Source organism: Rhodococcus sp. 06-1460-1B (assembly GCF_002258475.1).
Taxonomy (GTDB): Bacteria; Actinomycetota; Actinomycetes; order Mycobacteriales; family Mycobacteriaceae; genus Rhodococcoides; species Rhodococcoides fascians.
Map to the genome: position 1 here is coordinate 114177 of NZ_NOYS01000034.1, position 51709 is coordinate 165885.

45 protein-coding genes (1 of these 45 running past the window's edge) are annotated in these 51709 nt (G+C 65.1%); 23 read left to right on the forward strand and 22 right to left on the reverse strand.

The window, feature by feature from the left end; genetic code table 11:
* The 5 genes from rpsG to CH268_RS20700 form a co-directional block, all read left to right on the forward strand.
* Window positions 1–125 carry the end of a 30S ribosomal protein S7 gene (gene rpsG / locus CH268_RS20680; protein WP_003941856.1) on the forward strand. It extends 346 nt beyond the left edge of the window, so 125 of the gene's 471 nt are visible here — the last part of the coding sequence; its start codon lies off the left edge, out of view; the stop codon is at window positions 123–125.
* Between the two features lie 95 nt (window positions 126–220).
* Window positions 221–2323, forward strand: a complete 2103-nt coding sequence (gene fusA / locus CH268_RS20685) for an elongation factor G (protein ID WP_027498159.1) — start codon at window positions 221–223, stop codon at window positions 2321–2323.
* Window positions 2324–2425: 102 nt separating this feature from the next.
* On the forward strand, window positions 2426–3616 hold the full coding sequence (gene tuf, locus CH268_RS20690) for an elongation factor Tu (RefSeq protein ID WP_032365471.1): 1191 nt from the start codon (window positions 2426–2428) through the stop codon (window positions 3614–3616).
* Window positions 3617–3926: 310 nt separating this feature from the next.
* Complete coding sequence (locus tag CH268_RS20695) at window positions 3927–5237, forward strand: 3' terminal RNA ribose 2'-O-methyltransferase Hen1 (RefSeq protein WP_255182466.1); 1311 nt, start codon at window positions 3927–3929, stop codon at window positions 5235–5237.
* Complete coding sequence (locus tag CH268_RS20700) at window positions 5234–7759, forward strand: polynucleotide kinase-phosphatase (protein ID WP_094665760.1); 2526 nt, start codon at window positions 5234–5236, stop codon at window positions 7757–7759. The genes CH268_RS20695 and CH268_RS20700 overlap by 4 nt, the downstream gene beginning before the upstream one ends.
* 70 nt (window positions 7760–7829) lie before the next feature.
* Here CH268_RS20700 and CH268_RS20705 read toward each other — a convergent pair whose 3' ends face one another.
* The 3 genes from CH268_RS20705 to CH268_RS20715 form a co-directional block, all read right to left on the reverse strand.
* Complete coding sequence (locus tag CH268_RS20705) at window positions 7830–8156, reverse strand: hypothetical protein (RefSeq protein ID WP_094665761.1); 327 nt, start codon at window positions 8154–8156, stop codon at window positions 7830–7832.
* Window positions 8157–8240: 84 nt separating this feature from the next.
* A complete protein-coding gene (locus CH268_RS20710) occupies window positions 8241–8792 on the reverse strand; it encodes a hypothetical protein (RefSeq protein WP_032381327.1) in 552 nt (183 codons plus the stop codon).
* On the reverse strand, window positions 8792–9715 hold the full coding sequence (locus CH268_RS20715; RefSeq protein WP_176458009.1) for a DUF6286 domain-containing Asp23/Gls24 family envelope stress response protein: 924 nt from the start codon (window positions 9713–9715) through the stop codon (window positions 8792–8794). The genes CH268_RS20710 and CH268_RS20715 overlap by 1 nt, the downstream gene beginning before the upstream one ends.
* A gap of 136 nt (window positions 9716–9851) precedes the next feature.
* Between CH268_RS20715 and ilvA the strand changes: the two genes are divergently transcribed.
* The 4 genes from ilvA (at window position 9852) to CH268_RS20735 (ending at window position 16036) form a co-directional block, all read left to right on the forward strand.
* Window positions 9852–11015 carry a threonine ammonia-lyase gene (gene ilvA, locus CH268_RS20720; protein WP_217900928.1) on the forward strand — a complete coding sequence of 388 codons (1164 nt, stop codon included), beginning with the start codon at window positions 9852–9854 and terminating at the stop codon, window positions 11013–11015.
* 74 nt (window positions 11016–11089) lie between these two features.
* Window positions 11090–14221, forward strand: a complete 3132-nt coding sequence (locus CH268_RS20725; RefSeq protein WP_094665764.1) for an arabinosyltransferase domain-containing protein — start codon at window positions 11090–11092, stop codon at window positions 14219–14221.
* A gap of 55 nt (window positions 14222–14276) precedes the next feature.
* Window positions 14277–15245, forward strand: coding sequence for a daunorubicin resistance protein DrrA family ABC transporter ATP-binding protein (locus CH268_RS20730; RefSeq protein ID WP_027498152.1), 969 nt, complete (start codon window positions 14277–14279; stop codon window positions 15243–15245).
* Window positions 15242–16036 carry an ABC transporter permease gene (locus CH268_RS20735; RefSeq protein ID WP_027498151.1) on the forward strand — a complete coding sequence of 265 codons (795 nt, stop codon included), beginning with the start codon at window positions 15242–15244 and terminating at the stop codon, window positions 16034–16036. The genes CH268_RS20730 and CH268_RS20735 overlap by 4 nt, the downstream gene beginning before the upstream one ends.
* A gap of 68 nt (window positions 16037–16104) precedes the next feature.
* Here the strand turns inward: CH268_RS20735 and greA are convergent, their stop codons facing one another.
* Together greA and CH268_RS20745 are read right to left on the reverse strand one after the other, a co-directional pair.
* The gene (greA, locus tag CH268_RS20740) at window positions 16105–16599 is read right to left on the reverse strand and encodes a transcription elongation factor GreA (protein WP_027498150.1); all 495 of its coding nucleotides are present in this window, start codon (window positions 16597–16599) and stop codon (window positions 16105–16107) included.
* A 223-nt stretch (window positions 16600–16822) separates the two neighbouring features.
* Window positions 16823–17263 carry a DUF4307 domain-containing protein gene (locus tag CH268_RS20745; RefSeq protein ID WP_027498149.1) on the reverse strand — a complete coding sequence of 147 codons (441 nt, stop codon included), beginning with the start codon at window positions 17261–17263 and terminating at the stop codon, window positions 16823–16825.
* A gap of 103 nt (window positions 17264–17366) precedes the next feature.
* Here CH268_RS20745 and mca point away from each other — a divergent pair, with 103 nt between their 5' ends.
* The 3 genes from mca to CH268_RS20760 are packed head-to-tail and all read left to right on the forward strand — an operon-like array spanning window position 17367 to window position 20538.
* Window positions 17367–18242 carry a mycothiol conjugate amidase Mca gene (gene mca, locus CH268_RS20750; RefSeq protein ID WP_027498148.1) on the forward strand — a complete coding sequence of 292 codons (876 nt, stop codon included), beginning with the start codon at window positions 17367–17369 and terminating at the stop codon, window positions 18240–18242.
* Window positions 18239–18529: a hypothetical protein gene (locus tag CH268_RS20755; protein WP_027498147.1), complete on the forward strand. Its 291-nt coding sequence runs from the start codon at window positions 18239–18241 to the stop codon at window positions 18527–18529. Before mca ends, CH268_RS20755 begins: the two co-directional genes overlap by 4 nt.
* Window positions 18529–20538 (forward strand): thioredoxin domain-containing protein, encoded by a 2010-nt coding sequence (locus CH268_RS20760; protein WP_094665765.1) that lies wholly within the window; start codon window positions 18529–18531, stop codon window positions 20536–20538. The genes CH268_RS20755 and CH268_RS20760 overlap by 1 nt, the downstream gene beginning before the upstream one ends.
* A gap of 36 nt (window positions 20539–20574) precedes the next feature.
* Here CH268_RS20760 and trhA read toward each other — a convergent pair whose 3' ends face one another.
* On the reverse strand, window positions 20575–21240 hold the full coding sequence (trhA, locus tag CH268_RS20765) for a PAQR family membrane homeostasis protein TrhA (RefSeq protein ID WP_094665766.1): 666 nt from the start codon (window positions 21238–21240) through the stop codon (window positions 20575–20577).
* Window positions 21241–21373: 133 nt separating this feature from the next.
* Between trhA and CH268_RS20770 the strand changes: the two genes are divergently transcribed.
* The gene (locus CH268_RS20770; protein WP_027498144.1) at window positions 21374–22156 is read left to right on the forward strand and encodes an isoprenyl transferase; all 783 of its coding nucleotides are present in this window, start codon (window positions 21374–21376) and stop codon (window positions 22154–22156) included.
* A 50-nt stretch (window positions 22157–22206) separates the two neighbouring features.
* Here the strand turns inward: CH268_RS20770 and coaA are convergent, their stop codons facing one another.
* Window positions 22207–23139, reverse strand: a complete 933-nt coding sequence (coaA, locus tag CH268_RS20775; RefSeq protein ID WP_027498143.1) for a type I pantothenate kinase — start codon at window positions 23137–23139, stop codon at window positions 22207–22209.
* 126 nt (window positions 23140–23265) lie between these two features.
* On the opposite strand from coaA, the gene CH268_RS20780 reads away from it, so the two are divergent.
* The 3 genes from CH268_RS20780 (at window position 23266) to CH268_RS20790 (ending at window position 27563) form a co-directional block, all read left to right on the forward strand.
* Complete coding sequence (locus CH268_RS20780) at window positions 23266–24462, forward strand: DUF885 domain-containing protein (protein ID WP_094665767.1); 1197 nt, start codon at window positions 23266–23268, stop codon at window positions 24460–24462.
* A gap of 63 nt (window positions 24463–24525) precedes the next feature.
* Window positions 24526–25809: a serine hydroxymethyltransferase gene (gene glyA / locus CH268_RS20785; protein ID WP_094665768.1), complete on the forward strand. Its 1284-nt coding sequence runs from the start codon at window positions 24526–24528 to the stop codon at window positions 25807–25809.
* A 428-nt stretch (window positions 25810–26237) separates the two neighbouring features.
* Window positions 26238–27563: a PhoH family protein gene (locus CH268_RS20790; protein WP_027498140.1), complete on the forward strand. Its 1326-nt coding sequence runs from the start codon at window positions 26238–26240 to the stop codon at window positions 27561–27563.
* Between the two features lie 53 nt (window positions 27564–27616).
* On the opposite strand, the gene CH268_RS20795 is transcribed toward CH268_RS20790, so the two are convergent.
* Entirely contained in the window at window positions 27617–28024 is a 408-nt protein-coding gene (locus CH268_RS20795) for a limonene-1,2-epoxide hydrolase family protein (protein ID WP_255182467.1), read from the reverse strand.
* On the reverse strand, window positions 28021–29613 hold the full coding sequence (locus CH268_RS20800; protein WP_094665781.1) for a serine hydrolase: 1593 nt from the start codon (window positions 29611–29613) through the stop codon (window positions 28021–28023). The genes CH268_RS20795 and CH268_RS20800 overlap by 4 nt, the downstream gene beginning before the upstream one ends.
* A 129-nt stretch (window positions 29614–29742) precedes the next feature.
* Here CH268_RS20800 and CH268_RS20805 point away from each other — a divergent pair, with 129 nt between their 5' ends.
* The gene (locus CH268_RS20805) at window positions 29743–30600 is read left to right on the forward strand and encodes an acyl-ACP desaturase (RefSeq protein WP_032381336.1); all 858 of its coding nucleotides are present in this window, start codon (window positions 29743–29745) and stop codon (window positions 30598–30600) included.
* Window positions 30601–30753: 153 nt separating this feature from the next.
* Here the strand turns inward: CH268_RS20805 and CH268_RS20810 are convergent, their stop codons facing one another.
* Window positions 30754–32157, reverse strand: a complete 1404-nt coding sequence (locus tag CH268_RS20810; RefSeq protein WP_027498136.1) for a class II fumarate hydratase — start codon at window positions 32155–32157, stop codon at window positions 30754–30756.
* 32 nt (window positions 32158–32189) lie between these two features.
* A complete protein-coding gene (glpX, locus tag CH268_RS20815; RefSeq protein ID WP_027498135.1) occupies window positions 32190–33230 on the reverse strand; it encodes a class II fructose-bisphosphatase in 1041 nt (346 codons plus the stop codon).
* A 135-nt stretch (window positions 33231–33365) separates the two neighbouring features.
* Between glpX and CH268_RS20820 the strand changes: the two genes are divergently transcribed.
* The gene (locus CH268_RS20820; RefSeq protein WP_027498134.1) at window positions 33366–33935 is read left to right on the forward strand and encodes a DUF4245 domain-containing protein; all 570 of its coding nucleotides are present in this window, start codon (window positions 33366–33368) and stop codon (window positions 33933–33935) included.
* On the opposite strand, the gene CH268_RS20825 is transcribed toward CH268_RS20820, so the two are convergent.
* Genes CH268_RS20825 through CH268_RS20835 form a run of 3 tightly spaced genes read right to left on the reverse strand, consistent with a single transcriptional unit; the run spans window position 33932 to window position 36044 of the window.
* Window positions 33932–34156 carry an exodeoxyribonuclease VII small subunit gene (locus CH268_RS20825; RefSeq protein ID WP_027498133.1) on the reverse strand — a complete coding sequence of 75 codons (225 nt, stop codon included), beginning with the start codon at window positions 34154–34156 and terminating at the stop codon, window positions 33932–33934. The genes CH268_RS20820 and CH268_RS20825 overlap by 4 nt on opposite strands.
* Before the next feature lie 14 nt (window positions 34157–34170).
* Window positions 34171–35433, reverse strand: coding sequence for an exodeoxyribonuclease VII large subunit (xseA, locus tag CH268_RS20830; RefSeq protein WP_048316038.1), 1263 nt, complete (start codon window positions 35431–35433; stop codon window positions 34171–34173).
* A complete protein-coding gene (locus tag CH268_RS20835; RefSeq protein WP_032365329.1) occupies window positions 35430–36044 on the reverse strand; it encodes a lipid droplet-associated protein in 615 nt (204 codons plus the stop codon). The genes xseA and CH268_RS20835 overlap by 4 nt, the downstream gene beginning before the upstream one ends.
* A 96-nt stretch (window positions 36045–36140) precedes the next feature.
* Between CH268_RS20835 and CH268_RS20840 the strand changes: the two genes are divergently transcribed.
* The gene (locus CH268_RS20840; RefSeq protein WP_027498130.1) at window positions 36141–37148 is read left to right on the forward strand and encodes a 4-hydroxy-3-methylbut-2-enyl diphosphate reductase; all 1008 of its coding nucleotides are present in this window, start codon (window positions 36141–36143) and stop codon (window positions 37146–37148) included.
* 30 nt (window positions 37149–37178) lie between these two features.
* On the opposite strand, the gene CH268_RS20845 is transcribed toward CH268_RS20840, so the two are convergent.
* Both CH268_RS20845 and CH268_RS20850 read right to left on the reverse strand, forming a co-directional pair.
* Window positions 37179–38285, reverse strand: a complete 1107-nt coding sequence (locus CH268_RS20845) for a DUF6542 domain-containing protein (RefSeq protein ID WP_027498129.1) — start codon at window positions 38283–38285, stop codon at window positions 37179–37181.
* Window positions 38286–38305: 20 nt separating this feature from the next.
* A complete protein-coding gene (locus CH268_RS20850) occupies window positions 38306–39472 on the reverse strand; it encodes a DNA recombination protein RmuC (RefSeq protein ID WP_094665782.1) in 1167 nt (388 codons plus the stop codon).
* A 123-nt stretch (window positions 39473–39595) separates the two neighbouring features.
* Between CH268_RS20850 and CH268_RS20855 the strand changes: the two genes are divergently transcribed.
* Window positions 39596–40786 carry an exonuclease SbcCD subunit D gene (locus CH268_RS20855; protein WP_094665783.1) on the forward strand — a complete coding sequence of 397 codons (1191 nt, stop codon included), beginning with the start codon at window positions 39596–39598 and terminating at the stop codon, window positions 40784–40786.
* Complete coding sequence (locus CH268_RS20860) at window positions 40783–43803, forward strand: AAA family ATPase (RefSeq protein WP_094665769.1); 3021 nt, start codon at window positions 40783–40785, stop codon at window positions 43801–43803. The genes CH268_RS20855 and CH268_RS20860 overlap by 4 nt, the downstream gene beginning before the upstream one ends.
* A gap of 6 nt (window positions 43804–43809) precedes the next feature.
* On the opposite strand, the gene CH268_RS20865 is transcribed toward CH268_RS20860, so the two are convergent.
* The 5 genes from CH268_RS20865 to CH268_RS20885 form a co-directional block, all read right to left on the reverse strand.
* Window positions 43810–45036: an AI-2E family transporter gene (locus CH268_RS20865; protein ID WP_094665770.1), complete on the reverse strand. Its 1227-nt coding sequence runs from the start codon at window positions 45034–45036 to the stop codon at window positions 43810–43812.
* A 70-nt stretch (window positions 45037–45106) separates the two neighbouring features.
* The gene (locus CH268_RS20870; protein ID WP_174557298.1) at window positions 45107–45601 is read right to left on the reverse strand and encodes a methylated-DNA--[protein]-cysteine S-methyltransferase; all 495 of its coding nucleotides are present in this window, start codon (window positions 45599–45601) and stop codon (window positions 45107–45109) included.
* Complete coding sequence (locus tag CH268_RS20875) at window positions 45601–47067, reverse strand: AlkA N-terminal domain-containing protein (protein WP_094665771.1); 1467 nt, start codon at window positions 47065–47067, stop codon at window positions 45601–45603. The genes CH268_RS20870 and CH268_RS20875 overlap by 1 nt, the downstream gene beginning before the upstream one ends.
* A gap of 57 nt (window positions 47068–47124) precedes the next feature.
* Entirely contained in the window at window positions 47125–47295 is a 171-nt protein-coding gene (locus CH268_RS20880; protein ID WP_072692145.1) for a YbdD/YjiX family protein, read from the reverse strand.
* On the reverse strand, window positions 47296–49569 hold the full coding sequence (locus CH268_RS20885) for a carbon starvation CstA family protein (RefSeq protein ID WP_094665784.1): 2274 nt from the start codon (window positions 49567–49569) through the stop codon (window positions 47296–47298).
* 194 nt (window positions 49570–49763) lie between these two features.
* Between CH268_RS20885 and CH268_RS20890 the strand changes: the two genes are divergently transcribed.
* Complete coding sequence (locus CH268_RS20890; RefSeq protein ID WP_052057009.1) at window positions 49764–50066, forward strand: CD225/dispanin family protein; 303 nt, start codon at window positions 49764–49766, stop codon at window positions 50064–50066.
* A 22-nt stretch (window positions 50067–50088) separates the two neighbouring features.
* Here the strand turns inward: CH268_RS20890 and CH268_RS20895 are convergent, their stop codons facing one another.
* The gene (locus tag CH268_RS20895; protein ID WP_094665772.1) at window positions 50089–50859 is read right to left on the reverse strand and encodes an SDR family NAD(P)-dependent oxidoreductase; all 771 of its coding nucleotides are present in this window, start codon (window positions 50857–50859) and stop codon (window positions 50089–50091) included.
* 102 nt (window positions 50860–50961) lie between these two features.
* On the opposite strand from CH268_RS20895, the gene CH268_RS20900 reads away from it, so the two are divergent.
* Window positions 50962–51636, forward strand: coding sequence for a helix-turn-helix domain-containing protein (locus tag CH268_RS20900; protein ID WP_094665785.1), 675 nt, complete (start codon window positions 50962–50964; stop codon window positions 51634–51636).
* Window positions 51637–51709: the final 73 nt, after the last annotated feature.

Below are 51709 nucleotides of genomic sequence, written 5' to 3' on the forward strand. Positions count from 1 at the left end.
TGGTCGAGCGTCTGGCGAACGAGTTGCTCGACGCCAGCAACGGCCTCGGTGCCGCTGTGAAGCGCCGCGAAGACACTCACAAGATGGCCGAAGCCAACAAGGCGTTCGCCCACTACCGCTGGTGATCTCCTCGCTCGGGCGGTATTCGGAACTTTCCGATGCCGCCGGAGCGTTGATCAGCTCAGGCAATACCTCTTCCAACACCAAGGCGGGTTAACTCGTGGCACAGGACGTGCTGACCGACCTCAACAAGGTCCGCAACATCGGCATCATGGCCCACATCGATGCCGGCAAGACCACCACTACCGAACGCATCCTCTTCTACACCGGTATCTCCTACAAGATCGGTGAAGTTCACGATGGCGCAGCCACCATGGACTGGATGGAGCAGGAGCAGGAGCGTGGCATCACGATCACCTCTGCTGCCACGACGTGCTTCTGGAACGACAACCAGATCAACATCATCGACACCCCCGGTCACGTCGACTTCACCGTCGAGGTGGAGCGTTCGCTCCGCGTCCTCGACGGCGCTGTCGCAGTGTTCGACGGCAAAGAAGGTGTCGAGCCGCAGTCCGAGCAGGTGTGGCGTCAGGCCGACAAGTACGACGTGCCGCGTATCTGCTTCGTCAACAAGATGGACAAGCTCGGCGCGGACTTCTACTACACCGTGCAGACCATCATCGATCGTCTCGGTGCCAAGCCGCTGGTCATCCAGCTGCCCATCGGTGCAGAGAACGAGTTCGAGGGCGTCATCGACCTCGTGCAGATGAAGGCTCTCGTGTGGAGTGGCGAGACCAAGCTCGGCGAGAAGTACGAGATCCAGGAGATCCCGGAAAACCTCAAGGAGCGCGCAGACGAGTACCGCACGCAGCTGCTCGAGACCGTGGCCGAGTCCGACGAAGCGCTTCTGGAGAAGCACTTCGGCGGCGAAGAGCTCACGATCGACGAGATCAAGGGCGCCATCCGCAAGATGACGGTCAACAGCGAGCTGTACCCGATCCTGTGTGGATCCGCGTTCAAGAACAAGGGCGTTCAGCCCATGCTCGACGCGGTCATCGACTACCTCCCGTCTCCCCTCGACGTTGCCGAGACCATCGGACACGCCGTCGGCGACGAGGAGAAGGAGATCACTCGCAAGCCGTCCGCAGACGAGCCGTTCGCGGCTCTCGCGTTCAAGATCGCGACGCACCCCTTCTTCGGCAAGCTGACCTACGTCCGGGTGTACTCGGGCAAGGTCGACTCCGGCGCTCAGGTCATCAACTCGACCAAGGGCAAGAAGGAGCGTCTGGGCAAGCTGTTCCAGATGCACTCCAACAAGGAGAACGCGATCGCGACCGCGTCTGCCGGTCACATCTACGCCGTCATCGGCCTCAAGGACACCACGACGGGTGACACGCTCTGCGATCCGCAGAACCAGATCATCCTCGAGTCCATGAGCTTCCCGGACCCGGTCATCCAGGTCTCGATCGAGCCCAAGACCAAGTCCGACCAGGAGAAGCTGGGAACAGCCATCCAGAAGCTCGCCGAAGAGGACCCCACGTTCTCGGTGAAGCTGGACGAGGACACCGGCCAGACCGTCATCGGCGGCATGGGCGAGCTCCACCTCGACATCCTCGTCGACCGTATGCGTCGCGAGTTCAAGGTCGAGGCCAACGTCGGCAAGCCGCAGGTTGCGTACCGCGAGACCATCCGCAAGACGGTCGAGAAGCACGACTACACGCACAAGAAGCAGACCGGTGGCTCCGGCCAGTTCGCGAAGGTCATCATCAAGCTCGAGCCTTTCGAGGGCGAAGACGGCGCGACCTACGAGTTCGAGAACAAGGTCTCCGGTGGTCGTGTGCCCAGGGAGTACATCCCCTCGGTCGACGCCGGTGCACAGGACGCCATGCAGTACGGTGTTCTCGCCGGATACCCCCTGGTCAACGTCAAGGTCACACTGCTCGACGGTGCTTACCACGACGTCGACTCGTCGGAAATGGCCTTCAAGGTCGCCGGCTCACAAGCGTTCAAGGAAGCCGCCCGCAAGGCCAGCCCCGTCATCCTCGAACCCGTCATGGCCGTCGAGGTCATCACGCCCGAGGATTACATGGGTGAGGTCATCGGCGACCTGAACTCCCGCCGTGGTCAGATCCAGGCCATGGAGGAACGCAGCGGTGCCCGTATCGTCAAGGCACTGGTTCCGCTGTCGGAGATGTTCGGCTACATCGGAGACCTTCGGTCGAAGACGCAGGGCCGCGCTAACTACTCCATGGTCTTCGATTCGTACGCAGAAGTTCCCGCGAACGTAGCGAAGGAAATCATCGCGAAGGTCAACGGAGAGTAATTCTCTTCGTTTGCTGGACCACGCTCGACCTGTAATAAGTAACAACACATACGCGTGCTTGCCCCGCAGGGGCGCGCACAGATCAGTCCAGGAGGACACACAGTGGCGAAGGCGAAGTTCGATCGGACGAAGCCGCACGTCAACATCGGCACCATCGGTCACGTTGACCACGGTAAGACGACGCTGACGGCTGCAATCACCAAGGTTCTGCACGACAAGTTCCCGGACCTGAACGAGGCCTCGGCTTTCGATCAGATCGACAAGGCTCCGGAGGAGAAGGCTCGTGGTATCACGATCAACATCTCCCACGTCGAGTACCAGACCGACAAGCGCCACTACGCGCACGTCGATGCACCGGGTCACGCCGACTACATCAAGAACATGATCACCGGCGCGGCACAGATGGACGGCGCAATCCTGGTCGTGGCAGCTACCGATGGCCCGATGCCGCAGACCCGCGAGCACGTGCTCCTGGCCCGCCAGGTCGGCGTGCCGTACATCCTGGTCGCACTGAACAAGGCCGACATGGTCGACGACGACGAGATCATCGAGCTCGTCGAGATGGAGGTCCGCGAGCTCCTCGCTTCGCAGGAGTTCGACGAGGACGCACCGGTCATCAAGGTCTCCGCACTCAAGGCACTCGAGGGTGACGAGAAGTGGGGCGAGTCGGTTCTGGAGCTCATGCAGGCCGTCGACGACTCGGTTCCGGACCCCGTCCGTGAGACCGACAAGCCGTTCCTCATGCCCGTCGAGGACGTCTTCACCATCACCGGTCGTGGCACCGTGGTCACCGGACGTATCGAGCGCGGCTCGGTCAACGTCAACGAAGAGGTCGAGATCGTCGGCATCCGCCCCGGCTCGACCAAGACCACCGTCACCGGCATCGAAATGTTCCGCAAGCTGCTCGACTCGGGCCAGGCAGGCGACAACGTCGGCCTCCTCGTTCGTGGCATCAAGCGCGAAGACGTCGAGCGTGGACAGGTCATCATCAAGCCCGGCACCACGACTCCCCACACGGAGTTCGAGGGCAACGCCTACATCCTCTCGAAGGACGAGGGCGGCCGCCACACGCCGTTCTTCAACAACTACCGCCCGCAGTTCTACTTCCGTACCACGGACGTTACGGGCGTTGTGACCCTCCCCGAGGGCACCGAGATGGTCATGCCCGGTGACAACACCGAGATGTCCGTCACGCTGATCCAGCCGGTCGCCATGGACGTCGGCCTGCGTTTCGCAATCCGTGAGGGCGGTCGTACCGTCGGAGCCGGTCGCGTCACGAAGATCATCAAGTGATCTAGCTTCACCCAGCTCTACTAAAGCGGCACCCACCTTCTGGTGGGTGCCGCTTTTGCGTGTGCACGCGACCTCCTCAATGTGCGGCCTCCCTTGTGTGGCCCTCCCGTTGGACGGCCCTCCCGTTGGACGGCCCTCCCGTTGGACGGCCCTCCCGTTGGACGGCCCTCCCGTCGGGATCAATGTGGGTTTCAGTCGCTCAGACTGCAACAAAGTCGCATTGATCCGGCGGGTAGAGGGGAGTACACGACCGAAAAATGGGACGCATCGGACGCGGCTGTCCCGTAACGTCGCTGCGGTGCTACTGACCGTGACTGCAAATGCCACAACCGATTTCCCGGACGCCTCCGATATCGGGTATTTGTTGCACAAGCACCCCGATTGCGTACAGACTCGCAACCTGCCCATGGGCCAGACCACGGTGTTGTATCCCGAGGTCTCGGCAGAGCGGACAACCCTTGCAGTACTGCTCGACGCCACAGACGACAAAAGTCCTGCCGCATCCGGGCTTGCTGTGGCGTTGTCTCGCCTGTTCAAGCAGACGTTGGCAGGCGTCTGTACCACAAGGCCCGAGTTGGTCTCTGCGGCAATCGATTTGGTCGTCACGATGCCGGCCGCGCCTTCGCGCGGTGCGACAGATCTTGCGCCTCGGCTGTTCGGACCCCTCGGATGGAATGTAGAGACCACCCCGATCCCACTGGATTCGACGCAGCCGAACTGGGGCGACTCCGAATACGTGGATCTGGTACTCACCGGCACCTTTGCTCTGTCGGCTGCGCTGCGGCACCTGTACGTACTGCTGCCAGTGCTCGACGACGCAAAGCACTACTGGGTCGGTGAGGATGAGGCAGACAAACTCGTTCGGGCCGCGGGGGATTGGCTCGGCGAGCATCCGGAGTCGTCGCTGATCGCCTCCCGATATCTGGCGCACCGGCGTGAGCTCGTCGAGTCCGCACTCGATCGTCTGGTCCCCGATGCACCGGAAGAGGTTGTCAGCCCACGGGATCCGACGTTGGCCGAGCAGCGACTACATGCTGTACTGGCCGCACTCGGTGATGCCGGTGCGAAGTCGGTCGTCGACATGGGTTGCGGCGAGGGCCGACTGTTGCGTGAATTGCTTGCACACAACGCAATCGAGCGGATAGTCGGTGCCGACGTGAGTGATCGTGCGTTGGCGAAGGCGCAGCGCAGGCTCCGGCTCGACGAGATGTCCGATCGGCAGCGTGGACGCATCGAACTGCTTCAGTCGTCGGCGACCTATCGAGACGTGCGGTTGCAGGGTTTCGACGCGATGGTGCTCATGGAGGTCATCGAGCACATCGACCTCGAACGCCTTCCGGCGTTGGTGCGCTCGGTCTTTCGAGAGGCCCGTCCGAGGACGGTGCTCGTCACCACGCCGAACTCGGAATACAACGTGCTGTACCCGGGCCTCGACGCCGGAGCCTTTCGGCACGTCGATCACCGATTCGAGTTCACCCGTGCCCAATTCGAGCAATGGGCGACGTCGGTAGCGGACGCACACGCCTACACCGTTCGCTTCGACCGCATCGGACCCGTCGACGACGTGCTCGGTAGCCCTACCCAGATCGCGATATTCACCAGAGAGGAGCAGTCCCAATGAGTACCTACGAGATTCCGGACCTGTCCCTCGTCGTCCTCGTCGGCATCAGTGGATCGGGGAAGTCATCCTTCGCTGCAGACCGGTTCGGCCCGTACGAAACCGTGTCGAGTGATGCCTGTCGAGGGATGGTCAGCAACGACCCCAACCTGCAGAGCGCCACGAAGGACGCGTTCGCGCTCCTGGAATTCCTCGTCGCAACCAGGCTGCGGGCCGGTCTGCTCACCGTCGTCGACGCCACCAACGTGCAGGCGGCGGCTCGCAAGGCCCTGATCGCACTGGCTCGTGAGCACGATGTCCTTCCGGTTGCCGTCGTGCTCGACGTGCCGGAACCGGTCTGTGCACAGCGCAACGCGGAGCGCAGCGACAGGACGTTTGGCCGAGATGTGCTGCGCCGCCAGCAGTCCCAGTTGCAGCGCTCGATGCGAGGGCTGTCCAAAGAAGGCTTTCGCTCGGTTCATGTCCTCGACGGTGTCGATGCGGTGGCGTCGGCGACGTTCGTTCGTACCCCGCTGCGGAGCGACCGGCGAGGGCTTTCCGGGCCTTTCGATGTCATCGGCGACATTCACGGATGTCTGTCGGAGCTCGAAAGCCTGCTCACGACTTTGGGTTACACGCTCGAGCGCGACGCAGACGGTAGGGCAGTCGGTGCAACGCCGCCGGAGGGTCGAAGTGCGGTGTTCGTCGGAGACTACGTCGACCGTGGGCCGGATTCGGTCGGCGTGCTGCGGCTCGTGATGGGGATGGTGGCAGAGGGTTCAGCACTGGCAGTTCCGGGCAATCACGAGAACAAACTCGTCAAGGCGCTGCGAGGTCGGAAGGTCACTGCCTCACACGGTTTGGCCGAGACACTCGAGCAGCTCGACGGCGAGACCGAGGAGTTCCGCCGCGACGTGCTCGAATTCTGTGATGGCCTCGTCGCACAACTGGTGCTCGACGGCGGAAAACTCGTCGTTGCGCACGCGGGTTTGATCGAGAAGTACCACAACCGGGCGTCGGGCCGAGTACGTAGCTTTGCCCTGTACGGCGACACCACCGGCGAGACCGACGAATTCGGGTTGCCGGTGCGGTATCCGTGGGCTCAGGACTATCGCGGGTCGGCGACTGTGCTGTACGGGCACACGCCGGTGCCGGAGGTGCAGTGGGAGAACAACACTGCGTGTCTGGACACGGGGTGTGTCTTCGGCGGCAAGTTGACGGCGCTGCGGTATCCGGAGCGGGAGGTCGTCTCGGTGCCGGCGGAGCAGGTCTGGTACGAGCCGACCCGGCCGCTGGGCGGGTTCGTTCGGGAGTCGTCCTCGCTGGATCTGTCGGACGTCATCGGACCGACCGGAGTGGAGACTGCGCTGCGTGGGCGTGTGTCGATTCGGCCGGAGAACGCCGCGGGCGCATTGGAAGTGATGAGCCGGTTCGCCTTGGCTCCGCAGTGGCTGCACTACCTTCCGCCGACCATGGCACCGAGTCGTACCTCGGAACGAGAGGGCTATCTCGAGTACCCGACGGAGGCATTCGACGCGTATCGGGCGCTCGGCGCGTCGACGGCGATCTGCGAGGAGAAGCACATGGGCTCGCGGGTGGTCGTCGTGGTGTGCCGCGATGCCGACACCGCTCGGGCGAAGTTCGACGCTCCCGACGGTGTCCTCGGCGCCGCGTACACACGGACCGGTCGGCCGGTGTTCGACGAGACCGTGACCGGGATGCTGATCGCTGGGGTGGCCGACGCTCTGGAGGGGGCCTGCGTGTGGGACGAATTGTCCTCGCACTGGCTGGTTCTCGACTGCGAACTGATGCCCTGGTCTGCCAAGGCGGAGGGCCTGATCAAGTCCGAGTATGCGGCACCTGCTGCCGTGTCCCGGGCGAATCTCGAGGCCGAGGAGTCGGTGCTCGCTCGGGCGGCCTCGCGCGGCCTGGCCGTGTCCGAACTGCAGGAACGGAACGTGAGTCGGCAGCGCAACCTCGCCGAGTTCACTGCTGCGTATCGGCGGTACAGCTGGTCGACGGATGGACTGGCAGGCGTCAGCCTCGCCCCGTTCCAGCTGTTGGCCTCCGACGCCGGCACGTATGCGGACCGCCCGCACGAATGGCACCTTGCACTGGCCGATCGACTGGTGGCCACTGCGCCGAAGCTGTTCACGACGACACGTCGAATCGAGGTCGATCTGGCATCGTCGGATTCGGTTGCGGCAGGGGAGAGATGGTGGGAGGAGTTGACGGCACAGGGCGGTGAGGGCATGGTCGTCAAACCCGCGGCCAACATGCCGCGCGGAAAGATGCAGCCCGGCATGAAGGTTCGGGGCCGGGAGTACCTGCGGCTGATCTACGGTGCGGATTACACCGACCCGAATCGACTCACTGCACTGCGTAACCGAAACGTGGGACACAAGCAGTCGATGGCTCTGCGCGAATATGCGTTGGGAATGGAGGCACTGGACCGATCGGTGCGTGGTGAACCGTTGTATCGCATCCACCAGGCAGTGTTCGCGGTACTCGCACTGGAATCGGAGCCGGTGGACCCGCGGTTGTAGGTGCCTGCGGCAGTGGTGTGGATATGCGCCATCTGGGGCACATAGCCACACCACTGCGGCGAAGCCGCACTCAGGCCTGCGGCGATGAAAACGGAGTGATTCCGGCACCGATGGGTGCGGCAATTGCGGCGGTCACCGCTATCGATGCCCAGAAAGTGGTCGAGTCCAGCATCACGCCTCCGGCAAGTCCGCAGACCGCGACGACGATGCCGCATCCGATCAGCAGTGCTGATCCGACAGCGGCGTGGAGCAGGCCGGTTCTATCGGGGGTGCGACGGGCGTTGAGCCAGATCATCGTCCCGGTCGTCGCGAACACCAGAGGGACGTAGAAGTAGAGGGAACTGTCACCGAGTTTCGAGGCGAACGCGACGATCACCAGTACCGCTCCGAATGCCACCGGGACAGGAAGGGGGCATTCCGCCGGGCCATCGCTCGAATCTGCTGCGCGTCGGTGCCGTCATGGATCCACCGTAACGTGACGTCAGGTCCGTTTGTCGATGTGCAGTTGGACGCGTGTCGCCACATCTGCGCCGCCCAGAGACCGTGCCACGAACGCAGCGCGGGACTCGGCTTCGGCGATGAAGCCGACGACGTCGAAATCGGCTGCAGCATGGACCGATACGGTGATGGTGGGCATACCTCGGTCGTCGATGGCAGTTCCCCTGGCCCGTCTTACACCAGGGAACTGCGCCAACTCCGCGGCCACGCCCGACGCGATCGCACTCAGGTCCACATGCGCCGAGAAGTGTGGCTCCTCGATGACGCTCGCCGTTCCGGTCGTGCGTGGTGAGAAGTTGCCGATCAACAACACCAGCGCCGCGACGACGGCCACCGCGACGACGATTGCCAGAGTCGGTACCCACCAACCCTGCTGCGGCAGTTCGGCAATACGAGCACGGTCGAAGCGAGAGAGCGTCTCCCGTGCCCACGGAACGTCGTAGTGCCACGCAAGTGCGAAGCCGCCACCGGCGAGCAGAGCGGCTCCCGCGATCACGGCAACGACTCGATCCAGTCCGGCGACAAAGGTTTTCACTACGACACCCGTGTCGGTTGCGACACCGAGTGCTGCACCGTCAGACGCCGCCCACCCGCGGCGACGGACAGTAACGGACCGAGGGCAGCGCGCACGGCAGCGTCGGCAGTGTCCGGAGAAACAGCTCGATCTCGCTGCACCCGGACCTCGATCTTCCTGCGTGTGACGACGGTATGCGCGTCCACGACTCCGCGGGTGGACTGCGCTGCAGCACTGCACAATCGAGCGATGTCGGTCGGCGTGGCCCAGACGGTGGGTGTCGGGCCGCCCAATCCCGAATGAGTTCTCGTCCGAGGTTTGACGCCCGCAAAGACGAAGAGTGCACCGACGACGATCGATCCGACGGCGGGAGCGATCATCCACCCCTGCCAGTGCAGTTGCGAAACCCAGTGCACGGCATCGGCAATCCATGGACTGCCGACGATGTGTCCCTGAGCGATGAAGAATTCGCGGCCGGCTACGAACGCCACGGCGAGGAGGGCGAACCCGAACACCAGCGCCACCGGCATCGCCGCGGGGCCGGCCGTGGGTGGTCGAGGTGAAACCACCGCAGCAGCAACATCATCAGCAGAACCGCGCGCCGAACGGTCCAGCGCCGTGTCCGACACCAGCACGTTCACCCGATGCACGTGCACGCCGGTCATCGTCGCCAGTGCGGCCTCGACGGTGCGGTGAACCGACTCGGTCACGTCGGTGATCTGCGAGGGCCAGCGCACTCCGATGTAGAGGTTGACCGAGACGGTGTCCTCTCCGAGGGTGACATCGGCTCGGGGAAGTTCGCGGCCGGTCAAACGCGACATGCCGCCGGTGGTGCGGGTGACCCGAGGGTCCTTCGATGCCGCCGCGATGGCCGTTCTCGACAGCGCACGGTGTTTGATCTCCAGACTTCCGCGCGACTCGTCGTGGGCACTGTGGTGTTGCACTCCACAACTGTAGTGACGCGGTGCACCTCGGCCGGATCGGCGGCGCAATTCTTCCTGGCATACTGCGGTTGTGTCGGAAATCGTTCGGGTGACCACGTCGGATATTGCCTCGGCCGAGGCGTTGCTGGAGCCGGTCATGCGCCGGACGCCGGTGGTCGCGTCACGGATTCTGTCCGACCTGACCGGTCACGAGGTGCGCCTCAAATGCGAGAACCTGCAGCGCACCGGATCGTTCAAGCCGCGCGGGGCGTACAACCGCATCGCCAGGCTCGACGCCGACCAGCGAGCCCGAGGCGTGGTGGCGGCCAGCGCAGGCAACCACGCTCAAGGTGTCGCGTGGGCCGCGTCGCAGGTGGGGATCACCTCGACGGTGTTCATGCCGGTCGGAGTGTCGCTGCCCAAACTCGTCGCCACCAAGGCGTACGGCGCGACGGTTCATCTGGTGGGCAATACCGTCGACGAGGCTCTGACGTCGGCACGGGAATTCGCCGACCGTACCGGTGCCACGCTCATCCACCCGTTCGATCATCTCGATATCGTGGCCGGGCAGGCGACGCTCGGAACCGAACTGCTGCAGCAGATGCCGGATGTCGGCACCATCGTGATTCCCACCGGCGGCGGGGGACTGTTGGCGGGTGTCGCCGCAGCGGTGAAGCTGACGAGACCGGACGTCAGGGTTATCGGCGTTCAGGCCGAGGGCGCGGCCGCGTGGCCGGCGTCGTTGAAGGCAGGCCACCCGATCGCGCTGACGTCGATGTCGACGATGGCCGACGGCATCGCTGTCGGTCTCCCCGGGTCGGTGCCGTTCGATCATGTGCAGGGCTGGGTCGACGACGTCGTCACCGTCAGTGAGGACGCGCTGTCCCGCGCCTTGGTGCTGTGCATCGAGCGAGCGAAACTCATCGTCGAACCGGCCGGTGCCGCTGCGGTGGCAGCACTGATGACGCACTCGGCCGAGGAATTGGGTCTGACGGGGTCGGTGTGCGCGGTGCTGTCCGGCGGGAACATCGATCCACTGCTACTCACTCATGTCATCACCCACGGGCTTCGGGCCGGTGGACGTTATCTGGCCGTGCGGGTGACGATTTCGGACAAGCCTGGCGGACTCACCGGCGTCCTGGGCGTCGTGCGCGACGCCGGTGCGAGTGTCGTCGACGTCGTGCATTCCCGCACCGGGGGACGTCTGGGTCTCGAGGAAGTCGACGTCATGTTGACCGTCGAGACACGTGGACCCGATCACCGCGGCACGGTTCTCGACGCCCTGGGCGCAGCGGGATATGCGGTGCAGGTCGAGAACTGACGGCCGGGTTCACACAGGTCGCACTGGTACCTTGATCAGCGACCTGGACCAGGACATCGGTGGGAGAAGTTTGCATGGCACGGCTCGTCGCGATCGTTTCCGCACTGGTGGGAATCCTGCTGACGATCTCGATACCGCTGTTGCCGATCGAACAACAACAGTCGTCGTTGACCTGGCCGCAGAGCGACACCGTCGGCAATGTCGAGGCTCCGCTCGTCGGCTACACCCCGATCAGCGTCGACGCGACCGTTCCCTGTGCAGCCGCGGCCGGTCTCTCCGACGGCGGCCTGTTGCTGTCCACTTCGCCCAAGGGATCGCCCGACGCCTATCGCTACGGTCTCGTCGCCGAGGTGACCGGCGGCGAGACGTCGCAACTGAAGGTGACGCTGCGCGATTCGGTCCTGCTCGAGAAGCCGGTCGCGGAACTGAGCCCATCGACTGCGGGCGACTGCTTGCTGACGATCACCTCGAACGGCACCGCGACCACTGTCGGACTGACCGGTGACGACACCGTCTCCCGTGAGGGCGACGTGCGGCCCCAGCTGGTCGGAGTGTTCAGTGATCTGCAGGGCAACGTTCCCGGTCTGCAGCTGCAGGCCGAGCTGGACAGTAGGTTTTCTTCCACGCCCAGCGCGCTGAAGTGGTTCGCGATGATCGTCGGAGTGCTCGCCACGGGAATATCGCTGGTGGCCCTGCACCGCCTCGATCTGTCCGACGGCCGTCGCGCCCGCCGGTTCCTGCCGCGTCGCTGGTGGAGCTTCGGGCCGGCCGACGCGGTGGTGATCGGGACGCTGCTGGTGTGGCACGTCATCGGCGCGAACACCTCCGACGACGGCTATCAACTGGGCATGGCACGCACGGCCGATCACGCCGGGTACATGGCCAACTACTTCCGTTACTTCGGGGTGCCCGAAACACCGTTCGGCACACCGTTGTACGACATGTTCACCCTCCTCTCGCACGTGTCGACGGCCAGTGTGTGGATGCGGATCCCGACGTTGATCTGCGGCGTCGTCGTCTGGCTCGTCCTCAGTCGTGAGGTGATCCCGCGGTTCGCTGCCGCTGCCCGCGCGTCGAAAACTGCGCTGTGGACCGGCGGGCTGGTGATGCTGGCGTTCTGGTTGCCGTACAACAACGGTCTGCGCCCGGAGCCGTTCGTGGCTCTGGGCGTGTTGCTGACGTGGTGTTCGGTGGAGCGGTCCATCGCGACACGGCGACTGCTGCCTGCGGCAGCGGCGATTCTGATCGCTGCGTTGACGGTCACGTGCGCACCGTCGGGCTTCATCTGTTTCGCGCCACTGATTGCCGGCGCCCGGCCGGTGATTCAGATCGTCGTCGCCCGCGCCCGCGCGTTCGGCACCACGACACTCGGCGCGGTAACACTGCTCGCCCCGCTGGTGGCGTCGGGCACCGTGGTACTCGTCTTCGCGTTCGGGAATCAGACCGTGGCCGGCATGCTCGAGATGCAGCGGGTGCACACTGCGGCCGGGCCGAGCCAGGCGTGGTTCGAGGAGTACCTGCGCTACCAGTGGCTGATGAACATGGACATCGACGGCTCGCTGGCGCGTCGGTTCGGGGTGTTCGTCATGGTCGTCTCGCTGACCGCGGTGGTGATCGCGATGCTGCGCAAGGGCGGCAAGATTCCCGGCACCGCCACCGGGCCCGCTCGACGCATCGTCGGCATCACCGTCGGGGCCATGGCATTGATGATGATCACCCCCACCAAATGGACGCATCACTTCGGCGTGTTCGCCGGGCTCGCGGCCTCGGTTGCGGTGCTCGCCGCCGTGGCAACCGGCGCAGCGGTGCTCCGTTCGCGGCGCAACCGGTTGCTGTTCGCAGCGGCCGTGTCGTTCCTGACGGCGGTCGCCTTCACCGGAACCAACGGCTACTGGTACGTCTCGGCGTGGGGAGTTCCGTTCTGGGACAAGCCGATTCTCGTGGCCGGTCTCGGCATCTCGACGATGTTCCTCGGCCTGACGGTACTGCTGTTGCTAGCCGCCGTGTGGTTCCATCTGCGTGCGCCGTACGTCCGCGCCGACAAGCCGATGGCGCGATGGTGGTCGGTGCCACCGATCGCCGTGGCCGCAGGTCTGATGGTGCTGCTGGCCGTGGCATCGATGGCCAAGGGCGCGGTGGCTCAGTGGCCGTCGTACTCGGTCGCGAAATCGAACCTGTCGGCGCTGGCCCGCAACACGTGTGGACTTGCGAACGACGTGCTGCTCGAGACGAACCCCAATGCCGATGTGCTGCAACCGGTCAGCGGCGACGCCGTCGCCGCTCTCGGGGCCGAGAACGACGGGTTCACCCCGGACGGGGTTGCGCGGGACCTCACCGCAGACAAGGAATCCTCGGCCTCGGGCACCTCGAACACCGTCGACACCGAGGATCAGCAACAGCCGACGTCGACCACCGGAGCCGGAACCGGGGGCAGTGCACTGCCGTACGGCCTCGACCCTGCGACCGTGCCGGTACTGGGGTCGTTCGGATCGGACACTCCCGCCACCCTGACCACCGGTTGGTACGCGCTGCCCGCCGACCCCGGTCGGCTCGTCTCGATCGCCGCGGCCGGACGCATCCGCTCGGTGAACTCCGACGGCATCGTCACCTACGGCCAGAACCTCGAACTCGAGTACGGAGTGGACGGCCGGGCGCAGGGGCGGGTGACGCCCATCGACATCGGCCCGACGCCGTCGTGGCGCAACCTGCGGGTGCCGATGGACCTGATTCCCGCCGGCAGCAACATGATTCGTTTGGTATTGAGTGACACCGACCGCGACCCCGACCAGTGGCTCGCGGTCACCCCGCCGCGGGTGCCGCGTACCCAGACGTTGAACGAGGTCGTCGGTCGCGAGAATCCCGTGCTGCTGGACTGGGAGGTGGGCTTCAACTTTCCGTGTCAGCATCCGTTCGATCACCGACTCGGGGTTGCCGAAGTTCCGCAGTACCGGGTTTTGCCGGACCGCAGCGGTGCCGTCATCACCAACGCATGGCAGGACCATTTCGGCGGCGGCCCGCTCGGCTGGATCGATGTCGTTGCCTCGGCCCGCACCATCCCGTCGTACCTGGACGGGGACTGGGATCGTGACTGGGGATCGATCGAGCAGTACACACCGTACGACCGATCGGCTGAGCCGGCGAAGATCACAGCAACCGAGATCCAGCGTTCCGGCCTGTGGACGCCCGGTCCCATCAAAACCGGTTAATCTCTACGCGTTCGGAAGTCCTTATACCGACAGTGGAAGAAACGGGGAGAGGGCCATGGCGAACGCTATAGAAGTAGAGAACCTGGTACTTCGGTACGGGAAGAACGTCGCGCTCGACGGGATCGATTTCACGGTTCCCGAGGGCACGGTGCTCGGTGTGCTCGGCCCCAACGGTGCGGGCAAGACGACGGCGGTGCGGATCCTGGCCACTCTGCTGCAGGCAACGTCCGGTTCGGCGCGGGTGTTCGGGCTCGATGTGGCGAAGCAGGCCAACGAGGTTCGGGGGACGATCGGCCTGACGGGCCAGTTCGCGGCTGTGGACGAGTATCTGACCGGGTACGAGAATCTGGAGATGGTCGGCAGACTGTTCGGGCTGCGCAAGGCCGAGGCCAGGAAACGCGCCGACGAGCTGCTCAGCAGATTCGACCTCGAATATGCACGCGACCGCACCGCCAAGCAGTACTCGGGGGGTATGCGTCGCCGACTCGACATCGCGGCCAGTCTGATCGGCAGGCCACGGGTGGTGTTCCTCGACGAACCCACGACCGGTCTCGACCCGCGCAGCCGAATCACGATGTGGGAGTTCATCGCAGATCTCGTCCGTGACGGAACGACGATCCTGTTGACGACGCAGTACCTCGAGGAGGCGGACCGGCTCGCCGATTCGATCATCGTCCTCAACAAGGGCAAGATCATCGCGCGCGGCACCGCCGACGAGCTGAAGGCCCAAACGGGCGGCGAGCGAATCGAATTCGTGCTCACGGACCGATCTCAGGCCGATCGCGCCAAAGAGATCCTGACCCCGATCGGCGTCGAGCCGCCCACCCTGGACGAACAGGTGGGACGGATCGTCATGCCGGTCAACGGTGGATCGAAGGATCTGTCCACGGCGTTGAGTCGTCTGGAAGCTGCGGGAATCGGGGTGGTCGACGTCGGTCTGCGACGGCCGAACCTCGACGATGTGTTCCTGTCTCTGACCGGTCAGACCACCGGCGAGCCCGAGGCTGCGGAGGAAGAGAAATGAGCAACGTTCTCCTGGATTCGGCGATCATCACCAAGCGAAACCTGATCAAGCTCAAGCGAGTTCCCGATCTGCTGTTCTTCGCAACGCTGTCACCGATCATGTTCGTGCTGTTGTTCGCCTATGTCTTCGGCAGTGCCATCGACGTACCCGGCATCGACTACAAGAGCTTCCTGATGGGCGGGATCTTCGTCCAGACGATGATCTTCGGTGCGTCCATCACCGGATCCTCACTGGCCGAGGATCTGCAGAAGGGCGTCATGGATCGCTTCCGGTCGCTGCCGATGGCGCGATCTGCCGTCGTCATCGGGCGGACGGCCGCCGACGTCGGCAACAACGTCGTCACCATCACGATCATGTCCATCACCGGACTCATCGTGGGCTGGCGCATCACGTCGTCGTTCTTCGACGCTCTGCTCGGTTACGTGCTGTTGCTGCTGTTCGCGTACTCGATTTCGTGGGTGATGGCTCTGGTGGGACTGATCGTGCGCTCCCCGGAGATCTTCAACAACGCGTCGTTCATCGTGATCTTCCCGCTCACGTTCATCGCGAACACCTTCGTGCCGATCGACAACTTCCCGAGCGTGCTCAAGACCATCGCGGAATGGAACCCCATCTCGTCGGTGACCCTGGCCGTGCGTGAGCAGTTCGGCAACACCAATCCGATGGCCCCACCGCCCGAGGTGTGGCCGTTGCAGAACCCGGTCCTGTACACGTTGATCTGGGTCGTGGTGATGCTCGTGGTGTTCGTGCCGCTGTCGGTCCGTAAGTACCAGAAGACGATGACTGCCTGAGATCGTCCGAAACGACGACACCCCCGGCCGCTGAGCGACCGGGGGTGTTGTTCGAGAAAAGGCTCGAATCAGGTGTGGTACGGCTCTGCGCTGACCAGCGTGACCTTCATGGTCTTGCCGTTGGGCAGGGTGTACTCGCGGGTGTCGCCGACCTTCGCGTCGATGAGCGATCCACCCAGCGGGGACGCGGGGGAGTACACCTCGAGCTTGCTGTCGCGGGCACCCTCTTCGCGGGTGGCGATCAGGAAGGTCTCGGTGTCGGACTCGTCGCCGTCGTAGTAGACCTTGACGACGGATCCGGGCAGAGCCACGCCCGACTGGGTGGGCGCCTCGCCGACCTTCGCATTGTTGAGCAGTTCCTGCAGCTGACGAATGCGTGCTTCCTGCTGGCCCTGCTCCTCGCGCGCAGCGTGGTAGCCGCCGTTCTCCTTCAGATCGCCCTCTTCGCGACGCTCGTTGATCTCGGCGGCGATGACGGGGCGATTGGAAATGAGCTGGTCGAGTTCGCTCTTGAGCCTGTCGTGTGATTCCTGGGTAAGCCAGGTCACCTGGGTCTCGGTCATCTCGATCACTCCCTCGTAGTCGGAATCTCGAGTTCGATTCCGGTTTCTAGGCGGTAGGGCACGCAACGAAGAGGGGACTCCAATGGATGGATCCCCTTGGTCGGCCCGCATCCTGGAGCCGTCGACATCGTTGACGCAGGTAACCCTGCCCGCAATGCAGCAATACACGGCACCTGTGCGGCAGCCGTGTACGACCCAAGCTTACCACGAACAGGCTCTTCGCCTATCGGGCTCGTAAATACTCGGGAACATCGAGGCTGCAGCCGTACACGTCTCCGACAGCGGGTGGGGACGACGTCGTCACGTCGGTGGTGAGCTCCACCGTGGTCGAGGAGGACTCCGGTGGGATGTACACCTCGCGCCGTCCCGTCTCGGAACCGTCGCGAGAACGAGCGCGGACGATGCACACCGCCGGCTGCTCCGGGTTCTCCCGGGTGACGCTGAATCGGATCGACATCGTGCTCTCGTCGACGATGTCGAACGAAAGCTGGCTGCCTTCGACGGGCTTGACCGAGAATTTCGTGTACGCGTAGTAGGCCACGCCGAGCCCGACCAGCAGGACCAGTGCCACCAGTGCGATCTTCGTCGCACGTTTCGGAGCTCGCCGAATGCCGCTCGGACCGGAACCCGACGGGTATCTACCTGCGGGAAGTGCGTTGGTCATGTCAGCTCTCGGAGTGAAATCGGGGGTGCCGCTGGGGGCATGTCGGCGTCAGGTGGAACTATAGGGCAGGCAAGAACAAGGCGAATCCGAGGTGAGGAAGAACGTGTCCGGACTGCGGCTCATGGCAGTGCATGCCCATCCCGACGACGAGTCCAGCAAAGGTGCTGCGACCACGGCCCGCTATGCGGCCGAAGGGCACGACGTTCTGGTCGTCACGCTCACCGGCGGCGAGCGAGGGGACATCCTCAATCCGGCGATGGACATTCCGGGCGTCCACCAACGGATCAGGGAGGTTCGACGCGAGGAGATGGCCGAGGCCGCGCGCATCCTCGGGGTACAGCAGACGTGGCTCGGATTCGAGGACTCGGGACTCCCCGAGGGCGATCCGCTGCCGCCGCTGCCCGAGGGCTGCTTCGCGCTGGTGCCGTTGGAGGTGTCCACCGAGGCGTTGGTGAAGGTGGTTCGAGACTTCAAGCCCCACGTCATCACCACCTACGACGAACGCGGCGGCTACCCGCATCCCGATCACATCCGCTGCCACGAGGTCTCGATGGCCGCGTGGGAAGCCGCGGGCGATCCCGAGCGTTTCCCCGATGCGGGTGAGCCGTGGACTCCGCTCAAGCTCTACTACTCGCACGGTTTCCTGCGTAAGCGCATGCAGCTCTTCCACGACTGGTTCATCGATCGCGGCGAGGAAAGCCCGTTCGTCGACTGGCTGAAGCGGTGGGACGGTCAGCGCGACGAGATCATGGAGCGCATCACCACGCAGGTCGACGTGGGCACCTGGTTCGAGCAGCGCGACGACGCACTGCGAGCCCATGCGACGCAGATCGATCCCAACGGAGCGTTCTTCGCGGTGCCGGTGGACGTCCAACGCAAGTTGTGGCCCACCGAGGAGTTCGAGCTCGCCCGCACCCGCGTGACCACGTCACTGCCCGAGACCGACCTGTTCGCGGGAATAGAAGAGACCGAACAATGATCGTGTCGATCCTCGCCCAGCAGCCCACGGGGCCCGAGTTCGGCAAGTCCTCGCCGATCGGTCTGGTGATCCTCGTGGCGTTGCTGGTCGGAACGGCGCTGCTGATCTGGTCCATGAACAAGAAGATCAAGCGTCTGCCCGCGACGTTCGAGAAAGAAGATCCCACGCTGGATCAGGCGCTCGACGAGGGCACCGATCGTGGGGGCATCACGCCGAGCCCACAACCGGACACCAGCCGTCCGAAACCCGCTGTCTCCGACAAACCTGCTGTCTCCGACGAACCCTGATGCTCGACGCGAACACGCTGGGCGAATCCACCAGTCCGTATCTGCGTCAGCACGCCGACAATCCGGTGCACTGGCAGCAGTGGGGACCGCAGGCACTGCAGTCCGCGCGTGATCGCGATGTCCCGATCCTGTTGTCCATCGGGTACTCGGCGTGCCACTGGTGTCATGTCATGGCACACGAATCGTTCGAGGACGAGGCCACCGCGGCCCTGATGAACGAGCACTTCGTGTGCATCAAGGTCGATCGGGAAGAACGCCCCGATCTCGATGCGGTGTACATGAACGCCATTGTCGCGATGACCGGTCAGGGCGGTTGGCCGATGACCTGTTTCCTCACACCCGAGACCGAACCGTTCTACTGCGGGACGTACTACCCACCGGCCCCGCGCCAGGGGATGCCCTCCTTCGAACAACTACTGACCGCAATCGCCGACACCTGGTCCACCCGGCGACAGGAGGTGTTCGACGCGTCCGCGGCCATCGTCACCGAGCTGCGCAAACAGAGCTCCGGAATTCCGGCCGGCGGACGATCGCTGGACGCCGATTTTCTGGCCGCGTCCGTCGCGGCGGTCTGCGCCGACGAGGACACCACCTACGGCGGCTTCGGCCGGGCACCGAAGTTTCCGCCGGGTGCACTGCTAGAGGGTCTGCTCCGGCACTACGAGCGCACCGGCAACGGTGAGGTTCTCGACGTGGTTCGACGTACCGCGTCGGCAATGGCGCGCGGCGGCATGTACGACCAACTCGCCGGGGGCTTCGCGCGGTATTCGGTCGACGCCGAATGGATCGTCCCGCACTTCGAGAAGATGCTCTACGACAACGCGCTGCTGCTGCGGTTCTACGCCCACGCCGCCCGGGTCGACGACGATCCGCTGGTGCGTCGGGTGGCGTCGGATACCGCACGATTCATGCTCGGTGAATTGCGCACGGCCAACGGCTGTTTCGCGTCGGCGCTCGATGCCGACACCGAAGGAGTCGAAGGTCTGACCTACGTGTGGACGCCGGAGCAACTGGTCGACACCCTCGGTTTCGAAGACGGTGTATGGGCTGCGGGTCTGTTCGCGGTGAATTCCGCCGGCACGTTCGAGGCCGGTATGTCCGTGCTGCAACTGCCCGCCGAGCCCGAGGACTACGACCGGTTCGCCCGCATACGGAACGCGTTGTCGGCGGCTCGAGCGTCGCGGCCGCAACCCGGTCGAGACGACAAGGTGGTCACCGCGTGGAACGCACTGGCCATCACCGCGTTGGCCGAGGCCGGAACCGGCGCGAACGAACCGACCTGGGTCGACGCCGCCGTCGAATGCGGCGAGCAACTGTTCGCCACTCACGTCGAATCGGGACGTGTCCGGCGGGCGTCCCTCGGTAGCGCAGTGGGTGAGGCCACCGGAGTGCTCGAGGACTACGCCTGCCTCGCCGTGGCCGCTGCCACGCTGTTCCAGGCCACCGGCGACGCGGTCTGGACCCGGCGGATGACGACGATCCTCGACGCTGCGATCGAGCACTTCGCCGATCCCGACGACGCCGGCAGCTGGTTCGACACCGCCGACGATGCCGAGACCCTGGTGACCCGGCCGCGGGATCCGATCGACGGTGCGACTCCGTCGGGAGCGTCGACGATGGCCGAGGCGCTGCTCACCGCCGCCGCACTCGTCGATCACGAATCGTCCGCACGGTACGCCGAACTGGCCGCTGCCTCGCTCGCACGAGCGGCGGCCATCCTCGAACGCGCCCCGAGGTCGGGTGGTCACTGGCTGGCCGTGGCCGAGGCGTCGGTGCGCGGCCCCATTCAGATCGCCGTATCGCTCGCACCGGGCGGTGAGTTGCTCGCCGCCGCGCGGTCGCTGGCGCCAGGAGGTTCCGTGGTGGTCGCAGGCTCCGCAGACTCGTCTGCGCTGCTGACGGGCCGACCGCCCGTCGACGGGCAGGAAACGGCGTACGTGTGTCGCGGATTCGTCTGCGACCGGCCTGTGACGTCGGTCGAGGATCTGGCGGCCGTCCTGCGGAAGTGACGTCGCCGACGCGGTGTTCCGCCTTCCGACGCGTCGTCAGAACAGGACGAGCCACACTGCCACGAGGTGGCAGATTGCCGCCAACACCGTTGCTGCGTGGAAGAATTCGTGATGGCCGAATGTCGTGGGCCACGGATTCGGCCACTTGGTGGCGTACAGGACGGCCCCGACGCTGTAGAAGATGCCGCCGACCAACAGCAGCAGGAACGGTGCGAAGCCGACGTGCTCGATCAGGGTGGGAGCGACCGGCACGATGGCCCAGCCGAGCACGAGATACAGCGGTACCCCGACCCAGCGGGGAGCGGTGGGCCACAGCATCTTCAGAGCCACCCCGCAGATCGCTCCGATCCACACGACGATCAACAGAGTTCGTCCCGTCGCGGCCGGCAGACCCAGTACGGCGAACGGGGTGTAGCTACCGGCGATGAACAGGAAGATCATCGAGTGGTCGGCGCGTTTCATCCAGATCTGCGACGCGGTGGTCTTCCAGTGCACGCGGTGATAGGTGGCGCTGACGCCGAACACCCCGCACACGGTGATCGAGTAGATGCCCGTCGCGAGGCCTGCACTGACCGACATCAGGCTGAACGCCATCGTGACGAGGGTGATCGCGCACACCACCGCGACGCCGAAGGCGTACAGGTGAATCCAGCCACGCATGCGTGGTTTGACGGGTATCTCGTCCAGTCCGAACATCGTCATGAAAGATGACCTCCCGTTCCGCCGTAGTGAACCTACGCAACCGTAGGTTCGGACGCTACTGTACCGGCCGCCCGCTCGAAGACGTCGGCGTAAGGTGATCCTCCGTGGTGATGAGAGCAGCGGTGACGAAGTAGTGGTGATCATTCCGCAGAAGGTGCGCGGCGTTCTCTACAACGTGTACGAGCGGCGTTTGTTGAGTCAGCTCGAGGGTGTGCAGCACCCGCGGCACGTCGCGGTGATGTGTGACGGCAACCGGCGGTGGGCACGCGAGAACGGGTTCACCGACGTCGCGCACGGCCACCGCATGGGGGCGCTCAAGATCGCCGAGATGCTCGGCTGGTGCGACGCTGCCGGAATCGAGATGGCCACCATCTATCTGCTCTCGACCGAGAATCTCCGACGGGATGCCGACGAACTCGATTCGCTGCTCGACATCATCACCGACGTCGTCGAGGAGATCTGCGGACCCGAGATGAACTGGGGTGTCAAACTCGTCGGCACTCTCGATCTGCTGCCTGCTTCGACCTCACGCCGGCTCAAGGAGGCGGCTGCGCGCACCGAGGGCCGAACCGGAACACACGTCAACGTCGCCGTCGGATACGGCGGGCGTCAGGAAATCGCCGACGCCGTGCAGTCTCTGGTCACCGAGAAGATCGCCGAGGGCATCACCGGGGACGAGTTGGTGGCCTCCATCAACGTCGACGGTATCGACAGTCACTTGTACACCTCGGGTCAACCCGATCCCGATCTCGTCATCCGCACCTCGGGAGAGCAACGGCTGTCCGGTTTCCTGCTGTGGCAGAGCGCATATTCGGAGATCTGGTTCACCGAGGCCTATTGGCCGGAATTTCGCCGCGTCGACTTCTTGCGCGCACTCCGCGACTTCGCCGCACGACACCGTCGGTTCGGTATCTGACGTGCGCGGTACTTCGTAGCCTGCTACGAACTTCCACTCACGACCTGGACCTACAACTTTCGCAGGCGCAGCCGGTTGATCGCGTGGTCGTTGTCCTTGCGCAGCACCATCGTTGCTCGCGGACGCGTCGGCAGAATGTTCTCCACCAGGTTCGGCAGGTTGATCGAATGCCACAGATCCTCGGCCGCGATCTGCGCGTGATCGTCGGACAGTCCTGCATAGTGATGGAAATGCGAGGACGGGTCGGTGAACGAGGTCTTGCGTAGCGCCAGGAATCGTTTGACGTACCAGCTCTCGATGTCCTCGATCCGAGCGTCGACGTAGATCGAGAAGTCGAACAGATCCGAGACCATCAGCCGAGGTCCGGTTTGGAGTACGTTGAGCCCCTCCACGATCAGGATGTCGGGCTGGCGAACCATGTGGTACTGGCCTTTGACGATGTCGTACGACACGTGCGAATAGACCGGCGCGCCCACCTCTTCGGTTCCGGACTTGACCTCGGTGACGAACCTGAGCAGCTTGCGTCGGTCGTAACTTTCGGGAAAGCCCTTGCGGTGCAAGATCCCTCGACGCATGAGCTCGGCCGTCGGGTACAGGAAACCGTCCGTGGTGACGAGGTCCACGCGGGGATGGTGATCCCACCGGGCCAGGAGTGCTTGCAGCACACGGGCAGTGGTGGATTTACCGACCGCGACGCTGCCCGCTACGCCGATGACGAACGGAACCTGTCGATCGGGATGTTTCTCACCGAGGAACGTGGCCGTTGCCGCGAACAACCGCTGGCGCGCGGCCACCTGGAGATGAATCAGCCGGGCCAGCGGCAGATAGACCTCGGCCACCTCGTCCAGATCGATCTGCTCACCGAGGCCGCGCAGGCCGACCAGTTCTTCCTCGGTGAGTACCAGCGGTGTGGATTGACGCAGCGTGCGCCACTGCACACGGTCGAACTCGACGTACGGACTGGACTCGCTCACGCACGCCACCTGAGCATCGGAGCTGCTGAGGATTCGGCGGTGCTCCTGTCGGGCGCGAGTCGCATGGTTCCAGATTGTGCTCGGTGCCTGTCCACCGCGCACGGGCGGGGTCGTTCGCCGTACTAGGGTTCGGATATGGATGCTGCTTCCCTGGTTCGCGAATACCTGTTGCTGGGCCTGAGTTTCGACCGACTCGAAGACGGTTTCGTCGACGCGTACACCGGTGATCCCGAACTGCGTCGAATCACCGAGAACGCCCCGGCACCGGAGCCGCGTGAGCTCGTCCGTCGAGCGCAGACACTGCGCGCCGAGCTCGGCAACGTCGAACTGACAGCGGAACGCCGGACGTTTCTCGACGTCCACCTGCGGGCGTTGGAATGCTCCGCGCGCAAGTTCGCAGGCGAGAACATCGGCTTCGTCGACGAGGTCCACGCTTACTTCGACGTTCGAATCGCACCGGGGGATCAGGACCAGTACCTGCTGGCGCATCGCAAGATGGACGAGGTGCTCCCCGGACCCGGCTCGCTGAGCGAACGGTTGATAGCCCACCGCCGCGCCGACGTCATTCCAGCGGATCGACTGCAGGACTGCGTCGAGGCGTTCTCGTCCGCATTGCGCGACCGCGTCCGCGCCGAATACTCGTTGCCCGAGAACGAGAAGGTGACGTACGAGGTAGTCGGCGACAAGCCGTGGTCCGGCTTCAACTACTACCTCGGCAACTTCCAGTCCACCGTCGCGATCAACTCCGACATCGAACAGCAGATGGCCAACTTGCCCCACCTGATCGCGCACGAGTCCTACCCCGGCCACCACACCGAGCACTGTCGCAAGGAGACGGGGCTCGTCGGCGCAGGACAACTCGAGCAGACGTTGTTCGTGGTCAACACTCCGCAGTGCCTGATGGCCGAGGGACTCGCCGACCACGCTCTCGGGGCGATCGTCGGCGAAGGCTGGGGCGCGTGGGCGCAGGAAATCTACGCCGACCTCGGACTGCGATTCGACGGCGACAAGGCCGAGCGACTCTCGGCGGCGTCGAGCCAGCTGCTGGGAGTTCGCCAGGACGCCGCGCTGTTGCTGCACGATCAGCACAAGAGCGAGGACGATGTGGCCGCTTACCTGGAGCGATGGTCGCTGGCCTCGCCGCAGCGCGCACGGCACAGTCTGCGCTTTCTGTCCTCGCCGCTGTGGCGGGCGTACATCAGTACCTACGTCGAGGGCTACAAGCTTCTCGCCGGCTGGTTGGACCAGGGTGAGACCGCCAGCGAGCGGGCACAGCTGTTCGGCAGACTGCTCGACGAGCCACTGACACCGGGCGCAGTACGCGTCTCGTAAACTGGCCCAGGTCCGTTGTTTATTGATGCCCCCTTACTCTGCTGTCCCTTGGAGACTCCTGTTATGACTGACGTCAACAACCTGTCACTGGCCGAGCTCGATCCCAAGGTCGCCGCGGCGATGGCAGGTGAACTGGGACGTCAGCGCGACACCCTCGAGATGATTGCCTCGGAGAACTTCGTGCCCCGCGCGGTTCTGCAGGCCCAGGGCAGCGTCCTGACCAACAAGTACGCCGAGGGCTACCCGGGACGCCGCTACTACGGCGGTTGCGAGCACGTCGACATCGTCGAGGATCTCGCGCGCAACCGCGCCAAGGAACTCTTCGGTGCCGAGTTCGCGAACGTGCAGCCGCACGCCGGTGCGCAGGCCAACGCCGCGGTACTGATGGCGCTGATCAACCCGGGCGACAAGATCATGGGCCTCGATCTGGCCCACGGCGGCCACCTCACCCACGGCATGAAGCTCAACTTCTCGGGCAAGCTCTACGAGGTCGAGTCGTACGGGGTGTCGAAAGAAGATCACCGCATCGACATGGACGAGGTGCGCAAGCAGGCCATCGCCGCCAAGCCCCAGGTGCTGATCGCCGGCTGGTCGGCCTACCCGCGCCACCAGGACTTCGCTGCGTTCCGTTCCATCGCCGACGAAGTGGGCGCACTGCTCTGGGTCGACATGGCACACTTCGCCGGACTGGTCGCCGCGGGCGTACACCCCTCACCCGTGCCCTACGCAGACGTCGTGTCCTCCACCGTGCACAAGACCCTCGGCGGACCGCGCTCCGGCATCATCCTCGCCAAGAAGGAATGGGCCAAGAAGCTCAACTCCGCAGTGTTCCCCGGCCAGCAGGGTGGGCCGCTGATGCACGCCATCGCCGCGAAGGCCGTCGCCTTCAAGATCGCTGCAACGCCCGAGTTCAAGGAACGCCAGGAACGGACCCTCCTCGGCGCGTCGCTGCTCGCCGAGCGTCTCACCGGTGCCGACGTCGCCGACAAGGGCGTGTCCGTCCTCACTGGCGGCACCGACGTGCACCTCGTCCTCGTCGACCTCCGCAACTCCGAGCTCGACGGCCAGCAGGCAGAAGACCTCCTGCACGAGGTCGGCATCACCGTCAACCGCAATGCAGTGCCCTTCGACCCACGCCCGCCCATGGTCACCTCCGGCCTGCGCATCGGCACCGGCGCACTCGCCACCCGCGGATTCGGCGAAGCCGAGTTCACCGAGGTCGCCGACATCATCGCAACCGCCCTGGCCACCGGTCAGGCCACCGACGCCCTCAAAGAACGCGTCGTGAAACTGGCACAGAGCAAGCCGCTGTACGAGGGCCTCGAAGACTGGGGATTGCTGGGCTGACCCTGGCTTCCTGCCCACCCCGGTCGCGTCAATGGACCATTGCAGCGTTCAGACGTCTGCAGTGGTTCATTCACGCTGGCCGCCGGTCGGATCAATGTGGCTATCAGTCAATCTGAGTGCAACAAAGCCACATTGATCCGACGGGGGAGGGCGGTCTCGGCACCGAACGTCCCGCCGACCTGGGGCGAATCGGCCGTAACGCGTTGTTCACCGACACGCCAGACTTCCAGCGCGCCCCCAAGTAGTTTCGGCGGTACCGTCGGCAGTAACAGGCAGCGGGGAAGCTGCCTGTGCGGGAGGTTCTGATACGTGACTGAGCTAGTGAGCGCGAGAGGGCCGGTACCCGGTCCTCGTGTCACCTGACACATCGGACCCGACCGGCCGAGCGACAGAGTTTGCGCGGTGCCGCGCAAACGTAGGAGCCCCACGTGACCACTTCACGCTCCGTTTCCGCCCCTCTTCGGACATTCGTGCTCGATACCTCGGTCCTGCTGTCGGATCCGTGGGCAGTCATCCGGTTCGCCGAGCACAATGTGGTACTTCCGTTGATCGTGATCAGCGAGTTGGAGGGCAAACGCCACCATCACGAACTGGGATGGTTCGCGCGGGAATCCTTGCGCATGCTCGACGACCTTCGCGTAGAATTCGGCCGACTCGATCAGCCGGTCCCCATCGGAACGTCCGGCGGCACACTGCAAGTCGAGCTCAATCACACCGATCCGTCGGTGCTTCCCGTCGGATTCCGTACCGACTCCAACGATTCTCGAATCCTCGCCTGCGCCCTGAATCTGGCGGCTGAGGGCAAAGATGTGGTGCTGGTCAGCAAGGATATCCCGCTGCGCGTCAAGGCCGGTGCTGTCGGGCTCCCCGCCGACGAGTACCACGCTCACGACGTCGTGCCGTCCGGATGGACCGGTATGACGGAGCTCGAGGTGCCCTCCGACGCCGTGGACACCCTGTTCAACGACGGTGTCATCGATCTCGTCGAGGCCCGAGACTTGCCGTGTCACACCGGAGTTCGACTGCTTGCCGGACGGCAGAGTGCACTGGGACGCGTCACGCCCGACAAGCAGCTGCAGCTCGTGCGCGGCGAGCGTGAGGCGTTCGGCCTGCACGGTCGTTCGGCGGAACAGCGTGTGGCGCTCGATCTTCTGCTCGACGAGAGCATCGGCATCGTCTCGCTCGGCGGCAAGGCCGGCACCGGTAAGTCCGCACTGGCTCTCACTGCCGGACTCGAGGCCGTCCTCGAACGTCGCTCACATCGGAAAGTTGTTGTCTTCCGGCCTCTTTACGCCGTCGGTGGGCAGGAACTCGGCTACCTCCCCGGCAGTGAGAGTGAGAAGATGGGCCCGTGGGGCCAGGCTGTCTTCGACACCCTCGAAGGACTCGCGAGCCCCGAGGTGATGGAAGAAGTCATCGCCCGCGGAATGCTGGAAGTGTTGCCGCTGACGCACATTCGTGGCCGATCGCTCCACGATTCGTTCGTGATCGTCGACGAGGCGCAGTCACTCGAGCGCAATGTGCTGCTGACGGTCCTGTCCCGGCTGGGGTCGGGCTCACGCGTCGTGCTCACCCACGACGTCGCGCAACGAGACAACCTGCGGGTCGGACGACACGACGGCGTCGCTGCCGTCATCGAAAAGCTCAAGGGGCACCCGCTTTTCGCGCACATCACCCTCACTCGCAGTGAGCGTTCACCGATCGCTGCACTGGTGACCGAAATGCTTGAGGAATTCGGTCCGTCAGGGGCCTGACGCCCCTCGTGAGTGGAACTTCGTAGCCTGCTACGAAGTTCCACTCACATGGGTCACCGGCCGAGTGCAGCCCTGAGCACTCCTCGCGCAACACCTTTCAGGAAATCGACGTTGTCGAAATAGTCGCGCCACACAGCTACTTTGCCGTCGCGCAGCTCGAATGTTCCGCACACCCAGAACTCGACACGAAGCCGACGCCAGATCAGGACGTCGGTGCGCTCGGTGAGCACGACATCTCCGTCGGCCGCGATGTTGTGCACGACGACGTCGAAACCGTAACCCGGCTTGGCCAGCAGCGTCAGAAATCTGCCTACGTTGGAGATTCCGCGCACCTTGGGAAGCCCGACGTTGTGCCACACGATCTTCTCGTCGAGAAGCGCCAGCGCGCGATCGGTCTCGCGAAGCCTCAACGCGTCGAACAGGTTTTGCACGCTGTCGGTTGCTTGTCGGGTGTCAGTCACTTGGTGAACCGTCCTAATCCATCGCCGTCGAAGAACTCGAGTGTGACCGTGTTCCCCTCGAATGTCGCCTGAGAAATCGTTCCGTCCGGTGCGTTCTCACCGGTCGGCTCGAACGCGAAGGTATCACCGTCCCAGTGCGACAACTCGTAGGAAGTCGAGTTCGGTCCGAGGGTCAACACCAGCCTCCCGTCGACCTCCGCGACGGTCGCCGGCCCCCTGTAGGCGTTCTGGTACACCCCGGTGTACGACGTGAGCGGTTGTGGCGCAGCGGCATTCGTCGGAGCGGTCTTCCCCGCGAGCTCGCCCTCCGGCTCGCTCATACCGGCGAAGGCATTCTTGTACAGCGTTCGCCAGTCCTCGCGTACCTCGCCGAACTGCACGAGGTCGGCGAACTCGGCCGTGACCGTTTCTGCGATGCCGAGTGGCGCGGCGTTGGTCAGTACGACGATGGCGACGTCGAGCGACGGGATCCAGAGAAAGTTCGTGCCCGCCCCGAGTGCGAACGCCCCGGAATGGCTGACGGTCGTGCGGCCGGCTGCACTGGTGGAGACGTTGAATCCGTATCCGTAGTAGCCCGCGCGCGAATCCGCCGTCGTCGACGGGCTCGAGACGATCTGCGCGCTGATGGCAGGAAGGAGGGCGTCGGGATCGACGATCTGCTTCCCGTCGTGGGTGCCGTCGGCGATGAGCATCGTCAGCCACCTGGCGAGATCGTTCACCGAGGAGCTGACGCCACCGGCCGGCGTCTGCGGATCGGGTTCGCGTTGGTATCGGGCCTGATACTCGCCGTCCACGAGGACGTGAGGTACCGCTCGGTCGGCGCGGCCGATGTAGTCGGAGAACGACGAGCTGGTCGAGGTCCTGCCGAGCGGACCGTAGATCGTGTCCTGGCTGAGGGTGTCCCAGTCCTTGCCCGAGGCGGCAGCGACGGCCTCGGCCGCGGCTGTGATCCCGAAATTGGTGTAGTGATACGTGGATCGGAACGGATCGAGGGGCATCTCCCGAAGGCGCTCGAGGATCTGTCTGCGGTCGTAGCCGAGGTCTTCGAGCAGATCGCCTTCGTGCTCTGGGAGTCCGCTTCGATGCGCGTAGAAGTCGCCGACCGTGATGTTCTGAGTCACCCACGGATCGTCCAGCGCAAACCACGGCAGCTCGGAGACCACCGGCGTCGACCAGTCGATGACACCCGCTCCCACCTGTGACGCGACCACCGTCGCACCCACCGACTTGGACAGCGAGGCCAGCTGGAACACGGTGTCGCCGTCGATCGGGTCGTCCTTGCCCATTTCGCGAACGCCGAAGCCTTTCGAGTAGACGACGTCGGAACCGTGCACGACGGCAATGGCCATACCCGGAATGTTCGACGACGCCATCAGTTCGTCGGCGATACCGTCGAGCTTGCCGACCGCATCGTCGACGCGACCGGCCGGAACGTCGACGCCGGCAACCTGGCCGGGCGACAGATCCTCGGTCGGCACCGGCTCGGACGCCGGTGGACTGTCTGCGGTGGGTGCGTCTTCGGAGCACCCTGCCAACAGAACCAGAGAGCACACGACAGAAAGACACATAAAATTTCGACCCGACCGCATCATGAGGAGTCCTCACGACGATGACTGGATGCACCTGAGGATAGACCCGCAACGACCTGGCGTTAGGAGAATTCACAGAGGTCAGGGGCGCGACGTCGGACGCTCGGCGGCAGGCGCTACGGTTACCGCATGTCTACGAACCTGTCCGACGGTGATCTGCTGGTCCGTTTGGAGCCCGCGGTCGAAGAGAATCTACGACGCCATATCGAGGCAGCGAGTGATTGGCACCCCCATGAGCTCGCGCCGTTCGACGACGGCAAGAACTTCGCGTTCCTCGGCGGCGAGGATTGGTCGCCCGAGCAGTCGCACCTGAGCGACGTCGAAATTCTGTCCGCCACGGTGGGCGTGTTGGTGGCCGACAACCTCCCCGCCTACCACCGGGAACTGGCCCACGCCCTCACCGGCCTCGGTGCCTGGTGGAAGTGGACGGGCCGCTGGACGTCGGAAGAGAACCGACAGTCGATCGTGCTGCGCAACTTCCTGGTGCTCACCCGCGCTGTCGATCCGGTCGCCCTCGAGCGAGTCCGGATGGAACACATGACCCTCGGATTCGACGCGCCCAGCCAGCGGCTGCTCGACATCCTGGCGCACTTCGCCATCGAAGAAGCTGCCGCCGCCCTGCGTAACCGCAACACCATCGCTTTGGGCAAGGATCCGGTGCTGGCCACCATCCTCGGCAGAATCGCCGACGACGACGAGCTGCAGTCGGCATTCTTCGCCAGCATCCTCGACGAGGCATTCGCTGTCGTACCCGATCAGGCTGCGCGCGCAGTGGCCGACCGTATCAACGGCTTCAAGATCCCCGAGATCGAGCTTCCGGACCGCGGCAGCAGCATCGCCGCCCTCGCCGAAGCCGGGATCTACGATGCCGACCAGGAACGCGACAAGGTGTTCAAGCCGTTGCTCGCAGGCTGGAAGATCTTCGACCGCACCGATCTGGGTGAGGACGGCCTGAAGGCACGCGAAGAACTCGCGCACCTGGCCTGAGGTTTCGGCCCCTTTCGAAAGCGACCCGCCCCCGGTCGGATCAATGCGACTTTGTTGCAGTCTGAGTGACTGAAACCCACATTGATCCAACCGGGGGCGGGCGCGTTCAAGGGTGCAGCGGGTCCTGCGGGTCCGGCGGTTAGAACAGCGAAACTAGTCCTTGACCTTCGCCATGGCGAGGACGTCGAGGCGCTTGTCCAGTTCGGCTTCGCTGAGCTTGTCGCCGATCAGTCCGCGGTCGATGACGGTCTGGCGGATTGTCTTCTTTTCCTTCAGTGCCTGCTTGGCGACTGCGGCCGCTTCCTCGTAGCCGATTGCGGAGTTCAGCGGCGTCACAATGGACGGCGAGGACTCGGCAAGGGTCTTGAGGTGCTCGACGTTGGCTTCGAGGCCGACGACGCACTTGTCGGCGAACAGCACCGAGACGTTGGCGAGCAACTTGAAGGATTCGAGAACGTTGCGGGCCATCATCGGGATGTACACGTTGAGCTCGAAGGCACCCGATGCGCCGCCGAATGCCACTGCCGCGTCGTTACCGATGACCTGTGCGGCGACCTGCGTAACAGCCTCGGGGAGAACGGGATTGACTTTGCCGGGCATGATCGAGCTGCCGGGCTGCAGGTCGGGGAGTGCGATCTCGCCGAGTCCGGTGAGCGGCCCCGATCCCATCCAGCGAATGTCGTTGGCGATCTTGGTCAGTGACACTGCGATGGTGCGCAGTGCGCCGGATGCCTCGACCAGTCCGTCGCGAGCGGCCTGCGCCTCGAACGAATCCTTGGCGGCGGTGAGGGCGTCGATGCCCGTCGACTTAACCAGAGCAGCAACAACTTTCGGGCCGAAGCCGTCGGGTGCGTTGAGGCCGGTGCCGACGGCGGTGCCGCCGATGGGCAGTTCACCCAGACGCGGCAGGGTGGCTTCGACGCGCTCGATGCCGGCCTCGATCTGCCGGGCGTAGCCGCCGAATTCCTGACCGAGAGTGACGGGGACGGCATCCATCAGGTGGGTGCGACCGGACTTGACGACATGCTTCCACTCGGTGGCCTTGGTCACCAGAGCCTCGTGCAGGTGCCGCAGCGCGGGCACCAGGGAGGTGACGGCTGCTTCGGTGGCGGCGACGTGCGTGGCCGTCGGGAACGTGTCGTTGGAGGACTGCGACATGTTCACGTGGTCGTTGGGGTGCACCTCGACGCCGTTGGCCTTGGCGATCGACGCGATGACCTCGTTGGCGTTCATGTTGGAGCTGGTGCCCGAGCCGGTCTGGAAGACGTCGATCGGGAACTGATCGTCGTGCTTGCCCTCGGCGATCTCGTTGGCTGCCGCGATGATCGCGTCGGCCAATGCGCCGTCGAGCAGACCGAGATCCTTGTTGACCTGCGCGCAGGCTGCCTTGAGCAGGCCCATCGCGCGGATCTGGGTGCGCTCGAGCGGGCGGCCCGAGATGGGGAAGTTCTCCACCGCACGCTGCGTCTGGGCGCGCCAGAGCGCGTCGATGGGGACGCGAACCTCTCCCATGGTGTCGTGTTCGATCCGGAACTGCTGTTCGTCTGTCTGCGTCATGAGCCTTACTTTGCCAGTCGTGGTTTCGGGGATCAGAAGGACGGTGCCTGGCCGGATTCGTCGGCGTCGAAGTCCACCGAGGAGTACTCGCGCAGCTTCTCGAGGCGGTGGTAGGCGTCGATCATGCGCACGGTGCCGGACTTGGAGCGCATGACGATGGACTGGGTGTGTGCTCCGCCGCCCGCGTAGCGGACGCCGCGCAGCAGGTCGCCGTCGGTGACGCCGGTGGCGGTGAAGAAGACGTTCTCACCCGAGACGAGGTCCTTGGTGTCGAGGACGCGATCGAGGTCGTGGCCGGCGTCGATGGCCTTCTGCTTCTCGGTGTCGTCCGTGGGTGCCAGACGGCCCAGGATCGCGCCGTCCATGCAGCGCATCGCGGCGGCCGCGATGATGCCCTCGGGCGTTCCGCCGGTGCCGATGAGCATGTCGGTGCCGGAGTCGGGACGAGCGGCGGCGATGGCGCCGGCGACGTCACCGTCGGAGATCAACCGGATGCGTGATCCGGCGTCGCGCACCTGCTGGATCAGTTCGGCATGCCGGGGGCGATCGAGGATGCACACCGTCACGTCGGAGGCGGAACCCTTCTTGATCTTGGCGATGCGGGCGATGTTCTCGGCGACGGGGACGGTGATGTCGATGACGTCGGCGTAATCGGGTCCGACGGCGATCTTCTCCATGTAGAACACGGCCGAGGGGTCGAACATCGCGCCGCGTTCGGCGACTGCGAGTACCGAGATGGCGTTGGGCATGCCCTTGGCCATCAGGGTGGTTCCGTCGACGGGGTCGACGGCGAAGTCCACCTCGGGTCCGTTTCCGTTGCCGACCTGCTCGCCGTTGTAGAGCATCGGCGCTTCGTCCTTCTCGCCTTCGCCGATGACGACGACGCCGCGCATGGAGACCGAGCTGACCAACTGACGCATCGCGTCGACGGCTGCTCCGTCGCCACCTTCCTTGTCGCCCCGACCGACCCAGCGACCCGAGGCGAGCGCACCGGCCTCGGTGACGCGGACGAGTTCGAGTGCGAGGTTGCGATCTGGCGCCATGGCGCGAGTGGACTCGGTGCTGGCCGTCATCGGTTTGTAGCCTCCTGGTTGGTGGGGTGTTACCCAGGCAGGATTATCTCACTTCTGTGATGCCCGCGGTGGGGTCGGGTCGACTGTGAGGTACGCGCCGACCGAGCACTGCCGCACAGAGGGGATACTGGAGATGTGGCAAACAGCAAACCTCGGATTCTCAACAACAACCGCGACATGGTCTGGTCGCTGATTCCGCTGGTCATTGCGTGTTTGTTGATCGCAGGCGTGGCCAGTCAGTGCTCGTTGAGCCCGGGTGGACCCAAGCAGGGACCCATTCCCAACTTCGACGTGAACTCGGCACTGCAGTACGACGCGGCCGAAATAGGGTTCCCGGTGCGCAATCCGGTCGTTCCCGAGGAATGGACGCCCAATTCGGGGAGCCGCGCGACCATTTCCGGTGACAGTGGTGGAGCGGCGTCGACTGTCGGATACATCACCGGATCGGGTGCGTACCTGCAGTTGACTCAGACGGCCGCGTCCGAGGAACTGGTGGTGCCGTTCGTGGCCGGGGAGACGGTGTACGCGTCGGGCGCGCAGAACGTCTCGGGTCGAGACTGGGTCGTGTACGGCGAGGAAGGCTCGCGCACCTACTGGGTCTCGGACTTCGGTGACGTGCGAATCCTGTTGGGCGGCACGGCGAACACCGAGGAATTCACCACTCTCGCGGCTGCGGTCGAGGCCACTGAACCGCTCGCGCCCTAGCTGTCGTTCTCGGTGCTCGCCAGCGCGGTCTCGATGCGCTTGCGTGCGCCCGCCAGTTGTTCTTCGCAGCGCGTCGCCAGTTGTTCGCCGCGCTCCCACAGGGCGAGGGAAGCGTCGAGGTCGAGCCCGCCCTGCTCGAGGATCTTCACCACGCCGACCAGCTCGTCGCGGGCTTCCTCGTAGCCCAGTTCGGACACCGGCTTGTCTTCGTTCTCGCTCATCGAGTCTCCCTCTGTCATTTCACTCGGCCCATTACTGCGGCGGTGACGGCACCGTCGGCCACCCGCACCCTGATCTGTGTACCCGGCGGCGCGTCCTCGACCGAACGTAGTACCTCGGGATCTGCACCCGGCACCACCCGCTGTACGACGGCATAGCCCCGGGCAAGTGTGGCAGCAGGCCCCAGCGTCGACAGCCTCGCCCGCAGATGTTCGACGAGCGTGTCCTGGGTGGTCAGCTCGCGCTGCACGTCGCGGCGAGCTGCCTCGGCGAGTCGCCGAACTTCCTCGCGACGCTGTTCGAGGGCCGCCAACGGATCGGCCAACACGGGTCGATGCCGCAGCATCTCCAGCCCGCGCGCCTCCCGTTCCACCCAATTGCGGAGCGCTGCAGCGCTTCTGGCCTTCAGTTCCGCGACCAACGCTTGTTCGGCGACGGCGTCGGGCACCACGAGCTTGGCGGCATCGGTGGGGGTGGCGGCGCGCAGGTCGGCGACGTGATCGCTGAGGGGACTGTCGGGTTCGTGTCCGATGGCGCTGACGATCGGCGTCGTCGCCCGTGAGATGGCTCGGCACAGTGCCTCGTCGGAGAACGGCAACAGATCCTCGACGCTACCGCCGCCGCGGGCGAGGACGATGACGTCGACGCGCGGGTCGTCGTTCAGATCCTTCAACGCGTCCAGGATTGCCGGCACCGCTTGTGGACCCTGGACCGGAGTGTTCCGTACCTCGAATCGCACTGCAGGCCAACGCCTCTGCGCGACGGTGAGGACGTCCTTCTCGGCTGCGCTGGCACGGGCGGTGATGAGCCCGATGGTGCCGGGCAGGAACGGCAGCGGACGCTTGAGTCGCGGGTCGAACAGTCCTTCGGCCGCCAGCAGAGCCCGGAGCCGTTCGATGCGGGCCAGTAGTTCGCCGACACCCACAGCGCGAATATCGGTGGCGCGCAGCGAAATGGTGCCGCGGCCGGTGAAGAACGACAGCTTGCCGTAGAGGATGACGCGCGCGCCTTCGGTCAGTGGAACGGGCGAACGATCCAGCAGCTGCGGCGAGCAGGTCACCGACAACGACATGTCCGCAGACGGATCACGCAGAGTCAGAAATGCCGTGCGCGTGCCGGGGCGGGCGTTGATCTGCGTCAGCTGACCCTCGACCCAGATGCTGCCGAGTTTGTCGATCCACCCGGCGACCTTCATCGCGACGGTGCGCACCGGCCATGGTTGTTCGGCGGTACTCGCACCGGATGGAGCGGGGCCGGACTGAGTGGGGGGAGTGCTCACTTCGCCTTGGCGGTGGTGATTCGGTTGGCGAGCATGGTCTGGAACGGTGCGCGAGCCGACGTCGCGTTCTCGTACTCGAGCAGGGTTTCCAGATCCTCGATGGACAGCGTGCGCAGCCGTGCGCGCAACTGAGCCAGGGCAAGGGTGTCGAAGTCGATCATCTCGACGATCTCGGGCTTCGCAGCTGCTGCGGGCTTCGCCGACGTGTCCTGCACCGGTTCGTCCAGCGGAGGCGTCGAGTAGAGAGCGAATCGTCCGTTCGCGGCGATGGGCTCGGCCACCGGTGCGTCGGGAACATCGACGTCATCGGTGACTGCTGCGGAGTCGAACCTCGACGTGGCCGGGAACGCGTCGTCCTCGTCCTCGTCGAAACTCGCCCACGACGGCTGCTCCTCGCGCGGAGTTCCGATCACCGGCAGAGTCGAAATGACCAAATCGCCCTTGATGGCGAGGGCTGTCACCTGCTGCTGCAGCCGCATGCCGCGCGCCAACGCCTCGCTGACGACGGTCATCGGCAACATCAACGCGGAACCGGGAAGCTTGCGGGCCTCTTCCACGACGGTCACGGCGACGCCTGCAGCCACCCGCGCCGCAAAGGGGAGTCGAGTCATGCACACCAGACTGCCCGAAGTCGTCGTCTTTGGGTAGCCGACAGGCCAGGGCCTGCGGAATGACCCGGTTGCTGCGATACACGTATCCTGGGAGGTATGTCTTCGGCCGTTCCTTTGAATCTTGGTATCGCACACTCCGCCGGCTCGCACACGACCGCGCATGCCGGGGGTAAGCGAGTGCTTCTCGCCGAGCCGCGTGGCTACTGCGCGGGCGTGGATCGCGCCGTCGAGACCGTCGAGAAGGCACTCGAACAGCACGGTGCGCCGGTGTACGTGCGCAAGGAGATCGTGCACAACAAGCACGTGGTCGAGACGCTGTCCGATCGCGGTGCGGTGTTCGTCGAGGAGACCGACGAGGTGCCCGAGGGTTCGCTGCTGGTGTTCTCGGCGCACGGTGTCTCGCCTGCGGTGCACACTTCTGCCGCTGAGCGGAACCTGCGGACGATCGACGCGACCTGCCCGCTGGTGACCAAGGTGCACCAGGAAGCCAAGCGGTTCGCCCGAGACGACTACGACATTCTGCTCATCGGCCACGAGGGCCACGAGGAGGTCGAGGGCACCGCAGGTGAGGCGCCCGAGCACATCCAGCTCGTGGACGGCCCGGAGTCGGTGGACAGCGTCACGGTGCGCGACGAGAACAAGGTCATCTGGCTTTCGCAGACCACGCTGAGCGTCGACGAGACCATGATGACGGTCGCGAAGCTGCGGGAGCGCTTTCCGACCTTGCAGGATCCGCCGAGCGACGACATTTGCTACGCCACGCAGAACCGTCAGGTCGCGGTGAAGGCGATGGCACCGGAGTGCGATCTGGTGATCGTCGTCGGCTCGAAGAACTCGTCGAACTCGGTGCGCCTGGTCGAGGTCGCCCTCGGTGCCGGCGCACGGGCCAGCTACCTGGTGGACTACGCAAAAGAGATCGACTTGGCGTGGCTCGACGGCGTCGAGACCATCGGCATCACGTCGGGAGCGTCCGTGCCGGAGATCCTGGTTCAGGGCGTCATCGACCTGTTCGCCGAGCACGGATACGCGGACGTGCAGCCCGTCACCACCGCGAACGAGACCCTGGTCTTTTCCTTGCCCCGCGAGCTGCGCCCCGCACGCTGACCGGTCCATGACCGACCGGTATCGGTGGGGTCAGTCGTCGGCGTGGCGGTCGCGGTACCGAACCTGCGGCACCGGATGCGGAGGAATGTCGTCACGGCGCACGTTCGGCGGCGCGTCGTTCACAACCGGTTCGACTGTGTGCCGAGCGCTGCTGGAGTACGGATCGACGGCGTCCCGCGGCGGCTGAACCCGAGGTGAACGCTCCCGGCGAGGTTCCGTCGAATACGGTGCCTCGGACGGCTGGGGCCGCGACGGGCGCGCTACGCCGGGTGGGGGCGTGCGATCCTGCGGGTACTGGGCGTGGGAGCGGGAGGGCCTCTGGTACTCGGGCTGCGGACTCGCCTGACGTGCGTATCCGGGCGTCGCCCCGGGGGTTGTTGCCGACCGTCGTGGCGCGGCACCGGAGTCGGTTGCGGCGCGAGAGGTTCCTCGGCGGCCCACGTACGGCTCGGGCACGATATCGGTGGCCTCGACCGCGGACACGTCGTCACGGTCCGCCGCAGCTCGACGGCTACGTGCGCGCGACGGACGGTCTTCCTGCGCTCGCCGCTGTGCCCGGGTGAGTGTGTCGTCCTCGGAGGTCGGGCTCCGGCGAGCGGAGTCGCCGGCCTTGGTGCTTCGACGAGGGGCGTCTTCCGATTTCGTGCGACGCCGAGCGGTGTCGGCGGTCTTCGTGCTGCGTCGAACTGCGGGCGCGTGCGTGTTCTGCCGCTTCAGCACGATGCGTACGGCACCGAGGCCGACGGCCACGAGGGTGCCGAGCAGCATCAATGGAAATCGGTTGACCAGCGGAATCGCCACGTTCAGGATGATGTCCTTGAGGCTGGTGCCCGCGTTGTCGGTGAAGTACTGGTACGACAGCGGCACTGCCACGAACAGAATCAACGGGGCTTGGACCATCGCGGTGAACAGTCCGCGGTAGCGGACCAGCAATACCGCGGCGATGCAGCCGAGGATGTAGAGGAACGCGAACGCACCGGTCAGCTCGGTTCCACGCGCGGCGTCGATGAGAAACCCGAGAAAAGTCAGCCCTGCGGCGATCGCAACGGCACCCCACGCTGGTACGCCGGGCAGGGTCGCGAGGATGGATCGGTGATCCAGCGGTACCCCGGATCGGGCACGTTGGGAGGTAGACACCCCTCGAGGTTAGCCGTAGTTCAGCCCACTGCATCGCTGACATGACCGAAGTCGTGCCGGTAGCGGGACGAATCGGACAGCTTGGGACGCTCGTCCACGCGCGCGATCTCCACCGGTTCGGCGTCGAACAGCTCGAGCTCGTGCAGCTTGCGTGCAGTGACACCCACCCTGCTGTCGACCGACCCGACGGTGGAGTTGAAGGACTCCACGGCCTTGCCGAGGTGGGCTCCGAGCTTGTCGAGATGTGTCGAGGCGATTCCGATGCGGCCGTACAGTTCGCGGCCCAGTTGGTGGATCCGCGCCGCGTCCTCGGCGATCGACTCCTGCTTCCAGGTGTACGCGACGGTGCGCAGCAGAGCGACCAGAGTGGTCGGGGTGGCAAGAATCACGTTCCGGCCGAAGGCGTACTCCAGCAGGCTCGTATCCGACGTCAGCGCTGCGTCGAGAAACGGGTCGCCGGGAACGAACAGGACGACGAACTCCGGCGTCGGCTCGAACGCCTCCCAGTAGGCCTTGTCGGCCAGTTGATCGATGTGGGTGCGCAACTGCCTGGCGTGGCGGCGCAGATGCTTGTCGCGAGCACCCGGTTCTTCGTCCTGCGCGGCGTCGAGGTAGGCCGCGAACGGCACCTTGGCGTCGACGACGATCTGCCGATCGCCGGCGAGGCGAACGATCATGTCGGGTCGAAAGCCGTCCTTGCTCACCTGAGTGTCGAAGTCGCAGTGCTTGACCATTCCGGCGAGTTCGACGACCCGTTCGAGCTGGATCTCGCCCCACCGACCTCGGATCTGCGGTGCGCGCAGTGCGGTGACCAGTTGTCCGGTCTGCATGGAGAGCTGCATCGACGCGCGATGCATTCCGGTGACCTGTTCCGACAGGCCCGCGTACGCCCTGATGCGGTGGTGCTCGACTTCTCGCACGTGCTCGGCCAGGGCGTCGACGGCGTCGTGCAGTGGCTCCACCAGATGGGACACCTGTTGGCCGATGACCGTCGAATTGCGCCGCGCGGAATCCTCGTTCACCGCGCTCAGCGACTGGCGCAGCAGCGCCTCGTTCTGGCGTAGAGCCGCCAGCTGTGCCTCCGCTCGTACGGCCCGATCACCCACCCGAGAGGCATGCAACAGCCACCCCACCACGCCGCCGATGGCGAGTGCGACGAGCAGGCCGAGCGCGGTGAGAATGTTCATGGTGCCGATGATGCAGCACGCCACCGACAAGTTCGGGCGAGACGAGCTGTGGGGCGATGCTCACGCCCGACAGGCCGACGAGCCTCGAATAGTTTGTCGGTGGTTGCCGATAGCGTCGTCGACATGAGAATCCTGCACACCTCGGACTGGCACATAGGTCGCACCTTTCATGGTGTCGACCTGTTGGCCGATCAGGGCGCAGTGCTCGAGTCCATCGCGGAACTGGTTGCCGCACAGTCGATCGACGTGGTCGTCGTCCCGGGTGACATCTACGATCGCGCCGTGCCGAGTGCGGATGCCGTGTTGGTCTGCAATCGCGGACTCGAAGCGATCAGAGCCGCCGGAGCCGTCATCGTCGCGACGTCGGGTAATCACGATTCGCCCGCTCGGTTGGGTGCCGGAGCTGCGTTCGCCTCGGCCGGCGGACTGCATCTGATGACCAAGGTCGGCAGCGTCGCGACCCCGGTGGTCGTCGACGACGAGCACGGATCGGTTGCGTTCTACGGCATTCCGTACCTCGAGCCCGAGACCACCCGAGTCGAACTCGACGTTCCGGCGGCACGGACGCACGCCGAGGTGCTCGATGCTGCCATGGACCTGGTGCGCGCCGACCTCGCAGCGAGAGACGAAGCAGGGCAACATGTTCGGTCCGTCGTCCTCGCGCATGCGTTCATCGTCGGCGGCGAAGCGACAGGTTCGGAGCGATCGATTTCGTCCGGGGGAATCGAAACCGCACCGGCATCGGCATTCGACGGCGTCGACTACGTGGCCCTGGGTCATCTGCATTCTCCGCAGACACTCACCGAGCGGGTCCGGTACTCCGGCTCCCCGTTGCCCTACTCGTTCGGCGAACGCTCGCACCGTAAGGCCGTGTGGATTCTCGAACTCGACGCCGACGGGCTCGGCAGCGTCGATCGAGTGGACTTACCGGTGGTTCGCGGTCTCGCCCGCATCGAGGGCACGGTCGAGGAATTGACCACTCACGCAGCCTTTTCCGAATACGAGGACCACTACGTCTCGGCAGTGCTGACCGACGAGGTACGTCCTGTCGATGCAATGCGGTTGCTGCAACAGCGTTTTCGGCACGCGATCCATCTCGAGTGGCGTCGACCCGAAGACGACGGGGGGCTTCGGTATCGCGATCGTGTCCGCGGCCGCAGCGACCTCGAGATTGCGACGTCGTTCCTGACGGACATGCGGAGCGCGCCCACCGCAGCCGAGTCCGCGCTCTTCGAGCGCGCTCTTGCTTCCGTGCAGCGCGAGGCCGAATCCACGCGCACACCGGCGAGCACCGTCGACCGCGGCGCTGCATGAGGCTGCACTCACTTGAGATCACCGCCTTCGGCCCCTTCGCGGGAACGGAGACGGTCGATTTCGACGCGCTGGGAGCCGACGGGTTGTTTCTGTTGCACGGCCAGACCGGAGCCGGGAAGACGACAGTGCTCGACGCCGTTGCCTTTGCGCTCTACGGCACCGTTCCCGGAGCACGGCGGGAGGGCAAGAGGCTGCTGTCCGACCACGCCGCGAGAGGTGCCGTCCCGCAGGTGACCCTCGAAGCAACGCTCGGTGGGCGACGAATCAGGATCGTGCGCAGTCCGGAGTTTCTGCGCCCCAAGCTCAGGACTGCCGGCACCACCAAGCAGCATGCCAAGGCGAGTCTCACGTGGCTCGATGGGCGTGGGCAGAACTTGACGCGGCTCAACGAGATCGGCGACGCGGTCAACGGGTTGCTCGGAATGAGTGCCGATCAGTTCTTTCAAGTGGTGTTGTTGCCGCAGGGCGAGTTCGCGAAGTTTCTGCGAGCAGACAGCGACGAGCGAGGAAACCTACTCGAAAGACTCTTCGACACAGGCAGATTCGGCGACGTGGAGGAATGGTTCGCTGAGCGGCGTCGAGAATTGGCCGCCGGTCTTGCCGACGCCGACCAGGCCATCGACATCATGCTGGGCAGAGTGTCCCAGGCCGCGGGCGTACCCGAGCCGTCCACCGACGACGCCGCGCCCGGTGAGCAGGCCCAGGATCCCCTCGAATGGGCGGCACGGGTTCTGGACGGTGCACGGCAGAACAGAACTCTCGCCCAGGGTCGTGCGGTGCTGGTCGACGCGGCAGCCGGGCGTGCGTCCGCCGCGCTGGCCGAGGCCATCAGCGCCCTGGACCTGCAGCGCCGACGCGCCATCGCCGAAGAGCAACTCGCGCAGTACCGGGACGGCGAAGCCGCCCGAGCAACGCGACGCGCGGAACTGGCCGACTCTGCCGCTGCGGGGCCCATCGCCGACGCCGTCGCCGATCTGCGCCTTGCCGCCACCACCGCAGATGCGGCCACCACGTCGCTGACCGCCGCGGAACAGGCACTGCCGACGTCCGCAGAGGGCAGGCGCTTCCACGACGCACTGCAGTGGCCGCCGCTACGAACCGATCCGGCCGACGAGCGAGCAGTGGTTGCCGAGTTCGTACGAGCATGGACCACCGATGTCGCACGGCTGCAGTCGCTGCTCGGGACAGCCCGTGAGGCCGACCGGCTGGACGCCGAGCTCGCAGAACAGCGCAGACAGCGTGCCGAGACCGTTGCTGCCATCGAACGCACGACGACGAAACAGGCGATACTTCCCGAGACCCTCGCCGCTGTGGAAGCGCGGGTGGCCCGCGCAGCTGCGGCCGCTGCCGAGCTTCCGGGACTGGACGAGCGGTGCGCCCGCGCTCAGGCGGCCGCCGAGTCGGCCCTCGAATTGGTGCGGACCCGAGCCGTTCTCGTCGAGGCAGAACGCGTCAGGGACCGTGCCGCAACCGCGCGCAACAGCGCCTGGGAACACTTGCTCGAGCTGCGCGAACGCCGCATCGACGGCATGGCCGCAGAGCTGGCGGCCCGCCTCGAGTCCGGTGCGCCCTGTGTCGTATGCGGGTCGGCCGAACACCCGAATCCGGCGGCTGCCGCGACGTCGACCGTCACGAAAGCGCAGGAGGACAAGGCCGCTGCCGCGGAGCGAAAGTGCGCAGCCGAGCTGGAACGGTCGATCGCGGCCGTCGCCGACGCCAGTCGTGCGGTCGATCTGCTGCACGACCGGACGGGCGGAGCCTCCGCCGCGGAGCTTGCTCACACCCTCGATGCGGCGACCACTGCCGTCCGAGACGCCCGAGCGAGGGCCGCCGACCTCGACCCGGCGACGACCGAGCTGCGCCGGCTGCGCGCCGAGTCGGATGCGCTGGCGGTCACGCTGCAGGATCTCGTCGCCAGGCGCAGCGCGCTCGACGAACGCATCGCAGCCACCGAGCGATCGGTGGCGCAGATGCGAGCGTCGGTAGCCGAGGAAATTGCCGAAGGCACATCGTTGACCGAGCGAATTGCCGAGTGCGAGAAGCTGATCGACGGTGCCCGCCGACTGCAGGAAGCGCGAATCGCCTGGCTCGACGCCAGCGAGCAGCACGCCGCGCTGCGCGGCGAACTGGATCGACGGGTATCGGCATCGAACTTCGATTCCGCCGATGCAGCAGCAGATGCCGTTCTCACCGAGGACCGCGTCGAGCAGATCGAGACCGAGCTTCGTCTGGCAGAGGAGCGTCGGGCACACGCCGAACACGTGCTGCTCGAACCCGGCATCGTCGCCCAGAGCGGGCAACCGCCGATCGACCTGGATCCGCTGCGTGCCCGGTTCGCCGAATTGGACGGCGAGGCGAAGGTTGCCGCGGGGGAGGTGGCCGAGTGTCGCCGACGCGCGGACGATCTCGAGCGGTTGGTCGCCGAACTGTTCGTCGCGGCTGCGGCCATCGCGCCGCAACGCGCCGAGTTCGACGAGCTCGCCAACCTGGCGGATGTGGTCGCCGGGCGTGGGCAGAATGCACGCAAGATGTCGCTGCGGTCCTACGTGCTTGCGTCCCGTCTCGAGGACGTCGCCGAGTCGGCATCGGCACGCTTGCGTCGGATGTCCTCCGGTCGTTACGAATTCGTGCACTCCGACGAGGCCGGCGTCCGCGGAAAACGGGGTGGGCTCGGTCTCGACATCCGCGACGACTACACCGGTGTGGTGCGTTCGGCCAAGACGCTCTCGGGCGGCGAGGCGTTTCTGGCGTCGCTCTCGCTCGCGCTGGGTCTCGCCGATGTCGTGGCCGCCGAATCCGGCGGGGTCGTTCTCGACACCATGTTCATCGACGAGGGGTTCGGCACGCTGGATGCGGACACGCTGGAATCGGTGATGGCCGTGCTCGACGAATTACGTGCGGGCGGCCGCGTCGTCGGAGTCGTCAGTCACGTCGACGAAATGCGTCAGCGCATTCCGAGCCGCCTCTACGTCAAGCGTGGACGCGCGGGCTCGACATTGCAGGTCGTTTCGTCCTGATCGGGGCTACTTCTTCCCCGGCGCAGCCCTGTCGTCCTCGTCCTCGTCCTCGAGGCCGGCCTGTTCGTCGGTCAGTCCCTCGGGTGCGGGGATCTGATCCTCGAGCTCGTCCTGATCGGGCTCGTTAGATCGCTCGTCGATCTGTTCGGAGACGTAGCGAATCAGCACAGCAGCCACCGCGGCAGCGGGCACTGCGAGGAACGCGCCGATGATCCCGAACAGCGAGCTACCTCCGGTGACGGCCAGCAGCACGATCGCTGGATGCAGATTCATGCTGCGGCTCTGCAGGATCGGCTGCAGCACGTTGCCTTCGAGCTGCTGCACCGCGAGGATGATCGCGAGCACGATCAACGCGGTCGTCAGACCGTTGGCCACCAATGCGACGAGCACAGCGAGAGCGCCCGCGACGAACGCACCGACGATGGGGATGAAGCCACCGAGGAACGTCAGGGTGGCGAGCACCAATGCCAGCGGGACACCGAGGATCACCAATCCGAGCCCGATGAAGAACGCGTCGATGAAGCTGACGATGGCCTGGGTCCGGATGAAACCGCCCAGCGTCACCCACATGCGGGAGAGGACTTCGCCGAGATGGCGTCCCGCGCGGCCGCCGGAGAATCCGTGCAGCCACGGCAGGAACTTCGGGCCGTCCTTGACGAAGAAGAACGACAGCACGAGCACCAGGGCAAGGGTCACGAGGATGGAACCGGCTGCCGAGACGCCGCTGAACACGCCGGTCGCGATGACGTCGCCGCTGTCTTGCAGCCGCGAGACGATGGCCGATACCGCATTGTCGATCTGGTCGTCGCCGATGTTGAGCGGAGGACCCTTGAGCCAGTCCTGCACCTGACCGATGCCGCCCGACGCCTGATCGACCAACTCGGGAGCCTGCTCGGCCACCGACGGAATGATCAGAGTGATGACCCCGCCGATCACGACGAAGAACACCACGAGCGACACGGACGACGCCAGCGCAGGCGGAAAGCCAAGGCGCATCATCAATTTCGCAGGTGGCCACAGAACCGTGGCCACGATCACCGCGAGTAGAACCGGTAGCAGAATCACCCAGAGATGACCGATCAGCCAACCGAACACCCACGCGCCGGCCGCGATGGAGATCAGGATGAGCGACCATTTCGCCAGCCAGAGGCCACCGATTCCGATGAGGTCCCCGCGATCTCGTCCGGACTTCGCGGGCTTCGCAGTACTGCCGGGAACTGCCGATTCGGTCACGGTGGGTCCTCACATTCGGCGGGTGGCGGTTCGTGAAGAACCTTAACGTCCCACTCCGACGCGGTGTCGGTCAGAGCGCCTCGTGGGCCAACAGCCACTTCTTCGTCGGCAGTCCCCAACGGAATCCACCGAGCGCACCGCCGATCCGAACCACTCGGTGGCACGGTACGAACAGGGCGGCGGCATTGCGCGCGCACGCCGACGCGGCACCGCGAATCGCCGTCGGCCGTCCCGACAGTTCCGCGAAAGCGGAGTACGTCACCGGCGCTCCGGGTTCGACAGTGCGCAGCACGTCCCAGGCGTGCATCAGGAATTCGCCCGATCGTTGTGCGACGTCGATGTCGTCGATGCGGTCGACGTCGCCGCGGTGATAGGAGTCGACAGCTGCGGTGACGGCACCGAGGTCGGTGGCCGAGCGGACATCGGTGGGTCGCAACGTCGGATGGATCAACACTCGGAGTTCTTCGACATCGGCGGTCCAGCCCGACGCCAGCACGCGCTGATCGGCGTCGACGATGGTGGTGAACGGACCGATTGGGGTGTCCTGCGTTGCGGAGGTGGCCATCATGCCTGCCTTCTTTCCAGTGCGGTGATCCACAGGTGCATCGAGACGTAGGAGCGCCACGGTGCCCAGCGTTGGGAGTTCTTCAGCGAAATGTCCAGCGCCTGTGCGCCTTGCCGGACGACGAGGTCGGTGTCGAGCAGAACGTCGGGGTCACCCAGCAGTCGCATGACGACATAGCGGGCCGTCCACGGTCCGATTCCCTTGAGCTCGAGCAGTTCTCGTTCCAGATCGGGGCCCTCCCGCGCGGGGTGCAATGTCACCGTTCCCGACGCGATGGCGTCGGCGACGCGGATGACGGTCTGGACCCGAGCCGCCGGGCCGGTGAGGACCTCGTGGCCGCGTTCGGCGATGACGGCAGCGTCGGGGAACAGCCGTCCGACGCGTCCGTCGCCGAAATCCAGTGGTGCCCCGAGCGCGTCGACGAGCCTGGCGGTGTGGGTGGCCGCTGCCTTCAGCGAGATCTGTTGCCCGATGACGGTGCGCAGCAACATCTCCGCCCCGTCGACGACCCCGAGGGCCCTGATACCCGGATGGGCGTCGACGCTCGGTGCGAGTTGGGGGTCGGCGCGTAGGGCTTCGTCGACGGCAAGCGGATCGGCGTCGAGATCGAGCAGGTGTCGAATCCTGGCCACGGCCGGAGCGAGGTCGCGCATGTCCTGCAGAGTCAGTGCGGCGCTGACGAATCCGTCCAGGATGCGCAGTGCCACCAGTCCGGCAGCGTGCGGTAACTGCACGGAACGCACGTATTCGCCGTCGTCGGAAAACGATTCGATGCCCTCGACCACATGGCCTCGGAGAAACCACTCGACCCAGCCGCGGTCCAGCGGCGGGCGGTACGGCAGGCGCAACGTGACGGTGCCACCCGCAGTGGGTACGGCCGAGCGGTGCGCTTCTCGCCGCAGGGTCGTCGGATCGACCGCGAAGACCTCTTTGACGGTGTCGTTGAACTGGCGGACGCTCGAGAAGCCGGCGGCGAAGGCGATGTCGGCCATCGACATGTCGGTGGTCTGGATCAACGTGCGGGCGGTATGCGCGCGATGGGCGCGAGCCAACGCGAGCGGCCCGGCACCCACTTCTGCCGTCAGAACGCGAGTCAGTTGGCGGCTCGAGTAGCCGAGGGTGCTGGCGAGGCCGTCCACGCCCCCGCGCTCGACGGCTCCGTCGGAGATCAGCCGCATCGCACGAGAACTGAGATCCGAGTGGATGTTCCATCGTGGGGAACCGGGGGTGGCGTCGGGCTGGCAACGGCGGCAGGCGCGGTAGCCGGATTGTTGGGCCGCTGCTGCCGTGGCCAAAAACGAGACGTTGCCGGGCTTGGGGGTGCGCGCCGGGCAGGAAGGTCGACAGTAGATGCCGGTGGTGGAGACGGCGGTGAAGAACTGGCCGTCGAACCGTGCGTCACGCGAGGAGACCGCGCGATAACACCGATCGAAGTCCAGTTCTTGCACCTGCCGTTCGCTGCTCATGCTCCTACTGTGTCAGCGCGATCCCGCCAGTGCTAGCGGAAATCGGACAGCACCGTGTCAGCAGCATCGAGCCCCTGGGTTTCGGTCCGCTTCCGCGTGCCGGTCCTTCCAGTACTGCCGCACGGTCGGTGGCTCCTGGCCCGGGTGGTGCCGGGCCAGATGCGCGACGTAGCGGTCGTAATCGTGATCACCCATCACCGAGGTGATCCACCACCACAGCCCGCGCATCTAGTGCGCCGACCCGGGGCGTCGGACGGTGCCCGCATCGATCAGTTCGTCCCACTCGGCCTGGATCTGCTTCTCGGCGGGGGTGAGGACGAATCCGGCAGGACCGAAGATCTTCGACGGCACCTCCGGCTCCTCGTTGTCCGGCAGATCAGCTCCGCGAACGGCCTTGACGCACACGATGACTCCGGCGACGACGACAACCAGGACGAGTACCGCGAAGATGATCGACAGCGTGCCCTGGATGAACGTATTGCGAATGACCGCGTCGATGGCCTCGGGGGTCTTCGCGCTGCCGAAGCTGCTCAGGCCCTGCTCCTTCGCGTCACGGAACTGAGAATGCTGCGTCCAGTAACCGATGGCCGGGGTGGAGGAGAAGATCTTCTGGTACGAGGCCGTCATCGTGACGATAAGGTCCCAGGCGAGCGGAATGCCGGGGATCCACGCCCATTTGTAGAGACCTCGTTTGACGACGATGACCATGACCACCGTCAGCGCGATCGCGGCGAGCAACTGATTGGCGATACCGAACAGCGGGAACAGGGTGTTGATGCCGCCGAGCGGGTCGGTGACTCCCATGAGAAGGATTGCGCCCCAAGCTGCGACGACGATGAGCGAGCAGATCCATGCACCGGGACGCCACGACGGGTCCTTGAACTTCTTGGCCGAGGCTCCGGGCAGGTTGCCGATACTGTCGGAGAGCATGAAGCGTGCGACGCGGGTGCCTGCATCGACCGTGGTGAGGATGAACAGTGCCTCGAACATGATCGCGAAGTGGTACCAGAACGACTTGAGCGATTCTCCGCCGAACACCTGATGCAGAACCTCGGACATACCGAACGCCAGCGTCGGAGCGCCGCCGGTACGGGAGATGATCGACTCCTCGCCCACATCGGCTGCGGCCTGGCTCAATTCACCGGCCGAGATGTCGCCGCCGCTCAATCCCAAACCGTTGACGTACTCCGCCGCGGTCTCGGGAGTACCGCCGGTCAGCGTCGCCGGTGCGTTCAGCGCGAAGTAGATGTGCTGATCGAGGACACACGCGGTGATGAGCGCCATGATGGCGACGAACGACTCGGTGAGCATGCCGCCGTAGCCGATCATGCGCATCTGCTTTTCCTTCTCGAGCAACTTCGGCGTGGTGCCGGAGGAGATCAGAGCGTGGAAGCCCGACAGCGCGCCGCAGGCGATGGTGATGAACAAGAACGGGAACAGCGATCCGGCGAATGCCGGTCCATTGCCCTCGGTGGCGAAGCTCGTCATGGCGGGCATCTGAATCTCGGGGCGCGCGATGAGAATGCCGACGGCCAGCAGCGCAATGGTGCCGACCTTCATGAACGTCGAAAGATAGTCGCGCGGGGCGAGCAGCAGCCACACCGGCAGGATGCAGGCGAGCAGGCCGTAGCCGATGAGCAGCCAGGCGACCGTCACCTTGGACAGGGTGAACCAGTCTGTGCCCCATTCGGTTTCGGCGACCCAGCCGCCGGCGACGATGGCGAGCAGAAGCAGGACGACACCGATGAGCGAGACCTCGGTGACGTTGCCCGGCCGCAGGTAGCGCAGGTACACACCCATGAACAGGGCGATGGGGATGGTCAGCGCGATGGAGAACACGCCCCACGGACTTTCGGCGAGCGCGTTGACGACGACGAGAGCAAGAACCGCGATCAGGATGATCATGATGACGAACACCGCGATCAGCGCGGCGGTTCCGCCGACTACTCCGAGTTCGTCACGGGCCATCTGGCCGAGGCTGCGGCCGTTGCGGCGCGTCGAGATCCACAGCACCAGGAAATCCTGGACGGCCCCGGCGAACACGACGCCGATGATGATCCACATGGTGCCGGGCAGGTAGCCCATCTGGGCAGCCAGAACCGGTCCGACGAGGGGGCCCGCTCCCGCGATTGCGGCGAAGTGATGGCCGAACAGCACCCGACGGTCCGTCGGCATGTAGTCCTTGCCGTTCTCCAGGATCTCGGCGGGCGTGGCTCGGTCGTCGCGAGGAAAGACGATCTTGCGTTCGATCAGTCTGGCGTAGAAGCGAAACGCGAAGATGTAGGTACACACCGCGGCGATGACGAACCAGACTGCGTTGGGATTCTCGCCGCGGACGATGGCGATGATCGTCCAGGCGACGCCGCCGAGCAGGCCGATCACGACGAGCATCAGACGCTTGATCGGCGTCATGGGATGGGAATCGACGACTCCGACAGGTGGTAGGTCGGGGTCTGTCTTCAGCAATTCGACGTGTGGATCGTCGGCCGCTTTCAGTGACATGTGTGGGGTCTCCATGGTCGCAGGTGTGACTGCGATCACCCTATGCGTGACGCACTTGCACGTCCTCGAATCGACACTTCGCGATGCGCCCGGCGGTCATTCGTGTGCGCCGAGTGGCGGCGGCCTGGAACCGGATGGTCCTGGGCTGCGTCGTACCGGGTGTCATCACTTCATTCATTCGGGGGGAACACCACATGTCGGGACCGTACGAGCAAACTCATCAGCAGACCTTTCCAGCAGCGCAGCCCTTCGCGCCGGTGCTGCCGGCGTCGAACGCAGGGTGGGCAGTGGTGGCAGTCATCTTCTTCTGGCCACTGGCCATCCCCGCGTTCAATCATGCGTTGAAAGTCCATCCACTGTGGTCGATGGGCGATGTCCAAGGCGCGCAGTACTCGTCGCAGCGCGCGGCGTTCTTCGGCAAGCTGTCCCTCATCATCTTCGGCGTCTTCATCGTTCTCTACCTGGCGTTCATCGGCTTGGTCGTCTCGAACATGTGACGGGTCGACGGCGGTGTGCTGATCACCCGCGGGTGACCGAAATACCGCCGTCGACGTAGAGCGTGGTTCCGTGCACCATCGCGGCATCGTCCGAGACCAGGAACAGCACACCGTCGGCAATGTTCTGCGGCAACAGCACTGTGCCTGCCGGGGTTCCGGCCGTCATGGCGTCGAGTACCTGGCGTGCATCCTCGTTGCCCGGAGTCAGAGTGGCTCCGGGCGCGAGGGCGTTCACTCGCACACCGCGTGGGCCGAACTCGGCGGCCCAGCTACGAGTGAGCTGCTCGTCGGCGGCTTTGGTGGCGGAGTACATCGCAGCGAACGGACTGCCCATCGTGGCCATCCACGACCCGATGTTCACGATGACTCCGCTGCCGCGCTCGGCCATGGCCGGTGCGAGCTCACCGACGAGCACGTGCGGTGCTCGGACGTTGACGGCGAGCATGGCGTCGAGCTGATCGTCGGGAAGATCGGCTGTCGCGGTGGCCGGATAGATACCGGCGTTGTTGACGAGAATGTCGACGCGGCCGCCGAGGGTGTCGGTAGTGCGGGCGGCGAACTCGCGAAGTTCTTCGTAGCTGCCGGCGAGATCGACGTCGACGAATGCCGCTGTGCCGCCGGCTTCCGAGATGCGGGCCGCCAGGGCTTTGCCGCGCTCGGCGTCGCGGCCGCTGACGACCACCTTCGCCCCGTGGTCGGCGAGGGTGAGCGCGATGGCCGCACCGATCCCACTGGTCGATCCGGTGACGACGGCGGTGCGTCCATGGAGTTGTGTGGAACTGGAAGATGTCATGACACCATGTCTACGGTCGCGGAATCGAGCGGACCAGGCGTCGTTCGACCTAGGTCTGTCATGACCAGGTTGGCCATCGCTCGCGTGGCTACTGTGGATTTCGTGAACAACGACAGGTCGGCGCTGAGCGCATTTCTGCGTGATCGACGCGACCGCATCACTCCAGCCGAGGCGGGAGTGCCGATCTATCCCGGTGCGCGACGGGTACCGGGCCTGCGGCGCGAAGAGCTCGCAGCGCTGGCCGGAGTGAGCCCGGATTACTACAGCAAGCTCGAACAGGGTCGCCAAGCCAACGTCTCACCCGAGGTGCTGCTGGCAATTGCTCGGGCGTTGAAACTCGACCAGGTGGAGTCTGCGCACCTGCTCGATCTCGCATCTCCGGCTGTGCCGGTCGGCAGCGCCCCGGAGCGACCGGATCCGGGATTACTCCAGGTGATGCGGGCGCTCGATCACGTGCCGGTGCTACTGCTCGGGCGCTCGGGAACCATCTTGGCCAGCAATGCGCTGGTTCGTGCGGTGTTGAGTCTGCAATCGTCCGCCGGGGATTCGCTGTTCCACTACCTATTTCGCAATCCCATCGCGCGCGAGCGAATCGTCAATTGGTCGCAGTTCGCGGCGGCCTCGGTTGCCGCGCTGCGCCGCGATCTTGCTCGAAGGCCAGGGGATTCGGAGTTGACCGCGCTGATCGACGAATTACGTTCGACCGAGCCTTGTTTCGAGCAATGGTGGAGCGATCACGAGGTCGCCGAATTGATAGTGCCCCATGGGGTGGTGTAATTCGGATCGGTGAACCATCCGGTTCATGATCAACGAGTTGTGTTGTATGTTAGGCGCTTTCGAGCTGAGGTGT

What these genes read in the sequence shown, in the direction of transcription:
- CH268_RS20700 (WP_094665760.1), top strand. Translation starts at nt 5,234, where the DNA reads ATGAGTACCTACGAGATTCCGGACCTGTCCCTCGTCGTCCTCGTCGGC.
- ilvA (WP_217900928.1), top strand. Translation starts at nt 9,852, where the DNA reads ATGCGCCGGACGCCGGTGGTCGCGTCACGGATTCTGTCCGACCTGACC.
- CH268_RS20725 (WP_094665764.1), top strand. Translation starts at nt 11,090, where the DNA reads ATGGCACGGCTCGTCGCGATCGTTTCCGCACTGGTGGGAATCCTGCTG.
- CH268_RS20730 (WP_027498152.1), top strand. Translation starts at nt 14,277, where the DNA reads ATGGCGAACGCTATAGAAGTAGAGAACCTGGTACTTCGGTACGGGAAG.
- CH268_RS20735 (WP_027498151.1), top strand. Translation starts at nt 15,242, where the DNA reads ATGAGCAACGTTCTCCTGGATTCGGCGATCATCACCAAGCGAAACCTG.
- greA (WP_027498150.1), bottom strand. Translation starts at nt 16,599, where the DNA reads ATGACCGAGACCCAGGTGACCTGGCTTACCCAGGAATCACACGACAGG.
- CH268_RS20745 (WP_027498149.1), bottom strand. Translation starts at nt 17,263, where the DNA reads ATGACCAACGCACTTCCCGCAGGTAGATACCCGTCGGGTTCCGGTCCG.
- CH268_RS20755 (WP_027498147.1), top strand. Translation starts at nt 18,239, where the DNA reads ATGATCGTGTCGATCCTCGCCCAGCAGCCCACGGGGCCCGAGTTCGGC.
- CH268_RS20760 (WP_094665765.1), top strand. Translation starts at nt 18,529, where the DNA reads ATGCTCGACGCGAACACGCTGGGCGAATCCACCAGTCCGTATCTGCGT.
- trhA (WP_094665766.1), bottom strand. Translation starts at nt 21,240, where the DNA reads ATGACGATGTTCGGACTGGACGAGATACCCGTCAAACCACGCATGCGT.
- CH268_RS20780 (WP_094665767.1), top strand. Translation starts at nt 23,266, where the DNA reads ATGGATGCTGCTTCCCTGGTTCGCGAATACCTGTTGCTGGGCCTGAGT.
- glyA (WP_094665768.1), top strand. Translation starts at nt 24,526, where the DNA reads ATGACTGACGTCAACAACCTGTCACTGGCCGAGCTCGATCCCAAGGTC.
- CH268_RS20800 (WP_094665781.1), bottom strand. Translation starts at nt 29,613, where the DNA reads ATGCGGTCGGGTCGAAATTTTATGTGTCTTTCTGTCGTGTGCTCTCTG.
- CH268_RS20805 (WP_032381336.1), top strand. Translation starts at nt 29,743, where the DNA reads ATGTCTACGAACCTGTCCGACGGTGATCTGCTGGTCCGTTTGGAGCCC.
- CH268_RS20810 (WP_027498136.1), bottom strand. Translation starts at nt 32,157, where the DNA reads ATGACGCAGACAGACGAACAGCAGTTCCGGATCGAACACGACACCATG.
- glpX (WP_027498135.1), bottom strand. Translation starts at nt 33,230, where the DNA reads ATGACGGCCAGCACCGAGTCCACTCGCGCCATGGCGCCAGATCGCAAC.
- CH268_RS20825 (WP_027498133.1), bottom strand. Translation starts at nt 34,156, where the DNA reads ATGAGCGAGAACGAAGACAAGCCGGTGTCCGAACTGGGCTACGAGGAA.
- CH268_RS20835 (WP_032365329.1), bottom strand. Translation starts at nt 36,044, where the DNA reads ATGACTCGACTCCCCTTTGCGGCGCGGGTGGCTGCAGGCGTCGCCGTG.
- CH268_RS20840 (WP_027498130.1), top strand. Translation starts at nt 36,141, where the DNA reads ATGTCTTCGGCCGTTCCTTTGAATCTTGGTATCGCACACTCCGCCGGC.
- CH268_RS20850 (WP_094665782.1), bottom strand. Translation starts at nt 39,472, where the DNA reads ATGAACATTCTCACCGCGCTCGGCCTGCTCGTCGCACTCGCCATCGGC.
- CH268_RS20855 (WP_094665783.1), top strand. Translation starts at nt 39,596, where the DNA reads ATGAGAATCCTGCACACCTCGGACTGGCACATAGGTCGCACCTTTCAT.
- CH268_RS20860 (WP_094665769.1), top strand. Translation starts at nt 40,783, where the DNA reads ATGAGGCTGCACTCACTTGAGATCACCGCCTTCGGCCCCTTCGCGGGA.
- CH268_RS20870 (WP_174557298.1), bottom strand. Translation starts at nt 45,601, where the DNA reads ATGGCCACCTCCGCAACGCAGGACACCCCAATCGGTCCGTTCACCACC.
- CH268_RS20875 (WP_094665771.1), bottom strand. Translation starts at nt 47,067, where the DNA reads ATGAGCAGCGAACGGCAGGTGCAAGAACTGGACTTCGATCGGTGTTAT.
- CH268_RS20880 (WP_072692145.1), bottom strand. Translation starts at nt 47,295, where the DNA reads ATGCGCGGGCTGTGGTGGTGGATCACCTCGGTGATGGGTGATCACGAT.
- CH268_RS20885 (WP_094665784.1), bottom strand. Translation starts at nt 49,569, where the DNA reads ATGTCACTGAAAGCGGCCGACGATCCACACGTCGAATTGCTGAAGACA.
- CH268_RS20890 (WP_052057009.1), top strand. Translation starts at nt 49,764, where the DNA reads ATGTCGGGACCGTACGAGCAAACTCATCAGCAGACCTTTCCAGCAGCG.
- CH268_RS20895 (WP_094665772.1), bottom strand. Translation starts at nt 50,859, where the DNA reads ATGACATCTTCCAGTTCCACACAACTCCATGGACGCACCGCCGTCGTC.